Annotated in this window: 37 protein-coding genes (1 of these 37 running past the window's edge); 21 read left to right on the top strand and 16 right to left on the bottom strand. The window is 67.5% G+C overall.

Annotated elements, in window-relative coordinates:
• Positions 1-756 precede the first annotated feature (756 nt).
• Complete coding sequence (locus AC0IXR_RS09005; protein WP_471760458.1) at positions 757-3,630, bottom strand: EAL domain-containing protein; 2,874 nt, start codon at positions 3,628-3,630, stop codon at positions 757-759.
• 148 nt (positions 3,631-3,778) lie between these two features.
• Between AC0IXR_RS09005 and AC0IXR_RS09000 the strand changes: the two genes are divergently transcribed.
• A complete protein-coding gene (locus tag AC0IXR_RS09000; protein WP_056425364.1) occupies positions 3,779-4,129 on the top strand; it encodes a cupredoxin domain-containing protein in 351 nt (116 codons plus the stop codon).
• 30 nt (positions 4,130-4,159) lie between these two features.
• On the opposite strand, the gene AC0IXR_RS08995 is transcribed toward AC0IXR_RS09000, so the two are convergent.
• The gene (locus AC0IXR_RS08995) at positions 4,160-5,158 is read right to left on the bottom strand and encodes a hypothetical protein (RefSeq protein WP_471760457.1); all 999 of its coding nucleotides are present in this window, start codon (positions 5,156-5,158) and stop codon (positions 4,160-4,162) included.
• 406 nt (positions 5,159-5,564) lie between these two features.
• Here AC0IXR_RS08995 and AC0IXR_RS08990 point away from each other — a divergent pair, with 406 nt between their 5' ends.
• Positions 5,565-5,726: a hypothetical protein gene (locus AC0IXR_RS08990; RefSeq protein ID WP_200919063.1), complete on the top strand. Its 162-nt coding sequence runs from the start codon at positions 5,565-5,567 to the stop codon at positions 5,724-5,726.
• Positions 5,727-5,816: 90 nt separating this feature from the next.
• On the opposite strand, the gene AC0IXR_RS08985 is transcribed toward AC0IXR_RS08990, so the two are convergent.
• The 6 genes from AC0IXR_RS08985 to AC0IXR_RS08960 form a co-directional block, all read right to left on the bottom strand.
• Positions 5,817-6,851, bottom strand: a complete 1,035-nt coding sequence (locus tag AC0IXR_RS08985) for a cytochrome-c peroxidase (RefSeq protein WP_471760456.1) — start codon at positions 6,849-6,851, stop codon at positions 5,817-5,819.
• A 79-nt stretch (positions 6,852-6,930) separates the two neighbouring features.
• On the bottom strand, positions 6,931-8,130 hold the full coding sequence (gene nhaA, locus AC0IXR_RS08980) for a Na+/H+ antiporter NhaA (RefSeq protein WP_311273824.1): 1,200 nt from the start codon (positions 8,128-8,130) through the stop codon (positions 6,931-6,933).
• A gap of 107 nt (positions 8,131-8,237) precedes the next feature.
• Positions 8,238-10,262, bottom strand: coding sequence for a TonB-dependent receptor (locus AC0IXR_RS08975; protein WP_471760789.1), 2,025 nt, complete (start codon positions 10,260-10,262; stop codon positions 8,238-8,240).
• Positions 10,263-10,914: 652 nt separating this feature from the next.
• Positions 10,915-11,850 carry a FecR family protein gene (locus AC0IXR_RS08970; RefSeq protein WP_471760455.1) on the bottom strand — a complete coding sequence of 312 codons (936 nt, stop codon included), beginning with the start codon at positions 11,848-11,850 and terminating at the stop codon, positions 10,915-10,917.
• Between the two features lie 105 nt (positions 11,851-11,955).
• Complete coding sequence (locus AC0IXR_RS08965) at positions 11,956-12,363, bottom strand: sigma-70 family RNA polymerase sigma factor (protein WP_471760788.1); 408 nt, start codon at positions 12,361-12,363, stop codon at positions 11,956-11,958.
• 401 nt (positions 12,364-12,764) lie between these two features.
• Positions 12,765-15,443 (bottom strand): MGH1-like glycoside hydrolase domain-containing protein, encoded by a 2,679-nt coding sequence (locus AC0IXR_RS08960; RefSeq protein ID WP_471760454.1) that lies wholly within the window; start codon positions 15,441-15,443, stop codon positions 12,765-12,767.
• Between the two features lie 359 nt (positions 15,444-15,802).
• Here AC0IXR_RS08960 and AC0IXR_RS08955 point away from each other — a divergent pair, with 359 nt between their 5' ends.
• The 6 genes from AC0IXR_RS08955 to AC0IXR_RS08930 all read left to right on the top strand — a co-directional run bounded on the left by AC0IXR_RS08955 (position 15,803) and on the right by AC0IXR_RS08930 (position 24,563).
• Complete coding sequence (locus AC0IXR_RS08955) at positions 15,803-17,227, top strand: phosphatase PAP2 family protein (protein WP_471760452.1); 1,425 nt, start codon at positions 15,803-15,805, stop codon at positions 17,225-17,227.
• Between the two features lie 75 nt (positions 17,228-17,302).
• The gene (locus AC0IXR_RS08950; RefSeq protein ID WP_200919065.1) at positions 17,303-17,464 is read left to right on the top strand and encodes a hypothetical protein; all 162 of its coding nucleotides are present in this window, start codon (positions 17,303-17,305) and stop codon (positions 17,462-17,464) included.
• Between the two features lie 153 nt (positions 17,465-17,617).
• Positions 17,618-20,023 (top strand): PAS domain S-box protein, encoded by a 2,406-nt coding sequence (locus tag AC0IXR_RS08945; RefSeq protein WP_471760451.1) that lies wholly within the window; start codon positions 17,618-17,620, stop codon positions 20,021-20,023.
• A gap of 221 nt (positions 20,024-20,244) precedes the next feature.
• Positions 20,245-21,402: a Gfo/Idh/MocA family protein gene (locus tag AC0IXR_RS08940; protein WP_471760450.1), complete on the top strand. Its 1,158-nt coding sequence runs from the start codon at positions 20,245-20,247 to the stop codon at positions 21,400-21,402.
• Positions 21,403-21,450: 48 nt separating this feature from the next.
• A complete protein-coding gene (locus AC0IXR_RS08935) occupies positions 21,451-23,337 on the top strand; it encodes a glycoside hydrolase family 15 protein (RefSeq protein ID WP_471760449.1) in 1,887 nt (628 codons plus the stop codon).
• Positions 23,334-24,563, top strand: a complete 1,230-nt coding sequence (locus AC0IXR_RS08930; protein WP_471760448.1) for an MFS transporter — start codon at positions 23,334-23,336, stop codon at positions 24,561-24,563. Before AC0IXR_RS08935 ends, AC0IXR_RS08930 begins: the two co-directional genes overlap by 4 nt.
• A gap of 50 nt (positions 24,564-24,613) precedes the next feature.
• On the opposite strand, the gene AC0IXR_RS08925 is transcribed toward AC0IXR_RS08930, so the two are convergent.
• Positions 24,614-24,847 carry a hypothetical protein gene (locus AC0IXR_RS08925; RefSeq protein ID WP_207411897.1) on the bottom strand — a complete coding sequence of 78 codons (234 nt, stop codon included), beginning with the start codon at positions 24,845-24,847 and terminating at the stop codon, positions 24,614-24,616.
• Positions 24,848-25,275: 428 nt separating this feature from the next.
• Between AC0IXR_RS08925 and AC0IXR_RS08920 the strand changes: the two genes are divergently transcribed.
• From AC0IXR_RS08920 to AC0IXR_RS08905, 4 genes are all read left to right on the top strand, one after another.
• Entirely contained in the window at positions 25,276-25,563 is a 288-nt protein-coding gene (locus AC0IXR_RS08920; protein ID WP_056425399.1) for a hypothetical protein, read from the top strand.
• Between the two features lie 143 nt (positions 25,564-25,706).
• Positions 25,707-26,456: an endonuclease/exonuclease/phosphatase family protein gene (locus AC0IXR_RS08915; RefSeq protein WP_461227651.1), complete on the top strand. Its 750-nt coding sequence runs from the start codon at positions 25,707-25,709 to the stop codon at positions 26,454-26,456.
• Positions 26,457-26,724: 268 nt separating this feature from the next.
• Positions 26,725-27,702, top strand: coding sequence for a sensor histidine kinase (locus AC0IXR_RS08910; protein WP_471760447.1), 978 nt, complete (start codon positions 26,725-26,727; stop codon positions 27,700-27,702).
• 60 nt (positions 27,703-27,762) lie between these two features.
• Positions 27,763-28,398: an NAD(P)-dependent oxidoreductase gene (locus tag AC0IXR_RS08905; RefSeq protein ID WP_461227649.1), complete on the top strand. Its 636-nt coding sequence runs from the start codon at positions 27,763-27,765 to the stop codon at positions 28,396-28,398.
• A gap of 275 nt (positions 28,399-28,673) precedes the next feature.
• On the opposite strand, the gene AC0IXR_RS08900 is transcribed toward AC0IXR_RS08905, so the two are convergent.
• The 5 genes from AC0IXR_RS08900 to AC0IXR_RS08880 all read right to left on the bottom strand — a co-directional run bounded on the left by AC0IXR_RS08900 (position 28,674) and on the right by AC0IXR_RS08880 (position 34,470).
• Positions 28,674-29,909 carry an HlyD family secretion protein gene (locus AC0IXR_RS08900; protein ID WP_471760445.1) on the bottom strand — a complete coding sequence of 412 codons (1,236 nt, stop codon included), beginning with the start codon at positions 29,907-29,909 and terminating at the stop codon, positions 28,674-28,676.
• Positions 29,910-29,912: 3 nt separating this feature from the next.
• Positions 29,913-30,380: a hypothetical protein gene (locus AC0IXR_RS08895; RefSeq protein WP_471760444.1), complete on the bottom strand. Its 468-nt coding sequence runs from the start codon at positions 30,378-30,380 to the stop codon at positions 29,913-29,915.
• Between the two features lie 520 nt (positions 30,381-30,900).
• A complete protein-coding gene (locus AC0IXR_RS08890) occupies positions 30,901-32,025 on the bottom strand; it encodes a metallophosphoesterase (RefSeq protein WP_471760443.1) in 1,125 nt (374 codons plus the stop codon).
• 175 nt (positions 32,026-32,200) lie between these two features.
• Positions 32,201-33,817 (bottom strand): phospholipase D-like domain-containing protein, encoded by a 1,617-nt coding sequence (locus AC0IXR_RS08885; protein ID WP_471760442.1) that lies wholly within the window; start codon positions 33,815-33,817, stop codon positions 32,201-32,203.
• A 53-nt stretch (positions 33,818-33,870) separates the two neighbouring features.
• A complete protein-coding gene (locus tag AC0IXR_RS08880; RefSeq protein WP_082470202.1) occupies positions 33,871-34,470 on the bottom strand; it encodes a TVP38/TMEM64 family protein in 600 nt (199 codons plus the stop codon).
• Positions 34,471-34,909: 439 nt separating this feature from the next.
• Between AC0IXR_RS08880 and AC0IXR_RS08875 the strand changes: the two genes are divergently transcribed.
• From AC0IXR_RS08875 to AC0IXR_RS08840, 8 genes are all read left to right on the top strand, one after another.
• On the top strand, positions 34,910-35,158 hold the full coding sequence (locus AC0IXR_RS08875; protein ID WP_348271038.1) for a DUF2934 domain-containing protein: 249 nt from the start codon (positions 34,910-34,912) through the stop codon (positions 35,156-35,158).
• 259 nt (positions 35,159-35,417) lie between these two features.
• The gene (locus tag AC0IXR_RS08870) at positions 35,418-37,103 is read left to right on the top strand and encodes a methyl-accepting chemotaxis protein (RefSeq protein WP_471760441.1); all 1,686 of its coding nucleotides are present in this window, start codon (positions 35,418-35,420) and stop codon (positions 37,101-37,103) included.
• A 228-nt stretch (positions 37,104-37,331) separates the two neighbouring features.
• On the top strand, positions 37,332-38,582 hold the full coding sequence (locus AC0IXR_RS08865) for an urea ABC transporter substrate-binding protein (protein ID WP_471760440.1): 1,251 nt from the start codon (positions 37,332-37,334) through the stop codon (positions 38,580-38,582).
• Between the two features lie 11 nt (positions 38,583-38,593).
• Complete coding sequence (locus tag AC0IXR_RS08860; protein WP_311273805.1) at positions 38,594-39,460, top strand: ABC transporter permease subunit; 867 nt, start codon at positions 38,594-38,596, stop codon at positions 39,458-39,460.
• A complete protein-coding gene (locus AC0IXR_RS08855; protein ID WP_471760439.1) occupies positions 39,457-40,545 on the top strand; it encodes a branched-chain amino acid ABC transporter permease in 1,089 nt (362 codons plus the stop codon). Before AC0IXR_RS08860 ends, AC0IXR_RS08855 begins: the two co-directional genes overlap by 4 nt.
• On the top strand, positions 40,542-41,309 hold the full coding sequence (locus AC0IXR_RS08850; protein ID WP_471760438.1) for an ATP-binding cassette domain-containing protein: 768 nt from the start codon (positions 40,542-40,544) through the stop codon (positions 41,307-41,309). Before AC0IXR_RS08855 ends, AC0IXR_RS08850 begins: the two co-directional genes overlap by 4 nt.
• A gap of 8 nt (positions 41,310-41,317) precedes the next feature.
• The gene (locus tag AC0IXR_RS08845; RefSeq protein WP_471760437.1) at positions 41,318-42,085 is read left to right on the top strand and encodes an ABC transporter ATP-binding protein; all 768 of its coding nucleotides are present in this window, start codon (positions 41,318-41,320) and stop codon (positions 42,083-42,085) included.
• A 56-nt stretch (positions 42,086-42,141) separates the two neighbouring features.
• Positions 42,142-43,698 (top strand): amidase, encoded by a 1,557-nt coding sequence (locus tag AC0IXR_RS08840; RefSeq protein WP_471760436.1) that lies wholly within the window; start codon positions 42,142-42,144, stop codon positions 43,696-43,698.
• 199 nt (positions 43,699-43,897) lie between these two features.
• Here AC0IXR_RS08840 and AC0IXR_RS08835 read toward each other — a convergent pair whose 3' ends face one another.
• Positions 43,898-44,671 carry an MOSC domain-containing protein gene (locus AC0IXR_RS08835; protein ID WP_056453071.1) on the bottom strand — a complete coding sequence of 258 codons (774 nt, stop codon included), beginning with the start codon at positions 44,669-44,671 and terminating at the stop codon, positions 43,898-43,900.
• A gap of 176 nt (positions 44,672-44,847) precedes the next feature.
• Entirely contained in the window at positions 44,848-46,218 is a 1,371-nt protein-coding gene (locus AC0IXR_RS08830; protein WP_405030535.1) for a carbohydrate porin, read from the bottom strand.
• An 815-nt stretch (positions 46,219-47,033) separates the two neighbouring features.
• Between AC0IXR_RS08830 and AC0IXR_RS08825 the strand changes: the two genes are divergently transcribed.
• Positions 47,034-47,621, top strand: the 5' portion of a protein-coding gene (locus AC0IXR_RS08825; RefSeq protein WP_056427119.1) for a DeoR/GlpR family DNA-binding transcription regulator. It continues 165 nt past the right edge of the window; 588 of the gene's 753 nt are visible here — the first part of the coding sequence; its start codon is at positions 47,034-47,036; the stop codon falls past the right edge of the window.

Here is a 47,621-nt window from a genome sequence, read left to right as displayed (position 1 = left end):
TCCCCGCACGCGGGGAGAGGGCCGCGACGACCCCGTCGTCGGCGCGGCGAGGCGGCAGCCGAGGGTGAGGGGGCGCGGCCGAAGGAGCCATACCCGGAGAGACCCCCTCACCCTCGCCCTGACGGGCTCACGTCGCCTCCCAACAAGGGGAGGACGACGTCCTCTCCCCGCCCGGCGGGGAGAGGGGAACTGCCTTTTCCGAATAGATAAGTGTCCTCCGGCTCTCGGCCCCGAAGGCCGGCGCGCATTCCCTCTCCCCGCACGCGGGGAGAGGGCCGCGACGACCCCGTCGTCGGCGCGGCGAGGCGGCAGCCGAGGGTGAGGGGGCGCGTCCGGTGGAGCCACGTCCGGAGTCGCCCCCTCACCCTCGCCCCGACGGGCTCACGTCGCCTCCCGGCAAGGGGAGGACGACGTCCTCTCCCCGCCCACGGGGAGAGGGGAACCGCCTCTTCCAAATAGGGACGTGCCCTATGCCTGCTTGGCCCGAAGGCCGGCGCGCATTCCCTCTCCCCGCACGCGGGGAGAGGGCCGCGACGACCCTGTCGTCGGCGCGACGAGGCGGCAGCCGGGGGTGAGGGGGCGCGGCCGAAGGAGCCATACCCGGAGATACCCCCTCACCCTCGCCCTGACGGGCTCACGTCGCCTCCCGACGAGGGGAGGACGACGTCCTCTCCCCGCCCGGCGGGGAGAGGGGGACCCCGCCTCTTCCGGAGGCGAAGCGTGCCCCATGGTTGCGGGAACCGCCGACCAGCCCCTTCAGGCCACCGCGTGCTTTGTGACTCCGCGCCGTCCCGACCAGCGTTCCAGCACCTCGGGGATGCTGCCGGCACCCTCGGGGCGGCCGATATAATAGCCCTGGCCCTCGTCGCAGCCTTCCTGGCGCAGGCGCTCGAACTGGATCTCGTTCTCGATCCCCTCGCCGGTGGTGCGCATGTGCAGGCTCAATCCGAGGCCGATGACGGCCCGGACGATGAAGGCGGATTCGTCGGCCGCCGTGATGTCGCGGACGAAGGACTGGTCGATCTTGATCTTGTCGAAGGGGAAGCTGCGCAGGTAGCTGAGCGACGAGTAGCCCGTGCCGAAATCGTCCATGGCGATCCGGACGCCGAGGCGTCGCAGGGCGTGCAGGGTGGCGAGGGTGGCGGCATTGTCCTTGAGCAGGACCGATTCCGTGATCTCGAGCTCCAGCCGCGCAGCGGGGAGGCGGCTGAGGCTCAGCGCCTCCTTGACGGAATGGATGATGATGCCGTCCCGGAACTGGGCCACGGAGACGTTGACCGCGACCCGGATGCCGTCGGGCCAGCGCATGGCCTCGGTGCAGGCGGTGCGCAAGGCCCAGGCCCCGAGTTGCACGATGAGGCCGATCTCCTCGGCGACCGTGATGAAATCCCCCGGGGGAACGAGGCCCCGCTCCGCATGATGCCAGCGCATCAGCGCTTCGAACCCGCCGACGCGGCGGCCGCGAAAATCGTAGATCGGCTGGTAGAACATCTCGAACGCGCCCTGGGCCACCGCCTCGCGCAGGTCGAGTTCGAGGGCGCGGCGGGCCTGGAGCCGGATGTCCATCTCCACCTCGAAGAAGCGCCAGGTGCCGCGCCCATCGGCCTTGGCGCGGTAGAGGGCGACGTCGGCGTTCTTGAGGAGCTTGTCGCAGCTGGTGCCGTCGCCGGGCGCGAGGCAGATGCCGATGCTGACCCCGACCGCGACCTGCTGGCCGTCGAGCTCGTAGGGGTTGCTCACCACGTCCACGATCCGCCGCGCCAGGATGGTGGCTTCCTCCGGGTAGGTCACGCCCGCGAGGATGATGGCGAATTCGTCACCGCCGAGCCGGGCGACGGTATCGACCTCGCGCAGGCAGGCGCTCAACCGGTTGCCCACCGCCTTGAGGAGTTCGTCCCCGACCGGGTGCCCGAGGGTGTCGTTGACCTCCTTGAACCGGTCGAGGTCGAGGCAGAGCACGGCGAACATGCCGCCGCGCCCGAGATGGGCGAGGGCCTCCTCGATCCGCTCGCCGAACATGGCGCGGTTGGGCAGGCCGGTGAGGACGTCGTGGCGGGCCATGTAGGCGATGCGGGCATCGGCCTGGCGCCGCTCGGTCACGTCCTCGTAGGTGGAGACCATGCCGCCCCCGGCCACGGGCTTGTGCGTGACGGCGAGGACGCGTCCGTTGCCCATCTGGCGGAAGCCCGAACCGGCGGCCGAGATCTGCCGTCCCTCGATCTCGAAGACCGTGCCCTCCTCGGCCGAGGCCAGGTAGAGCGAGGCCACGTCCTCGTAGGGCGTGCCGAGCGGCAGGTCTTCCGGCGCGAGGTCGAACAGCTCGCAATAGCGCCGGTTGACGACGGTGAGGTGCCCCTCGGCGTCGAACAGGCACAGGCCCTGGGACATGTTGTCGAGGGCGGTGTCGAGGCGCAGGTTGGTCGATTGGAGATGCGCCTCCTGGACCTTCAGCAGGGTGATGTCGCTGCAGACCGCGATGAAGCCGCCGGTGCGGGTACGGCTGCGGCTGATCCGGAGCCAGCGCCCGTCAAGAAGTTGCGTCTCGCGCGGCGCCGCCCAATCGTCGTCGTCGGAGAGGAGCGTGCGGGCGAGCGCGTTGCCGTCGCGGGCGACCTCGGCGAGCGAGGTGTCCCGCGGCAGCGGCTCATGACCGAATCCGAGGAAATCCTCCGCCTGCCCGTTGATGAGCGCGATCCGCCCGGATTGATCGACCACCACGATGCCTTCGAGGGAAGTCTCGAGGGCGTCGGCGAGATGGGCCTCCGCCGAGATGCGCTGGGCGACCTCCTGCTCCATCGCCCGGCGGATGTTGTCGCGCATGACGCCCATGGAGGCGAGGAGGGCGCCGAGTTCGTCCGCGCTGCCGGACGGGATCGTCACGCTGAGGTCGCCGGCCGCGATCCGCGACGCGACCATGGACGCATCCGCCACAGGCCGCATGATGCGCCGCGCCAGCAGGAAGGCGACGAAGGCCGACATGGACAGGGCGAGCAGCGTGCCGAACAGGTTGATCTGCGTCTCGCGGGCGACGATGGCCCGGGCCTGCTGCCGGTAGATGAAACCGTCGCCGGCGGTGTGGTTGATGAAGAGGTCGAGATGCTCTTCGGCGGCGGCCGCATGCCGGTCGACGACGTCCCAATCGGCCTCCCTGGTCTCGCGGCCGGCGAGGACGGAGCGGGCGGCGTCCCAATCCTTCACCGAGCGCTCCACGGCTTGCGCCGCCTGGGTCGCGCGGCTCGACTGGGCCCGCTCGACCGCCACGGCGAGATCCTCGGCGAACACGCGGCGGAGGGTCTCGAGGCGGCCTTCGAGCTGCGTCTTCACGGCGGCATCGGCGCTCATCCGACGACGGGATTCCAGGGAGCGCATATTGGCGAAATCGGCGGCGGCGGCCCGCGCGTAATTGATCGACATGAGGGACTGGTCGAAGGTCCGGCTCACGAGTTCGTCGGCCCGGCGGATCCCCGAGGCCGCCGAGAGGCCGAGAATGCCCGTAATGGCGGTCATGATGAGAAACGCGATCAGAATTCGACCGCGGATAGTGCCGGCAAAAGAGACAGCCGTGGCGACCGGCCTCGGCCAGATCCTCTCGCCCGACTTGGCGGATTTCCCACCGTGAATAGAATTCATTAAGTGTGTCTCATCCGGCCCATCGTAAATTGTTCGCCTGCAATAGTTAAGCTGGGCTTGAAACCTTCATACAGCTTTGCCAATTAACAGCATATTTACTTGCCCCGGTGAAAATGCGAAAGGGCAAAAAATCATACCTACAGGTTGCATGAGACGCATCACTTCATTCAGCGCTGCCTTCGCCCTGGTCGCGACCGGCGTCGCCGCCTTTGCCCTCCATGCCTCGGCGGCCGGACAGGTCTACCGCATCTCGCAGAAGGGGCGGGCGTTCCAGCCGAGTGCGCTGGTCATCAAGAAAGGCGAGACCGTTCAGATCGTCAACGACGACGGCGACCTCCTGCATCACGCCTATATCGACTCCCCGACATTCCGCTACGATTCCGGCGATCAGGAGCCCGGCGGCAAGGCCGAGATCGTCTTCCCCGTGAGCGGGACCTTCGCCGTCCTGTGCGGCATCCATCCCAAGATGAAGCTGGCGGTCCGCGTCGACGGCAACTGACCGCGACGCGTCCCGGATGCCGGCCCGGGCTTACAAAGCCCCGGCCGCCGACAGCGCGGCATGGGCGCCGTAATAGAGCCCGATGAAACTGGCGAGGGCGGCCCCGTATCCGAAGGGCATCGTCGCGAGCTGGCGGACCCGCAGCGGAACCCGGGCGTCGTCGGCGGCGATGGCCACCATCGCCACGATGATCGGGGAATGGCCGATCGCGTCGACCTTGCCGAATTCGAAGATCGCCGAGACGAAGGCCGCCGCCAGCACGATCGCCGCGACGCGGCGCACCAGGGGCGTGCAGAGCAGCCCGAAGGCGAGGGCGAATTCCACCGCGCCGGCGGCCTTCATGAAGAAGGCCCCGTCGAAGCCCATGGTCAGTTCCGGGCGCTCGATGAAGAGCGGGTAAGACCATTGTGGATAGGCCCATTTCTCCACCGAGGCCCACATCAGCGTCACCGCCGCCGAGTAGCGGACGATGTCGAGGGGCCGGATCCCGAACAGCTCGCGCCGGAGCCCCGTCAGGGCGAGATAGGCGGCGACGCCGAGGAAGACGGGATAATCCGCGAGGTGGAAGACGCCGTAATTCGCCACCGCGATCCCGAACAGGGCGACGATGCCGAGCGCCGAGAGCGGCATCGTCTGCCGCCACAGGAACCCCGCCGCGATGGCGAGCTGGAACCAGGGCAGGGCGGTGCTGGTGGTGGTGAGCTCGGGCGTGAGGATGATGCCGCCGAGCGACCAGAGCGACACGAAGAAGCCACCGCAGACCGCCCGGAACATCAGTTCGGTGTTCTCCCGCGCCCAGGCCGTGACCCGGTCGAGGGACCGCATCATCGCCTCGCCGAGGATCGTCCGCTCAAGCAACGCGCCGACGAACAGGGCCAGGAGAGAGACGACGACGAGCTGCTCGAAACTATCGCACAGTACCTCGCCGAGCCCGACGGGCGCGCCAGCGACGTCGAATGCACAGAACCATTTGACATGGGCACTGGCCCCAGTGGCGCTCGTGACGAGGACCAGAAGGGCAGCAGACATTGCACTTGGGCCGGGCAACCGACAACGCGCACTCATGTGGTGAAGCCTTAGCGAAATCTGGAGCGCCGACATTCGGCGGCCTTGAAGTCGTTCTACTTAGATTTTATCGATCGTGGAAGGATTTCGTTAATGATTTTTAAGCATCGTTAACGATCTCCCAGACCGGCTACCCTACCGTGGCCCAGACGATCCGCATCCCCGAGCGGTTGTGAAGCGGGGAGGCCAGCCGTGGGCTGCGCCGGTATCGCGAACACACGTGACCAGGCACGAATCAACGGCCACGTCACCCCCGAGCAACAGCGTAGGCGCTCGTCGACATTGTCGACGGGATATTTCGGCAAAAGCTGGTCTTCATCGAGGGGCGGCGCCTAAGCCCTCTCTCCGTATCAAGCAGAAAGGCTCTCGCGTGATTACAACACTCAGCCTGTCGACCCTGATCGCAGGCGGCAGCTTCGCTTATGCTTCGACGCGCGTGGCGGCGCGGGCCGCGACCTACGAGACCTGGGGCGGATCCCTGATGATCGTAGGCTTGTCGCTCGCCGGCGTCGGGTTGACGCTGTTCCGCTAGAACCTGAGCGGAATGGGACGATAACCTGTCGGCCGAGCCCGCCGCGATTTCCGCGGCGGCCCTCGCGACTGCGAAGCTGGCGTCAAAGTCTTAGTTCGACGCGGCCTTCTGCTTGGGTTCCGTGGCGGTCAGCGTGGCCAGGAAAGCCAGGAGATCGGCCTTCTCGGATTCCGAGAGGTTGAGCGGCCGGATCTTGGGGGAACGGCTCGGGCGTTCGATGCCGCCGCGATCGTAGAGATCGATCACCTCGCGCAGGGTCGCCACCGAACCGTCATGCATGTATGGCCCGCGCTGCGCGACGTCGCGCAGGGTCGGGGTCTTGAAGGCGTATTGCAGGCCCTTCGATTTCGGGAACAGACGTCCCCGGCCGATATCGTCGTCCCGGCCGACGCCGATATCGTGGAACGATCCGTCGGTGAACGCCCAGCCGGAATGGCATTCGTGGCACCCGGCCTTGCCGTTGAACAGCGCGAAGCCGGACTTTGCGGGGGCTTCCACCGCCGAAGCATCGCCGTCGCGCCAGCGGTCGAACGGCGCGCTTCCCGACACGATGGTGCGCTGGAATGCGGCCAGCGCCCGCTCGATCCCGCCGCGCGTGACCTGACGATCCTCGAAGGTCGCGGCGAAGGCCGAGACGTAATCCGGATCGGCCCGCAGGCGGGCGATCAGCTCCTCTTCCGAGAGGTTCATCAGATTCGGGCCGGTGATCGGCGTGAAGGCGACGGATTCGAGATCCGGAAACTTGCCGTCCCAGCCGAGCGGCGCGAGCCAACCGACATTGAGCAGGGTCGGCGTGCGCAGCTTCAGTTCGATCCCGGGCTCGCCGATCGCCCGCATCCGCCCGTCGCCCCAATGGCGCGACGGCTCGTGGCAGGTGGCGCAGGAGATGGTGCGGGATTGCGAAAGGACCGGATCGAAGAACAGTGTCCGGCCGAGCTCGACCTGGGCCGGCGTATCGGGACCGCCCTCGGGCACCGGCAGTTCGGACGGGCGTGCAAAGGCGCCGCGCCACGCTGCCGCGTCGTCACTGTTGCTGTGAGTGGCGAACAGGCTCGCGCCGATCACCGCCGCCACCGAAACCGTCACGGCCACCTTGCTGAAAGCCAAGCCTGCCTTTCGAGTCATCCTGCTCTCCGACTGACCAGTCTAGGCGGTTCCGTTTAAGATTGTGTTGCCAATGCAGAATGAGACCGTGCCCGCGTCCTCACGCCGCGGCGTCGGTCCGGCGGTCGGGGGCGGGCGCGAGGAGAAGGACGACGGCTCCGGCGATCATGCACGTCACGGAGCCGAGGAGCACGCCGATCTTGGTTTCGGTCTCCAGACCGGGATTGTCTGCGAAGGCGAGGAGGCCGATGAACAGGCTCATGGTGAAGCCGACGCCGCAGAGCAGCGACAGGCCGTAGATCTGCCACCAGCCGGCATGGGCCGGGCGCTGGGCGAGGCCGAGTTTCACGGCGGCGAAGACCGCGCCGAACACGCCGATCTGCTTGCCGACGAGGAGGCCCAGGGCCACGCCGAGGGTCACCGGATCGGACAGCATCGCCGGCGACATGCCGCTGAACGAAACGCCCGCATTGGCGAAGCCGAAGACGGGAAGGACGAGATAGGCCGACCAGGGATGGATCGCATGTTCCAGCTTGTGGAGCGGCGAGGCCGGGTCATCGGGCCTGGCGGGGCTCAGGCGCAGGGGAATGGTCAGAGCGAGGAGCACGCCCGCGATGGTGGCGTGGATGCCCGATTTCAGCACGAGGAACCAGAGGACCGCGCCGAGGACGAGGTAGGGCGAGAGGCGGCTCACGCCCGCGCGGTTCAGACCGAACAGGATCGCGACGACGACGCCCGCACCGGCGAGGCTCGGGAGCGACAGGTTGGCGGTGTAGAAGGCGGCGATGATCAGCACCGCGCCGAGATCGTCGATGATGGCCAGCGCCGTGAGGAACACCTTGAGCGAGACCGGGACACGCGATCCGAGCAGGGCGAGGATTCCGAGCGCGAAGGCGATATCGGTGGCGGTGGGGATTGCCCAGCCCCGCAGGGTCTCGGGCGAGGAGCGGTTGACCAGGACGTAGATCAGCGCCGGCGCGACCATCCCGCCCAGAGCCGCGATTCCGGGCAGGACCCGGTCCGGCCAGGTGCGAAGCCGCCCGTCCAGCACCTCGCGCTTGATCTCCAGCCCGACGAGCAGGAAGAACAGGGCCATCAGGCCGTCATTGACCCAGTGCAGCACGGAGAGGCCGCCGACATAGGCGCCGAGCAGGGCGAAGTAGCTCGACGCGAGTGGGGAATTGGCGACGATCAGGGCGAGCACGGCGCTCGCCATCAGGATCAATCCGCCGCTGGCCTCGCTCCGGAGGGCGTTGCGCAGGGCGGAGAAGGGTCGGCGGGCAGGCGCGGTTTCCAGCATGGAGTACGCCTGCCAGTGGTCGAGCCCGACGGCAAGCCGTCAGAGCATCGGAACGGGCATGCGTTCCCGTCTCGATCGGCAACGCGCGCGGAACGCAAAGTCGCCGATCAGAGGTCGATCGACATCGACAGCAGGTAGGTGCGCGGCGCCCCCTGGAAGAACGTGCCGAACGACGCCACGCCGGTCCAGTAATTCGTCCCCGTCACGTTCACCACATTGGCGCGGAACGTCGTCCGGCGCCCGTCCAACAGGGTCGCGTAGCGAAGTCCGAGATCGAGACGGGCCCAATCCGGCAGGGCCTGGGCGTTCGCCGTATCGACGAATTGCCGCCCCGTGTAGATGACAGCGCCGTTCAGGGTCAGGCCTGGGACCCAGGGCAGATCCCACTCCGCTCCGAGATTGAGTTGCACATCGGGTACGCCGATCGGCCGATTGCCCACATTGGCGGCCAGCGCGGATCGCGTGCGCACGCCGTCGAGCAAGGTGAGGCCGCCGAGGACACGCAGCTCCGGTGCGATCTCGCCATAGACGTTGAACTCCAGGCCGCTCACGGTCTGTTCGCCGGTTTGGGCATAGCGGCTGTCCGGGCTCAGTTCGCCGATGGGCCGCGTGATCTGGAAGGCGCTGAAGGAGGTGCCGATCCGGCCGAAATCCACCTTCACGCCGGCCTCGACCTGTTGCGCGACGTAGGGCGCCAACACCTCCCCGAAGTTGGTCGCGGTGGCCGGAGCGATGTCGCCACGGCTCAGACCCTCGATATAGTTGCCGTAGAGGGAGATGTTCTCCCAGGGTCGTACGACGAGACCGACGAGGGGACTGGTCGCGCTCTGGTCGTAGGACGAGGCCAGGGTGCCCACGTTCGAGACGTAGTTGCGGGCCTCGATACGCTGCTGACGCACGCCCACCGTGAGGAGAACGCGCTCATCGAGAACGGACATCGTGTCCGCCACCGAAACCCCCGTCAGCGTAGTGTCGGATAGGCGCGGCCGAGACGACGAGATGACCGGAGCGATGTAGGGGGCGAGGACGGGATTGTAGATGTTCGACAGATAGCTGCCGCGCACGGCGGAAAGATCCCGTCCCGTATCCTCGGTGTAGACCGAGGTCTGTACCGCGAAGGCGTGGCGGATGAATCCGGTCTCGAACTTGGTCCGGATGCCCGCGTCATAGGTGAGCCGGTCGACGCCGAGATTGTAGTATTGCGGGGCCGTCGTGGTGTCGCCGAGGACGTTGGTGATGGTCGGTGCGGATGCGAAGTAACGCTCGACACCCGTTTGCGAACCGCCGATGTCGCCGAAGAGGGTGATCTGGTCGCTCAGGTCGTACTCCATGCGCAGCAGACCGCCGCGATCGTCCACCTTCGAGTACTCCCAGGGTTGGCTCACGTTCATACGACCGTCGGCGGCCCTCGGTACGGGCACGCCGGCCCTGAGAAGGAAAGGACGCAGAGGAGCGGTGAAGCGATCGTTCTGCGCCAGCAGGTAGAGCCACGCACGGAAGCGGTCCCCCTGGTAATCGAGGGCGAGCGACGCGACCCCCGTCGTCTCGGATTGGCGGTCGATGGGCGTGTCGCCGCCCCGCAGGCTGCCGACGAACCGCGCCCCCCATTCCCGGTTCGCACCGTAGCGCCGCGCCATGTCCAGTTGGCCGCCGCCGCGTGCGATCGAACCGTAATCGAGGGTGACACGCGTCAGATCCTCGCCCGCACGTTTGGGCACCACGTTGATGACGCCCCCGATTCCCCCGTTCGGAGCGATCCCCGAGAGTGCCGCCGAGGGACCCTTCAGGACTTCGATACGCTCGGCATAGTCGGTGAGGACACGCAGGCTCGGCGCAACGCCGTAGATCCCGTCGAAGGCGATCTCGCCGCTGGTCCCCTCGTTGATGGGAAAACCGCGGATGGAGAAAGAGTCGAAGGGCGCGCCCGTCGTCTGCGTGGCCCGGACGGAGGGATCGAGGATGAGTGCCTCGGACACGGTGCTCGCCTGCTGGTCCCGGATGAAGCGGTCCGTGTAGCTCGTGACGTTGAACGGCGTTTTCGCCGTGTCGACATTGCCGAGCAAACCGATCCGTCCCCCCCGTGCCACCTGGCCCCCGGCATAGGGGGCGGACAAGCGTGAGGCGGCCGACATCGAATCCGCGGCGCTCGCGCGCTGCGCCTCCACCGAAAGCTCATCGAGGAGGACACCTCCCGGCGGCGCCGTCGGCGCTTCGAGTTGGACGAAGCGCGGATTGACGAGCGTGATGGTCGACGTACCGGCCGAGCGATACGTCAAACCGGTGTTTTCCAGCAGCTTGGCCAAGGCCTCGAGAGGCAGGAAATCGCCGGCGGCACCCGCCGTGACGAGATTTTCGGTCAGCGACGTCTTGTAGGCCAGCTTGAGCTGCACTTGTTTGGACAGGGCCGCGAGCGCCGGCTCGAGCGGGCCGGCCTCGATGGAAACCCTGACGCGGATCGTGGTCTGTTCGGCGGAATGCTCCGCCATCCGTGTCGAGCCTGGGACGAGGTCGAACCGGGGCAGGGTTTGAAAGAGCCGGCGCGCGGTGGAGGGCTGCTGAGCCGCCGCGACCTGGTTCATCGCGATGAGCGAGACGCCGATCCACGCTCCCCGCGCGAGCCAGCGCGCCCCGACATCTCGATCCTGCATCACCATCATCGGCCCCATCCGTCCAAAACCGGGGCGGTGCGCTTCGCGCTTCTTCGTCCCTGCGGAGATAGACCGTCGACCCGCGAATCTCCTGACGTCCTCCCCGAAACTTTTTTCGCGCGTCGGACAAGGGCGGCTAACGCACCAGGATCACGAACGGCGTCAGGCGGGTGACGCGGATCCCCATCGCGGTGACCAGCACGTCGAGCGCCTCGTCGGTATCGCGTGGATCGAGCGTGCCGCTGAAGCGCCGCTCGCCGACGGAGGAATCCATCAGCAAGATCCGGCCGCGCCGATAGCGCTCGAGTTCGGCGATGACCTGCCGGAGGCTTTGGCCGGAGAACGAGAGCTTACCGTCTCGCCACGACATCGCCTCTGCGACATTTCCCTGCCGCGCGACGGGGCGGTCGCCCTCGTCCCGGAACGCGACCTCACCCGGATGGAGAAGCGTGTGACCGACAGCCGTCGAGACATCGACACGCCCCTCGGCAACGCCGACGGGATCGGCGGCTCCATCGACCCGCACGTAGAAGCGGGTTCCGACGGCGCGGGCGCTGACACCGTTCCCGCGCACGATGAAGGGACGCTGCGGATCGGGCACGACATCGAACACCGCTTCCCCCCGGAGGAGATCGACGGCGCGCTCCTCGGCCGTGAAACGCAGCGCGACCGCCGTGTCGGTGTTGAGGTCGATCCGGCTCCCGTCGACCAGGGTGCGGGTTTCGATCTCGCCCACACCCGTCCACGCATCGGCCCGCAGGCGATCGATCAGACCGAGCTGAGCCCCCGCGATTCCGGCGAGGGCGATCGCCACGACGGCGCTCAGCCCCACGGCCCGCCTGGGCTTACGCTCACGCGGATCGGGCACTTGGCCCATGGTTCGGCGCCACGTCTCCATTTCCGCATAGGCTTCGGCATGGGCCGGATCGGCCCCGCGCCAGACCTCGAAGGCCTTTCGATCGGCGCCGCTCGCATCGGCCGAGGTAAGCCGTACGACCCAGAAGGCGGCGGCCTCATAGACGGGATCGTCCTCCCCTCCGGGCGATGCATCCGGTGAGACGCCTTCGTTCATGCCGCTCTATCGATGTGCCGAGGGGGGGGATAGGCCGACCCGGTCCTTCATAGCGGACGTGCCGGATCGCAAGCTCCCGACATACGGGGTCGTAGCATCGCAACACTAGAAGAAGTCGGCGCAGCGACGGCGTGTATGAAGCAGCGCCTTCATGAGGTGCTTCTCGACCATGTTGCGGCTGATGCCGAGCCGCGCTGCGATCTCTCCGTTCGCGAGTCCATCGAAGGCACTGAGCAGAAAGACGTCCCGGCACCGTGGCGGCAGCTCGTCGATGGCGGCCGCGACCAAGCGGAGCTGCTGGCGCGCGACGACCTGCTCCTCCGTGCGGATCGTCTCGTCGACGCCGCTGGCGAGGTGGACGTCCGTCACCTGCCGGAACAGATCGGCCTCGAACCGGCGACGCTTTCCCAAGCTGTTGGCGACGTTGCGGGCCACGAAAAACAGGAAGATCGGCGGGTGCTCGATCTCGGTCCTGTTGAGCGCCTTGATGAGGCGGAGATAGGTTTCCTGCATCGCATCGGCGGCGTCGGCGGGATTGTCGAGCAGCCGAAGCAGAAAGCGTTGAAGCTTCAGGCCCTCGCTACGATGCAGCGCATCGACTGAAACCGTTGGCATGATACCAGTACCACCCACTTTGGATCATGGCAGCATCGCTTGATGACCGTGCCTCCGAGCAAAGAAGCGAGCCGCTCATTATGCAAGCCGGGTGGTACTTTGTATGTTTTCTAAATAACTCGTCTTTCGAGTGAGCAAACCTTTGTCTTTTCGGGACAAATGTTCTCCCGAACGACATTTCTAAACTACATCTCGTTTCCGGATGGGCATCAATTCGTCGTGGTGTTGCAGCGCCACAACAAGACGGATCGAGGTTCGTGGCTGCGGCATGGCCGTTCGGTTGCCCCTCGCATGGCCCGTCAGTCCGCCGCTCTCCCCTTCTCCACCTCCGTCTGGCGCGCCTTCTGGTGCAGGAGGTTGAGGATCAGCGCCGTCCAGCCGGTCTGGTGCGAGGCACCGAGGCCGCGGCCGGTATCGCCGTCGAAGAACTCGTGGAACAGCAGTGCCTCCTCGGCGCCGGGCGCGGAGGCGATCGGCGGGCGATCGCCGAAGGCCGGGCGCTTTCCGTCCTCGCCCTTGGCGAAGAGGGAGATCAGGCGGTCGGTGAGGGCGTCCGCGATGGCGTTGAGGGTGAGGAACGTGCCCGATCCCGTCGGATATTCCACCACGAAATCGTCGCCGTAATAGGAATGGAACCGTCGCAACGCCTCGACGACGAGGTAGTTGATCGGCATCCAGACCGGGCCGCGCCAGTTCGAATTGCCGCCGAACATGTTCGATGTGGAGTCGGCCGGGTCGTACCGAACCGTGAACGCGTCGCCGAACCCGTTGAGGGAATAGGGCCGCTCCAGATGCGCCTTCGACAGGGAGCGCACGCCGTGGGTCGAGAGAAACTCGGCCTCGTCGAGCATGCGCCGCAGCAGCGCCTTCATCCGGTGGCCGCGCAGGAGCGACAGCAGCTTGCGGTCGCCGACGCCGCCTTCGTCCCAGCGCGAGACGAGGCAGGCGAGGTGGGGGCGGTTCTCGAGGAGCCAGTTCAGGCGCCGGGCGAAATCCGGCAGCCGCTGCAGCACCGAGGGTTCGATCACCTCGACGGCGAAGAGCGGCACCAGCCCCACCACGGAGCGGACCCGCAACGGCAGCATCCCGCCGCCGGGAATGTCGACCTCGTCGTAGTAGAACTCGTCCTCCTCGTCCCACAGGCCGAAGCCCTCGCCGCCCATATCGGTCATCGCCTCGGCGATGAGGAGGAAATGCTCGAAGAACTTCGAGGCGGTGCTTTCGTAGACGTCGTTGTGGAGCGCGAGTTCGAGGGCGATGCGCATCATGTTGAGCGAATACATCGCCATCCAGGCGGTGCCGTCGGCTTGGTGGATGCGGCCGAAGCCGGGCGGCGGCCGCGACCGGTCGAACACCCCGACATTGTCGAGGCCGAGGAAGCCGCCCTGGAAGACGTTGCGGCCGTCGGCATCCTTGCGGTTCACCCACCAGGTGAAGTTGATCAGGAGCTTGTGGAAGACGCCTTCGAGGAAGGCGAGGTCGCCGCGCCCGCCGCGCCGGTCACGGTCGATCTCGAACACCCGGTAGGTGGCCCAGGCATGGACCGGCGGGTTGGCGTCGCCGAACTCCCATTCATAGGCCGGAAGCTGGCCATTGGGGTGCATGTACCATTCGCGGGTGAGGAGCAGGAGCTGCTTCTTGGCGAAATCCGGGTCGAGCAGCGCCAGCGGCAGGCAGTGGAAGGCGAGGTCCCAGGCCGCGAACCAGGGATATTCCCACTTGTCCGGCATCGAGAGCACGTCGGACCCGGCGAAATGACGCCAGTGGATGTTGCGCCCGCCATCGCGCTCGTGGGGAGGGGCGGGCTGGAGCGGATCGCCCTTCAGCCAGAGCCGCACATCGAAGCAATAGAACTGTTTCGACCAGATCAGCCCGGCGGCGGCCTGCCGGAAGATGGCGCGGGAATCCGCATCGGCGATGCCGTCCTGCAACGCGTCGTAGAACGCATCCGCCTCGGCGACGCGGCGCAACAGGATGGCGCCCTCGTGGTCGACCGGACGAGGCCGCGCCCCCGACGACAGCCTGAGGTTCACCCGCCGGGTTTCGCCGGGCGCGAGGCGGAAGGCGTAGTGCAGGCCGAGCTTGGTCCCCCCATCCCTCCGCACGGCGGATTCGTCGCCCCCGACGATGGCCGCGTGGAGCCCATCCTTGAACGGGCCGGCGGCATCGGGTTGCCAGCCATGCAGGCGCAGGTTGGTGTCGTTCTCGCAGAACAGCACCTCCGGCTCGCCGTCGAAGGAGAGGCGGTAGCGGCCGAGGCGCGGATGCTCGCAGGCGATGCCGCCATCGGGCTGGACTGCCATGCGCGGGCGCGATTCCGCCGGTCCCTCGCGCCACGACCAGATGTTGCGGAACCAGAGCTGGGGCACGACACGCAGGTCGGCGGCGTCCGGACCGCGGTTGGTCACGGTAATGACGGCGTGGATATCGTCGATATCTTCCTTGGCATATTCGACGGTCACGTCGAAGAACCGGTCCCCGTCGAAGATTCCGGTCGCCTCGATCTCGTATTCCGGCTGATCACGACCACGGCGCAGCCCCTCGCGGACGAGGTCCTCATACGGGAAGGCGGCCTGCGGATAACGGTAGAGGAACTTCAGGTAGGCGTGGCTCGGGGTCGCGTCGAGGTAGTGATAGACCTCCTTGACGTCCTCTCCGTGATTGCCCTCCTCGTTGGTCAGGCCGAAGAGCCGTTCCTTCAGGATGTGGTCGCGGCCGTTCCAGAGGGCGAGGGACAGGCACATCTGCGCACGCTCGTCGCAGATCCCCGCCAGCCCGTCTTCGCCCCAGCGATAGGCGCGCGAGCGTGCCTCCTCATGCGGCAGCGAGCGCCAGGCATTGCCGTCGCGGCTGTAATCCTCCCGCACCGTCCCCCATTGGCGCTCGGCGAGATACGGCCCCCACAGGGACCATGCGCGCTCGCCCCGCGCCTGCTCGGCGATGCGGCGGCGTTCGGCCCAGCCGTCGAGCTCGCTCACGCCGATTCCCCTCGTGCCGGACCGGGCCTGCGGGCCTCGCCGAACGGACACGACCGGCGCGCGACCGGCGACGGCTGGCAAGGGCGGGGGATCATGCGGCAACACATGGAAAGCGGCTTATGGGCGGTCATCGGTCCCGATGGGCTTTGGCTCAGTGGGAGCCGAGATGCACCATTAGCGCCAAGCGCGGATAAGTCTCCGAGGAACATTCCGTCAGGGGCGGTCCTCGCCCCCCCGCCGGAGAATGGGTCACGCAGGCGTCACGGAATGGTGCGCGTGGTCCGCCGCGAAAACCGGCGGCGATGGGCGGAGCACTCTGCTAGCCTGCGCCACCGCCACGACAGCCTGATTCCGGTGCCATGACCAGACCACGCACGAACACGGCCCGCACGCTCGGGCTCATCGCATGCCTCGCCCTGGCGCCCGCTCACGCGCTGGCACAATCGGCGACGAATCTCGAGGCCCTGCGCGGGCTGGCGCCGGTGAGCGCCCTGCCAGCGACGGCGGAGGGCAATGCCGCGCTGGCGGCGAACCTCACGGTCACCGGCGACATCCAGATGGGGCGGCACCCGCAGCCCCTGCTGCTGCCCTTTCCCGAGCAGCAGCGCCTCGCCCTGCGCGATTGCTTCATCACCGACGGCAACGCCGCGCAGCTCGCCGACGGCCTCGGCACCGCACTGGGAGATGCCTATCAGGCCAAGGCGCGCTACGAGGACTTCAAGACCTTCACCAGTGTTTCGGGCAGCCTCGCCCGCCTGATCGGTTACACCAACAACATCACCAAGTCGGATTCGAATGCGGGGAAGTACTTCTTCGCCAATGCGACGACGAATGGCGAGGCCCCCGTCTCCGAACCCGCCCGCGCCATCCTCACCAAGGTCGGCGGCACGACGGATGTCTTCGGCAAGGCCTATGGCCGTCCCGCCGGAACGCCGGGTGCCGACGCCTTCGGCAATTCGCGCCCGTTCCAGACCGAGCCGAGCCTTCTCGCCTATCGCGGCGAGGATTATTTCGGCGCCGCCTCCCACAGCATGGACTGGCTGCGCGGGCCGAAACAGAACCTCACGGACAGCCCGTCCTATCCGAGCGGCCACACCACCTACGGCTACACGGAATCGCTGCTCCTCGCCCTGCTGGTGCCCGAGCGCTACCAGCAGATGATCGCGCGCGGGGCCGAGTACGGCAACAACCGCATCGTGGTCGGCGCCCATTACGCCATGGACGTGCTCGGGGGCAGGGCGGTGGCGCTCCATGCCGTCGCCCATCTGCTGGCCAACGACCCCGCCTATGTGGGTCAGACCCGCGCGAACCCGGCCATCGACAACGAGATGAGCCGCGCCACCGACGGCGCGGTGACCATCACCGACTATCCCGAGGCCCTGAAGGCGGCGCGCAAGGAGCTCCAGGCCGTCCTCGGCGAAGGCTGCGGTGACACGGTGGCGGCCTGCGCCGCCGCCGACCGGAGCCGGTTCAAGGATGCCGCCGCCAACGGGGCCTTCTACGCCTCCACCCAGACCTACGGCCTGCCGGTGGTGCATCGGGACCGGTCGGGCCAGCCGGTGGATGTCGCGCGGGTCGCGCCGGAGGCCGGACACCTCCTCACGGCCGCCTTTCCGGCCGTAACCCTGGACGAGGCCAACGCCATCCTCACCGCCACCCTCGGCCCGGCCGGCGGCTTCCTCGACGACGGCTCGGTCTTCGGCCTGTATTCCCGCCTCGACCTCTATGCGGCAGGCGGCAAGGCCGCGTCCCTCGCCGCGAGCCGGCGCGCCACCGCGCCGTAGCGCCTGCGCGACGAGCGGTTCTAGACCGTCGCCATCCCGCGGGCGTTCAGGCTTTCTTAGCCATGCCACGGGAGAATGCCGCGTCGCCAACCCGTCGCGAGGACATCGTTCGTGCTCGACCTCATCCTCTACATCAGCGCCTCGGTCTGTGCCGTCGGATGCCTGGGACTCTGGGCGCTGCGCGAGCCCCCGGTCTCCTATCCGCGGGTGGAATGGGACGAGGACGCACGCGGCTGAATACCGCCGCCGTCCTAGCGCTCGCGCCAGGGGGCCGGGCGATGAGGGATGCGCGACAGTCTCCCCAACCTGAGTTAGGGAGCCGACCGCGCGTTCGCCCGTTGGGGTCCTCGAAGCCCGAGTGAATGCGGCGGCCGGATGGGAACGGGCAGTATGGAGGACGACATCGATCGGCTGCGGCGGCGCGAGGCCGAACTCGAGGCCGAGATCGCGCGGCTGAAAGCGGAGATCGCGTCCGGCATCCATTCCCCGGACAGCGGCCAGAAAACCTCGGCGGCGGGGCCGGAACTGCTGTTCACGGCGGCGGAGAAGACCCGCATGCCGCAGATCATCACCGACCCGAACCAGCCCGACAATCCCATCGTCTTCGCCAACCGCGCCTTTCAGGACCTGTGCGGCTACTCGGCTGAGGAACTCGTCGGGCACAATTGCCGGTTCCTGCAGGGGCCGGGAACCGACCCGGCCGATGTGGCGCGCCTGCGCGACGCCATCGCGGCGCGGCGCGACGTGGTGGTCGAGATCATCAACTATCACCGCGACGGAACGCCGTTCCGCAACGAGCTCTATGTCAGCCCCGTCTTCGACCGGAACGGGCGCCTGCGCTACTTCTTCGGCAGCCAGCTCGACGTCACCCGCTTTCGCACCGAGGAGGGCAAGCTCGCCGAGAGCGAGTCCCGCTACCGGACGCTGTTCGATGCCATCGATGCCGGGTTCTGCATCGTCGAGATGCGGTTCGACGCCACGGGCCGCGCCATCGATTACCGCTTCATCGAGGTCAATCCCGCCTTCGAACGGCAGGCCGGCCTCGGCGACGTCGAGGGCCGCTGGGTCAGCGACGTCATTCCCGGCATCGAACCCCGCTGGCTCGAAACCTATGGCGAGGTCGCGCTGAGCGGCAATCCCGTGCGGTTCGAGAGCGGGGCGGTGACGCTGGGCCGCTGGTTCGACGTGCACGCCCTGCGCATCGGGGAGCCGGTCCAGCGGCGCGTCGCCATCCTGTTCAACGACATCACCGACCGGCGCGAGGCCGAGACCGTGCTGAGGACGACGGCGCGCGAGCGGACCACGGAGCGCGACCTCGTCTGGCGCGCGAGCCGCGACCTCCTCGTGATCTGCGGCTTCGATGGACTCTACCGGTCGGTCAATCCGGCCTGGAGCGAGATGCTGGGCTGGCCCGCCGATTCGCTGGTCGGCGCGCGGTTCGACGCTTTCGTGCATCCCGACGACCGCAAGGCGGCCGAGCAGGCCATGGACCGGTTGCGGAGCGGCGCCATCCTCGACAACCTCGACATCCGGCAGCTGGCGGCGGATGGCAGCGAGCGTTGGGTCTCCTGGAACGCGATCCCGCAGGGTGACCATTTCTACGCCGCCGGCCGCGACGTGACCGAGCGCAAGGCCCTGGAGGAGCAGCTCCGCCAATCGCAGAAGCTCGAAGCCGTGGGCCAGCTCACCGGCGGTGTCGCCCACGACTTCAACAACCTGCTGACCGTGATCCGGTCCTCCACCGACCTCCTGCGCCGGCCCGACCTGCCGGAGGAGCGCCGGCGGCGCTATGTCGACGCCATCTCCGATACGGTGACGCGCGCGGCCAAGCTCACCGGCCAGCTCCTGGCCTTCGCCCGTCGGCAATCCCTGACGCCCGAGGTCTTCGACGTCGCCAAGGGCGTGGCCTCCGTGGCCGACATGGTCGGCACCCTCACGGGCGCGCGCATTCAGGTCGTGACCCAGATCGAGACCGGCCGGGACGACGCGGGAGAGCCGTTGGCCTGCCTCATCGACGCCGATCCGAGCCAGTTCGACACGGCGCTCGTCAACATGGTCGTCAACGCCCGTGACGCCATGGACGGCGAGGGCCGGCTGACCATCCGGGTCCGCCGCGCCACGACCATTCCGGCCGTGCGGGCGCATCCCCGCATCCGGGGCGATTTCGTCGCCGTCTCCGTCGCCGATACCGGCTCGGGCATCGCGCCCGAGATGCTGGACCGGATCTTCGAGCCGTTCTTCACCACCAAGGGCGTGGGGCAGGGCACCGGCCTCGGCCTGTCTCAGGTCTTCGGTTTCGCCAAGCAATCGGGCGGCGAGGTCGTGGTGGAAAGCCGCCTCGGCCAGGGCACGACCTTCACCCTCTATCTCCCGCGCGCGGCGGGCGAGGCCGTGGAGGCCGAGCCGGTGCGGGAGCCGCCGCCCCTGGCCGAGCGGCACGGCACCCGGGTGCTCGTGGTGGAGGACAACGCGGAGGTCGGTGCCTTCGCGACCCAGGCCCTGCAGGAACTCGGCTACGTCACACATTGGGTGACGGATGCGCAGCGGGCCCTCGACGCCCTGGCGCGCGACTCCGCCGGTTTCGAGGTGGTTTTCTCCGACGTGGTCATGCCGGGCATGAACGGCATCGATCTCGGCCACGCGATCCGCCGCAAATGGCCCGATCTGCCGATCGTGCTCACCTCGGGCTACAGCCACGTCCTCGCCGAGGAGGGCAGCCATGGGTTCGAGCTCCTGCGCAAACCCTATTCGGTGGCCGATCTGTCGCGCATCCTGCGGCTCGCCGTCTCGCGCTGAGGCCAGGGGCGGACGGGCGCGACCGGCCGACGCGGAAACATTCGCTGCAGCGCAACGTTCCTTTCTCATCACAGCCGGCGCGCGGCCGACATAGCGCTCTGCCGGGCCTTTTGCTGCCGCGTAGCCTGCCGGCTTTGCCCGACATCGCGGGCGCCTCGGCTCGGCCTGTCCTTCCACGCCGGCCAAGGCCGCACGCCACGCATAACCGCACGGACATCCGCATGAGCATCGCCTCCGCCCTCGGCCTGACATCCTCGAAAAAGGTCCGCTACGCCTTCGTCGCCCTCGGAGACATCACGCAGGAAGCCATGCTGCCCGGCGTGAAGCACACCGGCAATTCGGAGGTCGTCGCCTTCGTCACCGGCGACCCGGAGAAGGCGCGCGGCGTCGGCGCGCAATACGGCGTGACCGAATCCTATGGCTACGAGCAGTTCGACACGCTGCTGGCCTCGGGCACGATCGACGCGATCTATCTCGCCCCGCCGAACTGGCGCCACGCCGAGTTCGCGGTGCCGGCGCTGAAGGCCGGCATCCATGTCCTCGTGGAGAAGCCGCTGGAGATCTCGGCCGAGAAGTCGAAGGAGATCATCGCGGCGCAGAAGGCCTCCGGCGCCAAGCTCATGGTGGCCTACCGGCTGCATTTCGAGCCCTGCACCCTGGCGACCATCGACCTGATCCGCTCCGGCCAGCTCGGTGACCTCCTGACCTTCTCCTCGACCTTCACCCAGATGGTCTCGCCCGAGAACCACCGGGCGACGAGCGGCATCGAGGCAGGACCGATCTTCGATATGGGTCCGTATCCGATCAACGCCGCCCGCTACATCTTCGGCGACGAGCCGACGGAGGTGGTCTCGGCCGTGGGCATCCGTCACCCCGAAGCCGGCCTCGGCGATTTCGACGATACCGTCGCGGTGACGCTCCGTTTCCCGCAGAACCGCATCGCGCAGTTCGTGCTGTCCTATTACGGCAATACCCTCGACAGCTATTCGGTCGTCGGCACCAAGGGCAGCGTCGAGGTCAACCCGGCCTACATGTACGGCAAGCCCCTGGAGCACATCGTCACCATCGGCGAGGACAAGAGCCACGCCAGCTTCAAGAACACCGATCATTTCGGCGGCGAGCTGAAGTACTTTTCGGATTGCATCCTCGACGACCGCGAGCCCGAGCCCGATGGCGAGGAAGGCCTCGCCGATCTCCGCGTGATCGAAGGCATCGTCCGCGCCCTGCAGACCGGCACCTCACAGACCCTCGAACCCTTCACCCGCACCAAGCGCATCGACACGAAGGCCCAGGAACAGACGCTTTCGGCACAGAAATCGCCGGAGCTCGTCAACACGTCGAATCCCGGAAAGGGCAAGGACAAGGTTCCGCTCAACTAGCCCGGCCGTTTCCAGACCGCCCCCGTCCCTCGCTCCACAAGTCCCGTAATGAATGACCGAGCCCAGGCGGGCACCGACCTCACCGTCGATGCACGGTGCAACTCCCGCGAGGCGTCGTCCTCGCGGGACGGACCCGTTCGCATCGATCCCGAGGGCACGGAATATCCGATCCAGGATTACGCCCCGCTCGGCGATGGCCGCTCCGTCGTCCTCGTCGGCCCGGACGGCGCGGTGGCGTGGTGGTGCGTCCCCGAGATGGATTCGCCGCCCCTGTTCGACCGGCTTCTCGAGCCGGACAACGGCGGCTATTTCCAGGTTCGGCCCGATGGCCCGTTCATGATGGAGCGGCGCTACCGCACCGACAGCAACGTGCTGGAGACGGTCTTCACCACCGCGACCGGCACCGCACGCGTGACCGAATCCCTCAACAGCAGCCGTGCCGGCCGCCTGCCCTGGTGCGAACTCGCGCGCCGGCTGGAGGGCGTCTCCGGTACGGTGACGTTCCGCATCCGCGCCGTCTTCGGCACGCGCGGCGACACCCTCTCGCCCTGGCTCCAGCCGACGCCCAATGGCTGCGTCTTCCATGTCGGCCCGGTGCTCGGGGTGATCCGCTTCAGCGACAACGTCCGCGTCATCGAGGAGGAGGACCGCACCATCGCCGCCACGGTGACGGTGGAGGAGGGAGAGCGCGCGGTCGTGGCGCTTCTCGCCGGCGAGGACGAACCGCTCGGCATCCCCACCATCGCGGAGATCGACGGACGCATCGATATCAGCGACGATGCCTGGCGGCACTGGGCGGAGGGGCTGGGCTATGACGGCCCGCACCGCTCCGAAGTGCGGCGCAGCGGCCTCGCCCTGAAGCTGCTGCTCTATTCGCCGAGCGGCGCCATCGCGGCCGCCGCCACTTCTTCCCTGCCCGAACGGATCGGCGGGCCGAAGAACTACGATTACCGCTACGCCTGGATCCGCGATGCCGGCTACACCGTCAACGCCTTCCTGCGGATCGGCGCGATGCCGGAGGCGAAGGCCGCCTTCTCCTGGCTGATCGCGCGCCTGCACGAGCACGGGGCGCAGGTCTTCTACACCCTGCGCGGCGGCAAGGTGCCGGAGGAGACCTCCCTCGACCTCGCCGGCTATCGCGGCTCGCGTCCGGTCCGGGTCGGCAACGCGGCGGCGCGCCAGCACCAGCACGGGATCTACGGCGACATCTTCGAGACCGCGACCCTGTTCGTCGCCGACGGCAACATCCTCGACCAGAAGAGCGCGACGGTCCTGGCGGATCTCGCCGACGAATGCGCCGACCGCTGGCGCCAGAAGGATGCCGGGATCTGGGAATTGGAAGTCCCGCAGCATTACACGATGTCGAAGATCAGTGCCTGGCAGGCGCTCGCCCGCGCCGTCGAACTGGCGGAGGCCGGCCATATCGCGGCCACCTGCGTGCCGCGCTGGTCGCGCGAGCGTGACCGAATCCAGGCCTGGATCGAGGAGCATTGCTGGTCTGAGGCGCGCCAAGCCTATACGTTCTATCCCGGCACCGACCGACTCGACGCCTCACTAATCCTGGCGGTCCGTTTCGGGTTCGACGGGCGCGAGCGCCTGTCCTCCACCCTCGACGCGATCCGCAGGGAACTCGGGCGCGGCCCGCTTCTGTATCGTTATTCGGGAGCCGAGAGGGAGGAGGGCGCCTTCATCGCCTGCTCGTTCTGGCTGGTGGAGGCCCTGGCCGAACTCGGCCGGCAGGACGAGGCCGAGGCGATCTTCACCGGCACGCTGCGCGCCGCCGCCAGGGGCGTCGGCGTGATGAGCGAGATGGTCGATCCGGAGACCGGCGACCATCTCGGCAACACACCGCAGGGCCTGAGCCATCTCGCCCTGCTTCACGCGGCCTGCACCTTGCGCGGCGACCGCGAACGAGACCTGAAAGCGGCACGATGACCGGCACCACCCTCGACACCCGCTCCGGCGCTCTCGGCCTGCCGGATGCGGCGCCCAGCCGGCATCCCGGCCTCGTCCTCACCGCCCTGGCGATGGGCGGCTTTGCCATCGGCACCACCGAATTCGCCACGATGAGCCTGCTTCCGTCCTTCGCTCCCGATCTCGGCATCGACGCGCCGACGGCCGGCCATGTGATCAGCGCCTACGCGCTCGGCGTCGTCGTCGGCGCGCCGGTCATCGCGGTGCTCGCGGCGACGATGGCCCGCAGGACGCTCCTCGTCGGGCTGATGGTGCTGTTCGCGCTGGGCAACGTCCTGTCGGCCCTGGCCCCGAACTATCACGGGATGCTGCTGTTCCGGTTCCTGGCGGGCCTGCCGCACGGCGCCTATTTCGGCGTGGCCGCCCTCGTCGCCGCCTCCCTCGTCCCCCGGGAGCGGCGGAGCCAGGCGGTCTCGCGGGTGATCCTCGGCCTCACCATCGCGACGGTGGCGGGCGTGCCCCTGGCCAACGTCGTCGGCCAACTCGTCGGCTGGCGCTGGAGCTTCGGGCTCGTCGCCGTCCTGGCGTTGCTGACGGCGGTTTCGCTGCGGATCCTGGCGCCCCTCGGACGACCGGCTTCGGGTGCCAGCGCCCTGCGAGAGCTTGGCGCCCTGCAGAGCGGGCAGGTCTGGCTCACCCTCGCCATCGGCGCCATCGGGTTCGGCGGCCTGTTCTCGGTCTATACCTACCTCGCCTCGACCTTGATCGAGGTCACCCGCGCGGGGCCCGCGGCGATCCCGCTGGTCCTCGCCGTGTTCGGCGTCGGCCTCACAATCGGCAACCTCGTCTGCGCCTGGGCCGCCGACCGCGCCCTGATGCCGGCGGCCGGGCTGACCCTGGTCTGGACGGCCGTGGCTCTGGCCCTCTACCCGTTCTCGGTGGGCAGCGTCTGGACCCTGGCGCCGGTGGTGTTCCTCATCGGGTGCGGGGGCGGCCTCGCCACCATCCTGCAGACGCGCCTGATGGACGTGGCCGAGGATGCGCAGACCTTGGCTGCCGCGCTCAACCACTCGGCCTTCAACTTCGCCAACGCCCTGGGTCCCTGGCTCGCCGGCCTCGCCCTCACCGCCGGGTTCGGCCTGCCCTCCACCGGCTGGGTCGGCGTCGCCCTGGCTCTGGGCGGGTTGGCGCTCTGGGCCATCTCCGCGACGTCGATGCGCCGGACGGCTCGACCGCCGGCAACTTAGCCCGAGGAACGGCGACGCAGGAGGTCGAGCCGTTCACCGGGCGGGGCTGCTCAAGCGGTCAGTGGCTGGATATCGAGCTGCATGCCCCGTCCCCTGAGGACGCGGACGAGGCGGTCTTCGAGATCGTCGTCGAGCCCGTCCACCTGCATGTGGAGGTGGCTTCCCTTCGCCGTGCCCGTGACCCAGAGACGATACACCAGGCCCTCCTCGCGCAACTGCGTCAGAAGCCGCTCCGATCCGATCCGGTTGGCTTCGTCGTTCATCGCAATGAGGCTCGTGTCCATTCAGATCTCCCGTTACCGACTAGGACAACGTTTCACGGCGATGTTTCGTCCTGATGTCCGGGAGACCTTTCCCGAACGAGGATAACGATTAGGCTCGGCCAACCGCCGACACCACGCGATGAGGCCTAGCAACGGGCGGGCCGCCAGCTCGGAGCATCTGCCGCCCGTGCATCACACGTCCCGGCTGAACCGGAGCCCTGGTGAGTTCGATTCCCGACGGGAGGTTCGAGCCGTTCACATTCGGGCTTAGCAGCTTCAAGAAGTTCAGCCGGCATCCTGCCCGATGCGCCGACGACTGCCGAGGGCATCGAAGGTGGTTGAGCGGGACCGGCATTAATCGTTCTTCATCATAATCGTTGACTGTCGTTTATCGCTCTTGGTCCGATAAACTCTTCCGACGGCTCCGACGCGGCGCCTGGAGACATGAGATGAAGTTCGGATCCGTTATCCTGCTGGGCCTCTTCGCGGCGTCCCCGGCCGCCCAGGCCTGGGCGCAGAGCCCGCGCGACGTGCCGATCACCGACGATCTTCGCCGCGAGGAGCGCATCGAGCGCCGCCTCGACCGGACCATGCCGCCACCGGTGGACCCCAACGTGTCACCGGACAATCCGGACGGCGTCGTCGGCTTCGACGGTCCCCCCGGCATGTTCGAGAACGGCGTCGAGAACGGCAGCCCGATCCCCTCCGGCTCCCCGGTGGACGACGACGACGATTAGGCGCCGAACCGGCATCCCCTTCGACGGAAAGCGCTCTAGTTAGGGCCCGTGCCCGTCTCGTCCCACATGCGAAGCCGGCCCTCCCGCCCTCGGCCCGAGCTTTCCCGTTTGACGAGTGCTTCCCGTTTGACGAGCCTTCCCGTTTGATCAGCGTCCGCGCCCTGTCCTACAACATCCGTCATTGCCGCGGCATGGACGGGCGCGTGTCGCCGGACCGGGTGGCCGAGGTCATCGCCGCCAGCGGGGCCGATCTCGTCGCGCTCCAAGAGGTCGATGTCGGGCGCGCCCGGACCGGCGGCCTCGATCAGGCCGAAACCATCGCCCGGCGTCTCGGCATGGATCACCATTTCCATCCGGCCCTGCACCTGGCCGAGGAGCGCTACGGCGACGCCATCCTGACCCGCCTTCCGTCCCGGCTGGTCCGGTCGGGCATCCTGCCCGGCCTCGCGAACCGGCCCGGCCTGGAGCCGCGCGGCGCCCTGTGGGTGGAGGTGACGGCGAATGGCCGGATTCTGCAGGTCTTCAATACCCATCTGGGCCTGTCGGCGAAGGAGCGGATGGCCCAGGCGAAGGCGCTGCTCGGCCCCGACTGGACCGGATCGCCCGACTGCGTCTCCCCCTTCGTCCTGATGGGAGATTTCAACGCCATCCCGCAATCCGCCGCCTACCGGCGGCTCGGCGCGCATCTCGTCGATGCGAGGCGGATCGCCGGGCAGAAATCCGGCTCCGCGACCTTTCCGAGCCGCTGGCCGCTGCTGCGGATCGACCATGTCTTCGTCGGGCCGGAGGTGCGGGTGCGACGCATGGAAGTCGTGCGCACGCCGCTCGCCCGCCGCGCCTCGGACCACCTGCCCCTCCTGGTGGAGTTGGAGATCGGTCCGGCCGCGGACTGACCCGGAGCCTCGAATGCGGGGAGAGGGCGGGGCGGTCCGGCTTCGGTTGCTCGAAGTCTTCAAGACGATCTCGACCGCGGGAGCGACACGAACCGCCGTCGAGCGAGCGCCGCACGCCCATCTTGCCAAGCCGAGGATGGGAAACGCGACGCTATCGCCGCGGATCGGAGGATGTCGATGACGTGAGGGAGCAAACCGCTGCCAAACGGCTTGTCCCCCCGGCGATGCGACAGGCATCGACCCTGTTCGAGGTTCAATCGGGAATTGCATGGCCGAGGATGTGACGTCGTCAGGCTACGAGTGGACGCTGGCCAGCTTCACCGACACCATCCATCGTGGCGGCGTCGCCCTGTGGGCCTGGTCGCCGACGCGCAGGTTGGCCCAGCTCGACGGGCTGTGCCGCGAGTTCTGGGGGACGTCCGAATCCGTCGTCCCCATCGACGATCTCTTCGCGCGCGTGAACGCGGAGGACCGCCGCGCCATGATGCTCGACTGGACGGCGAGCGAGGCCGATTCCCATCCCTACAGTTTCGACTTTCGCATCGGTGACGGCCCTGACGCACGCTGGGTCTCCGCCCGCGGGGTGGGGGGAGAGTCCGGCAAGGTCGGCGAGTGGGTCCAGGCCATCTTTCTCGACGTGACCCGGCAGAAGCGCGCCGAAGAAGCCGAGCACCTCCTCACGGCGGAACTCGCGCACCGTGTCTCGAACATGTTCTCCGTCGCCCGGGCGCTGACCGCCATCGTCGCCCGGGGCGCCACCTCGACTCCTCACTTCGCCGAGGACCTGTCGCAACGCTTCGGCGTGCTGCACGAGGCGACGGCCCTGGCGACGCGGGCACAGGCCGGGGACCACGGCAATGTCAGGCTTCGGACGCTGGCCGAGCGGATCCTGTCCCCCTACCTCGACGGCGGCAACATCGAGATCGACGTCGAGGACGCCGCCGTGGCGCCTCCCGGCAAGGTCAACGATTACGCCATGATCCTGCACGAGCTCGCCACCAACTCGGCCAAGTATGGCGCCCTCTCGGGAGGCGGCACGCTGACAGTGACGGGTCGCGTGTCGGAGGGAACGCTCACGCTCAAGTGGGAGGAGACGTCGGCCTCCTCGGGGACGGTCACGTCCGATGGGGGCGGGTTCGGTTCCCGACTGCTGAGACAGACCATCGAGCGCAGCCTCGGCGGCCGTTTCACGCGCCGGATCGACGAGACCGGGCTCGGCTTCGAGATGAATGTCCCGGCCGCCTGAACGATCGTCCCTCCCTCTTCACACCGCTCGCCAGTCACAACACGCGTCAGGAAATCCGACATGGCCCACGTCCTCGTCATCGGCGCCAGCCAGGGCATCGGCCTGGAAACCGTGAAGGCGGCCCTGGCGGCCGGCCATCGCGTGCGCGCCTTCGCCCGATCCGCCGCGACCATGTCGCTGTCGGGCCAAGCGCTGGAACGCTTCCCCGGCGACGCCTTGAACGCCGCCGACGTCACATCCGCCCTGGAGGGCATCGACGTCGTGGTGCAGGCCCTGGGCGTGCCGGCGAAGAACCTGCTCGGGCCGGTGACCCTGTTCTCGGCCGCCACCAACGTGCTGGTGCCGGCTATGGAGAAAGCCGGCGTGCGGCGCATCCTCGCCGTGACGGGCTTCGGCACCGGCGACAGCCGTGACGCCATCGGCCTGCTGCAACGCATCCCCTTCCGCCTCGTCTTCGGGCGGGCCTATGACGACAAGGACGCCCAGGAGATGCGGATCCGCCGCTCTGGCCTGGACTGGACCTTCGTCCGGCCGGGCGTCCTGACGCCCGGCTCGGCCACGGGACGCTACAAGATCCTGACGGAGCCCGCATCCTGGCGGAACGGCCTGATTTCCCGGGCGGATGTGGCCCACTTCATCGCCGGCGAGATCGACGGGCACTCCTACGCGCGCAAGGCCGTCGTCCTCGTGGGCTAGGGCGCGCTCCGCCGAAATGGATGCCGTTTCGGCGCAAACGAGCGCGGCGCAACAAGGGTCGGGTGGTTGAAGAAATTCGACCGATCGTACCCGCCCCGAGCGTCTGAAATGGATCGGGGAGCAGCGTCTGCTTCTGGCGGGGAGTTGACAGAAGCAGACACAGCCGTCGCGCCCGCTTACGACCTGTTGCACAAGGTCGGAAAGTCTGCGGCTGGGTCGGGTGGGGACCAGACAATCGGCTCCGTGACTGACTGGGTCTTCTGCCCGTTCCCATACTAATGTCCGCTAAAAACGAGAGTTTGGATCGGCAGCATCAATGCCTGGATACGTAGGATCATGGCGTGGACGACGGCGGTGGCATCGACCGCATGGAGGACCAAGCTTCTGGTGGTGCTGAGCTTGCCCGAGTTAATCAGGTCGTGGTTGCTGGTATATGCATTGGCGATACAGCTGCTGCCCGGTTTCACGCCTTCGAGCCCACCCGCGTAGAGCGGCTCGAGAAACACCGTGATCGTTCCGGGGCGAACGACCTGCTGCGCATCGATGAGCTGCTCGCCGCCACGAAATTGTCCGGCGGCAATGAAATCCTGCACGCTCGTCACCACCATGGGGATCACGGTCCAGGGTTTGGAGACGCAGGTGATCTCGGCCAGCATCCCCACCTTCATGACCTGAGCTTCGATCTGCCCGAACCCCGCCGTAATGGCTTTCCGTCCGGCACCTTCGGGGATCAGCACGCCTGCCGGTCGCATGATCGGATTGACGATGTCGCCGACCCGCAGGGTGAACTGCTCCACTCGTCCATCAACGCCGGCCCGGATGGTGGTCTTCGCGATCTCTACAGTGGCTTGGGCAAGAGCAGCTTCTGCACTGGCTTTCTGGGCGGGGAGAAGACTGCTGACCTGCGCTTCGGCCGTCTGCTTGGCCGCCGTCGCAGCCGCGACCGCGCCGCGCCGGCCGTTCACGACATTCTGAAGCCGCTCGATCTCGCGAAACGCGACGATCCCAGCGCCCCGCCGGTTCAGCTCCTGCTTCGTCTCCAGTTCGTCGATGGCCTGCTGTAGGCCGCTCCTCGCCTCCTGAGCCTTGCCTTCGGACGCCGCAATCTCGGATCGCGCCGCCACCATCGCCGCCTCGACCTCGGCGATCTTACGCCGAGCCGCCTCGGCCGCCGCCTCCTGGGTCGCGCTGTCCAGGCGGAAGATGGGTTCGCCCTTCTTGACCTCGCCGCTGATGCTGTTGACGTAGATCTCGGCGACACGTCCGCTGGTCTCCGAGACGATGGGAACGGTCCGGTAGTACAGGGTCGCGGTCTTCGTAGATGGGTGATAATAGAAGATCACCGTGATGAGACCCACGGAAAGCATCAGGCACGAGACGATGCCCCACCTCAGCTCGAACCACACCGAGTAGAGCGTGATCTCCTTGCCGAACCGCTTGCCCTGGCCGAAGCGTCGGAAAAGATAGTCCGGCAGGATTGTCAGCACCGAGCACAGTAAGATCTCGAGCATGGATCAGGTCCTCGTCGTGCTGACCGGGACGATCCTCGGGATGGGCCGTAAGACGGGCGAGACATCTTCCCGGGGGACGCTGGCCGACCCGCTGTCCTCCGACACCTCGGCAGCTCCCGTTCCTGGAGGGAGGCCCGCGATCCGTTCGAGCGCCCCCGCCATGCGACCGAGCGTCCCTCCGAAGTTTGGGATGTCGATCAAGGCAAGCAGGAGGCCCATCACCCAAAACAGATGGATATGCGTGAAGAAGGCGAGCAGCCCCAGCACGGCGACGATCTCGAACTGCAGCTTGTGGCTCTTGTGGGCCATCCGTTCGGGCAAGGTATGCAGGCGCAGGAACAGAAGCCCCGCTGCCATCACCACGAGGACGAGGACCACGGCCATGACCGACATGAACACGTCAGTCCCGTCTGCCGCCGGCATGAATATTGGCAAATGATGCGGTGCAGCCGGGTTGATCGCGTCGGACATGTTGGCCCCCAATAGAAATGGTGACGCAATCGAATCACGGCCTCACATAGTTCAACGGCGCATCAAACGCCTGAACCGCTCTCTGGAGGGGTCAGGATACACAAACATATTACGTTTGTATCGTCTATAATTGATTTTTGCCGCTGGATACTGATGTTCTGCAGGCAGCGGATTTTCGTTCCTCAGCTGCCGATAAGCATCCACCTGCTGCGCGGCTGCACTCGAGACGCCATGCAGCCGGGACAAGGAGCGATGACCGTTCGCTCATGAGGACAGCTGAAAACCACCCTCCACGGCAAGGTTGGATCGACAGCGGAACGTCCGATTCGGGACGAAGGACCAAAGTCTGGTTGCCGCCACGAGCCGACGTTGCCGGCCGGCCAACAGATGACTGCTCGTAAGGAGTACCCATGGCGAACCAAGCGGCCGGGTTGGGTCGGAAACTCCCCCGACGGCGGGTACCGAACGTCGGATCTTCATCACCTCAGCTGAGCCGGACCCATTGTGGTCGGGCGCAGCTCTAGGATCGGGGCTTGCCCCGGAGCGTGATGCGCGTCAGCTCGGAGGAGGTCCCGAGCCTCAAGGCGAAGCCGGGCCACAGCCCCGTGCCGTTGTTGACGTAGAGCGTCATGGCGCCGACCGCGTATGCGCCGGAGACGAAGCCGGCATTGGCGCGAGCGACCAGCCGGTCGAGGCCCCAGATCATCCCGCCATGCGTGTGCCCGGAGAGTTGCAGGGCCACACCTTTCGCGGCCGACCGCGCCGCGCCCCTCGGCTGATGGTCGAGCAGAACGATGGGGGCATTGGGCGGCGCACCGGCCAAAGCGGCGTCGAGGTCGTGCACCGGTCGTCCCGAATGCGAGGCCGACAGGTCGGTCACGCCCGCGAGAACCAAGGCATCGCCACCGCGCTTCAAGACCGTGTGCCGGTTCTCGAGCACGCCCATGCCCAGTTCGGCATAGCGGCGCATCCACCCCGCATAGTCGAAGAAGTATTCATGGTTGCCGGGGATCACCCAGACCCCGTCCGGCGCATGGAGACCACGCAGCGGTTCGACGTCGGCGCGGCGCGATGCGAGGGCCCCGTCGATCAGGTCGCCGGTCACCACCACGAGATCGACGCCGAGCGCGTTGGATCGCGTCACCACTTCCCGCGCCCATGCCGCCGGGAACAGGCGGCTGAGATGCAGGTCCGTCAGCTGAAGCAGGGTGAAGCCGTCGAAGCCAGCCGGAAGGTTCTCGATCTCGACGGTGACGTCCTTGAGCGGCGGCACCCGCACCGCCTGCTGCAACGCCACCGCCGACAGGAGCATGGCCAGCGCCGCCTCGGCATAGCGCCAGCCGGCCGGGATCGCCCAGCCGGCACCGGGCACGAGCCTGGAGGCCAACGCCACGACGTCGAGCGCCAGCTGCATCGCCGCCAGGAGGAAGATCGCCCCGAAGGCCCAGTTGAACAGCAGGATCAGCACCCGCGGAAACTCGGGCGCGAAGACCGAACCGGACGAGAGGCGGCTCCACAGATGGTATTGCGACGCGACGAGCAGAAGGACGGCAATGCCGGCCTTCACGGCGAACGGCCATGGAAGCGGCCATAGGACCCTGGTGACGACGTACAGGCAGGGCAGACCGAGGATCAGGTGAAACATGCTCTCGTATCGGCGACGGTGGACGATCGGCACGGAGCCGATGCTGCGCCCGAACGGAACGAGGCCATATCACCGACCGCGCGACGAGGGACGCATCGATCCGCCTCGCAGGCACCATCAGGTGCCACCGAGCACACCGGCTGTGCGCGAAGCGTTCCGTCCGTCGGATCGCCCCCTATGACGCCTCGGCGGCCTGCGCCGCCCCGGCGCGTACCAGCTGCTGACCCGCGACCGCGTTGGCCCCCTCGCGGCGCCGGGCGAGGGCGCGGTGACGGCGCCAGGGCCGCCAGGCATCGGCGAGACCGACGGGATCTCCGAGATGGAAGGCCTCGACGAGGCGCACAATGGGCCCGCGCCGGGAGGCCACGAGCGAGCACAGTCGGCGGGCCGGGACGAGGGCGGGATCGTCGATCGCCGCGAGCAGGCCCTTCTCCCGCACCGCCTCCTCGAAAGCGTCGCGCGGGCAGCCGGCATGATGGGCGATCAGGCCGTTCCTCACCCGCGCGATGGCGATGCGCCGCACATCGCCCGCGTCGCCATCGAGCGCTTCGAGGGCGAGATCGCATTCGGTGTCGTAGCCCATGGACCGGTTGTTCAGGTTCGTCGACCCGACCCGGAGCATCCGGTCGTCGAAGATCGCGACCTTGGAATGGACGAGGATCGGACGGCCCTGAAGCGTATGCGGCGCGAGGATGCGCAGGCGGCCATACCGGTCCGCCGCGCGAAGCCGGGCGATGAGGCCGCGCCTCGCCCCGTCCATGGTGATCCGGTCGAAGCCGTTCGGGCTGCGTTCGGCGAGCACCACGACGATGTCGGGACCTTCCGGCTCGGCGAGGCGCGCGGCCAGGGCCTCGGCGATGAGCGGAGAGGTGAAATACTGGTTCTCGAGATAGATGTGACGGGACGCGCGGCGGATCGCCAGCAGATAGAGCGCCTCGTTCTCGCGGATCGCATCCCCCGATTCCCGTGCCGGTATCGTGCGGGCGAGCCCTACCGTCACGTCCTCGAAGAGCGGCGTCACCGAATCGGGCCAAGGATCGGGGAGGGAAGAATCAGGGCGGGAAGGACCGCGTGCGTCTGTGCCGACCGGTCCGGACACGGCTGAACCGCTGCGCCCGCTCGTCGCCTCCTGCCAGCGTTGACGCGCCAGATCGGACAACGCCGACGCGGCCGCACCGTCGACGAGCATCATGACGTCGTGGCGCGGCGGGTAATCCTCGCCGGTCGGCAGACGCCGGAGCGGGTCACGGTCCCGATGGGCGGGCGTGTCCCAGCGGTTCACCTCGAAATCGCTGCCGCCGCTGAAGGCGATGCGGTCGTCCACCACCAGCACCTTCTGGTGCTGGCAAGCCCCGAAGGGGAGGCGGGAATCGACGACGTACTCGATCCCCGGCCCGAGCCGGGCGCGGATGTCGTCGGGCTTGAGATCGGTGCCGGCGGAGATCGGCCACGGCATGTCCCAGATCAGGAGACGGATCTCGACCTCGGGCCGCGTCGCCTTCAGGCGCCGCAGCAGGTCGGCCATGGTCTCGCGGTCCGCCTCCCCCTGGGGCGTCAGCCGCACGCGCGGATCGAAGCTCCAGCCGATCAGCATCACGGAGGATTGGGCCTTGAGGATCGCCTCGCGCGACGCGGCGAAATAGGCGGCGCCGTCGTGCAGGATCGCCACGCGGGCCGCCCGCTCCTGGCGCCAGCAGGTCGCGCCGGGAACCAGCCAGGATGTCAGGGGGGCCGGCATGGCGGGCACGGCATGGCCGTGATCCGATGCCGCCGGCTGGGACGGGCCGCTCATATCAACTGTCTCGCTTCACTGGTTCGACGCCACTGCTCTCATGCCAGGTGTCCTCATGCCGCCGTCGCCGCCTGCCTGGCCTGCATCTTGTGCCGCACGCGGCGCCGGGTGAGGGCGACGGCGGCCACCGTGGCGGCGAAGCCGAGACCGAGAAAGAGCCAATGCTCGGTCGTATCGCTGCCGGCCGCGCGCCCGATGATTCCGAGATAAACGCAGACGACGGTGCCCGGCAGCATCCCGAGGATGGTCGAGACGAGATAGGCGCCCATGCCGACCTCGGTGAGACCGAGCGCGTAGTTCTGGGCATTGAAGGGGACGAAGGGGCTCAGCCGCATCAGGGTGAGAAGGCGCCACCCGCCATCCCCCACTGCCTCCATGGTGGCCACCATGGTCGGGCGGCGCGCTATGAGGCGGCGCAGCCGCTCGCGGAACAGGTAGCGGCTGGCGATGAAGGCGAGGACGGAGCCCGCCGTGGCCGAGACCAGGGCGATGGGCATGGCCCACCATCCGAAGGCGACAGCCCCGGCAATGGTCAACGGCGTACAGGGAATCACCAGCAGGGTCGCGAGAAAGAAGAGCCCACCGAAGGCGAGGGGGCCGAGCAGGCCGAGGCCCGCGGTCCATTCGGCGAAGCCGCGCAGCCATTCGTCCATCGGCAGCAGCAGCCAGGCGCCCGCCAGTGCGAGGATCGCGAGGACAGTCACGCTCCAATATCGGATCTCCCCGCCCGTCACGCCTTCCCCTCACTCCTTACCCTGGCCCACCTCGCCCCGGTCCATCGGTCGACCCATCCCGCATCTTGCACTGCAGCACGAAACCGTGGCCAGATGCCGGAGCGGGTTCGGCGTCATGGCCGGGGGCCTGTCCCGCCTTTTGCATGTGCGACAAAGGCATATGCGACAACGGCGCTGAAGCGCCCTGGTTCGCGGAGGATCGTTGGCATCGCACGCCGCGGCGCAGAACCGCCCGGCCCCTGCCCTGTGTGAATGTTCCCGGGCGGGGAACATGCCATGGGCTCTGCGGCATGATGCGAGACCGTCGCGACGCGAGGCCGGCGGCCGATGCCGGGACGGGGTTCGGATGGAGCGGGATTTGGACGAAGCAGAATCTGGACGAGGCGAAGTTCCCATGAAGCAGACATCGACGGAACGCAGCGCCAGCCCGACATTCGATCAGATTCGCCGGCGCGCCTACGAACTCTGGGAGCGTAATCATCAGCCGATGGGATTCGAAATCGAATTCTGGCTGATGGCCGAGAAAGAGCTGAGGGCGGAGCGGGAACGCGCGGCGAAGGCGGAAGCAACCGGGACCGACGAGACCTCCCCGCCCATGCAATCGTGACCGGGCGTCGAGTCGTCTCGCTCGTCGGCATCGTTGTTCCGCCACCTCACCGACAAACCGACCGAACAAGTGCATGCATCTTCTAGCCGACTATACGAGAAAGACCGGTTAAATTGCAGATGTAGGAATTAAAACCTTATCTATGTGGAAACAAAAGTCTCATCACGTCGGTATTTAGCTTTAGAAAATATTCAGACCTTCGGTGGATCTTGGGGGTGGACATTCTCCATACATTCCCCCTCTGTCGCGGAACGCCGTCATGCTGAGCCGTCTTTCCCTGCGCGCGCGCCTCATCGGCGCCTTCGCGGTCACGACGCTGTTTCTGCTCGGGATGGGGGCGGTCGCGCTGACGGCAACACGGACGATCAACGCACAGTTGGTGGCAGTCCAGTCGGATGCCCTGCCGAGCGTCGCCAAGGCCGGTGAGATCTCCGGCTGGGTCGCGCGCTACGCGATCAGCATCTACCGCCATCTGGCCGCGATCGACCCCGATTCGAAGAAGCGCTACGATTCCGAGATCGTCGAGCGGCAGGGCAGGGTCACGCGCGTGCTGGCCGATTACGCTCCCCTCGCGACCTCCGCGCGCGAGCGAGCGATCTACGACCGCCTCAACGCGACCTGGCTCGACTACCTCAAGGAGAACAAGCCGATCCTCGACCTCTCGCGCAGCGGGATGAACGAGGATGCGCTCGAGCGGATGCAGGGCAGATCGACCGAGCTTCAGCGCCTGAGCACCTCGCTGGCCGACCAGCTCGTGACCGTCAACAACGAGGCCGCGGAAGCATCCCGGATCGAAGGACGGGAAGCCTTCGCCCGCACAGAGACCATCGTCCTCGGCGCCGGCATCGGCGGCCTCGTGCTCTCGGCCCTGCTCGCGTTCTGGATCGTCCGCGGTGTTACCGGAGGCATCGCCTCGGTGGTCCAGCCCATGCAGGCGCTGGCCTCGGGCGACCTGTCGGTGGCGATCCCGCGCCAGGGTGAGGGGACCGAGATCGGCACGATCGCGGATGCGGTGCAGGTGTTCAAGACACGCCTCATCGAGATGAGGGCGATGGAAGAGGAGACCGTGCTGGCACGGGCGGGCGCCGAAGCCCAGCGCCACGCCGCCATGCATCAGATGGCGGGGGATTTCGAACAGGCCGTGGGCGGCATCATCGGCACCGTGGCGGCGTCGGCGAACCAGCTCCAGGGCACGGCGCAATCGATGACGACGACGGCCACGCAGACCGCCTCGCAATCCCTGGCGGTCGCGGCGGCAGCCGAGCAAGCGGCCTACAACGTCAACACGGTGGCGGCCGCGACGGAGCAGCTCGGCTCCTCGGTGCAGGAAATCGGCCGTCAGGTCGACGGATCGGCCCGGCTCGCCACCCTCGCGGTGAACGAGGCGGCCCGGACCGCCTCCCTCGTCCAGGAGCTCAGCCTGGCGGCGGGCAAGATCGGCGACGTCGTCTCGATCATCTCGGAGATCGCCGGACAGACCAACCTGCTGGCGCTGAACGCCACCATCGAGGCGGCGCGGGCCGGTGAATCGGGCCGGGGCTTCGCCGTGGTCGCCGCCGAGGTGAAGCAGCTCGCCAGCCAGACGACGCGGGCCACCCAGGAGATCGGCGACCAGATCGGCCGCATCCAGACCTCCACGGGAGAGGCGGTCGCGGCGATCGGAACCATCGCCGCGCGGATCGGCGAGATCAGTACCGTCGCCACCTCCATCGCCGCGGCCGTCGAGGAACAGGGTGCCGCGACACAGGAGATCGTCCGCAACGTCGCTCAGGCGGCCGTCGGGACGGGTGAGGTCACCACCAACATCTCCAGCGTGGCGAACGCGGCCGAGGAGACCGGCGCCGCCGCGAGCCAGGTCCTGGCCTCGGCCTCCGACCTGTCGCAGCAATCCGAGCATCTCAGTCTCGAGGTCGCCCGCTTCCTCGCCACCGTGCGAGCCGCCTGACCGACCACGCGGGACGCTCTCCGCGCCGATGCGGGACGTGCGTGATCTGTGGCTTTCATGCCTTGAGGCGAGGCGAAACGGCCCCCGGCCTGCCTATGGAGGAGGCATCCGGCGCGCTCGCCCGACCTTGCCCGTAATGTGAGATTTGTTGGCATCGATCTTGTTACGTCACTCCGGCGCGGCCGGCGGCGATCGTCCGTGCAGACGGCACGAAGCGGAGTGATGTTGATGACCAAGGGCACGATGAACCGTCGCCATGCGCTCAAGCTCGGTTTGGCGGGGGCGGGCGGCGCGGTGGCGATGCCGTTCTTTGCCCGGAACGGGTTGGCGGCGGAGCCGATCAAGCTCGGCAGCCTCCTCGACGGGACCGGGGCGCTCGGCCTCGAAGGCAAGCGGATGATCGAGACCACCGAATACACGGTGGAGCTCCTCAACAAGGCCGGCGGCCTGCTGGGCCGTCCGATCAAGCTGATCGCCTACGACACCCAGTCCAACATGCAGCTCTATACGCAATACGCCCAGACCCTCGCCCTGAAGGACAAGGTCGACGTCATCCAGGGCGGCATCACCTCGGCCTCGCGCGAGGCGATCCGGCCGATCTTCGGCCGTTCCAAGACCCTCTATTTCTACAACACCCAGTACGAGGGCGGTGTCTGCGACCGCAACGTCTTCTGCACCGGCTCGACCCCGGCCCAGACCGTCAACCACATCGTCGATTACGCCCTCAAGAACTGGGGCAAGAAGGCCTACATCATCGCCGCGGACTACAATTACGGCCACATCACCGCGAGCTGGATGACGAAGTTCATGAAGGATGGCGGCGGCTCCGTGGCCGGCACCGACTTCTTCCCCCTCGACGTCACGAACTTCTCCTCCGCCATCAGCCGCATCCAGCAGGCGCAGCCGGAGATCGTCCTCTCCGCCCTCGTCGGCGCCAACCATTCGGGCTTCTACCGGCAGTGGGACGCCGCCGGCATGAAGGGCAAGATCCCCATGGGCGCCAGCGTGTTCGGCCTCGGCGACGAGCTGACCACCATGGACACCTCCACCACCAACGGCATCCTCACCTGCTACGGCTGGTACAACGACCTCGACACGCCCGCGAGCAAGGCCTTCGTCGCCGGCATGCAGGGGAAGTTCGGCGCCGACGTCACCGATCTCAGCGAGCTCGACACCGCCACCTACGAAGGCATCATGTTCTGGGCGGAAGGGGTGAAGAAGGCCGGCTCGGTCGAGCGCGACGCCGTCGTGGCGGCGCTGGAGAGCGGCATCACCATTGACTCACCCACGGGCAAGGTGACGATGGATCCGGGCACCCACCACACCATCCGCAACACCTATCTCGCCCGGCCCAAGGACCGGAAATGGGAGCAGCTGGCGGCCTTCCCGGATTCGTTCCCGGCCGATACCGGCGGCGCCTGCGACCTCGTCAAGAATCCGCGCATGAACAAGCAGTTCACGCCCGACCTGAAGGGCTGAGGCGCCTCTTCATGGATCTCGCGGGGCTCCTGACCTTCAACGTCGCCACCGGCATCGCCACCCTGGTCCTGATCACCCTCGGTCTCGGGGTGATCTACGGCATGATGCGCATCATCAACCTCGCCCACGGCGAGTTCATGATGCTCGGCGCCTATACCGCCGTGATGGCGAACGGCGCCGGGGTGAACATCTGGATCGCCATGCTGGTCCTGCCGCCCCTGGTGGTGGGGGCGGTGGGGCTGATCCTCGAACGCACCGTCATCCGCTTCCTCTACGGACGGATGATGGACACGATGCTGGCGACCTGGGGCATCAGCCTCGGGTTGATCGGCCTGATCACCACGCTCTACGGCAACGTCGTGCGGGGCGTCTCGACCCCGGTCGGGAGTTTCGAGATCGGCCGCTACGGCGCCAGCCTCTACAGCCTCGTCATCATCGCCACGGCGCTCGCCGTACTGACGGGCATGTTCCTCCTCCTGCGCATGACGAAGTTCGGGCTGATCCTGCGCGCCACCATGCAGAACCCGCGCATGGCCGCCGCCATGGGCGTCTCGCCCGACCGCATCTACATGGCGACGTTCGGCCTCGGCGCGGCCCTCGCGGGGCTGGCCGGCGGAATCCTCGCCCCGATCTCGGGCGTCTCCCCCTCCATGGGGGCGGCCTACATTTCCCGCGCCTTCATCACGGTGCTGGGCGGCGGTCCCGCCATCGTCACGGGCACGGGTCTCGCCTCCTCGGTGTTCGGGTTCATCAACGAACTGGTCTCGTTCAGGACCACGCCCGTCATCGGCGACGTCGCCCTCCTCGTCGCCGCGATCCTGCTGATCCGCGTGCTGCCGCAGGGCATCACCGGCCGCTACCTGAGGCGCAGCCTATGAATCCCGTCGACCGTCGCTCCGCAGGGGGCTTCCTCGCGACCCTCTGCGTCATGCTCGGCCTCCTGTTCGGGGCGCCGCACATCCTCGACACGTTCGGCCTCGTCCAGGCCACGGGCTTTGCAGCACTCGCCATGTTCGCCCTGAGCCAGGGCTTCATCTGGGGCTATGGCGGGGTGATGTCGTTCGGGCAGGCCGCCTTCCTGGGGCTCGGCGGCTACGCCTACGCCGTCTCCATGATCAATATGGGCGACAGCACGCTGCCGATCCTCATCGCCATCCTGGTGCCGACCCTGTTCGCGGGTCTGCTCGGCTACTTCATGTTCTACGGCCGTATCTCGGACGCCTATATCGGCGTCATCACCCTCACCGTCTCGGTGATCCTGTTCCAGCTCGTGAACACCACCTCCGGCAGCCAGTACCGGATCGGCGAGGCGGAACTCGGCGGGTTCAACGGCATCCCGGCGATCCCCGCCCTCAACAAGCTCGGCGACGCGGGCAACCCGCTCGACAATGACGGCATCTGGTACGCCGCCATGGGCGCGCTAATTCTGGTCTACGCGCTGTTGCGCTGGGTGCTGGCCAGCCGCTTCGGCCGTGTCGTGGTGGCGATCCGCGAGAACGAGACCCGGGCGCAGCTCATCGGCTACGATCCGCGCCTGTACAAGCTCCTCGCCTTCATGATTTCGGGCGCCGTCGCCGGGCTCGCGGGCTGCCTCTACGCCAATTGGGGCGGCTTCATCAGCCCCACCGTGTTCGGCCTGTCGATGTCGGCGCAGGTCATCATCTTCGTGCTGGTGGGCGGCCTCGGCACCCTCGTCGGCCCGATGCTCGGCGCGGTGCTGATCCAGTGGCTCATCATCGAGGCCGGTTCGCAGAACGTGGTCGATTCCAATCTCGGCCTCGGCATCGTCCTCGTGGCGTTCGTCCTGCTGATCCCGCAGGGGCTCCTGCCGGTGGTGAGGAACCTGCTGATGCGCTTTCCCGAACTCGTCACCAAGGTCTTCAGGACCAAAATCGTCGAGGCGAAGGCGGGCAAACCCGCCGATCCCGCCCGCGAGGCGCTGGCAGGGGAGGTCCGGCCATGAGCATCACCACGACAGCGACGGCGCCGGCTTCCTCAATCCGCCCGCCGCTTCGCCCCCTCGTCGAGGCCAAGGGCGTCACCATGCGCTTCGGCGGCGTGACGGCGGTGGGCAATGTCGACTTCACCCTCCGCGAGGTGGAGCTGCGCTGCCTCATCGGCCCCAACGGCGCGGGCAAGAGCACCTTCTTCAAGATGCTCACCGGCCAGTTGACGCCGAGCGAGGGCAGCATCCGCTTCCGCGACACGGACATCACCGGGGCCGAGCCGCACCGCATCGCGAGGCTCGGCGTCGGCATCAAGACCCAGGTGCCCAACGTCTTCAACGGCCTGTCGGTGCGCGAGAACGTGTTCGTGGCGGCCGGGCGGCGCAAGTCGATCGCCCGGACGCGCTCCATCGTCGACGAGACGCTGACGCGGCTCCAGCTCACGGCCATCGCCGAACGCAATGTCGGCCAGCTCGCCCACGGCCAGCGCCAATGGGTCGAGATCGCCACCGTGCTGGCCCAGGAACCGGAGCTGATCCTCCTCGACGAGCCGGCCGCCGGCATGACCCATGACGAGGTCCACCGTACCGCCGAGCTCATCCGCGAGATCAACCGCACCCATGCCCTCATCGTGGTGGAGCACGACATGCCCTTCATCCGGATGATCGCCAGGACCGTCACCGTCTTCAACCAGGGCCGCATCCTGATGGAGGACAGCGTGGAACGGGTGCTCGCCGACCAGCGCGTCCGCGACGTCTATCTCGGCAAGCAGGCCGCATGAGCCGCACGATGAACGCGATCCCGCCGATCCCGCTCTCCACCGGCCCGAACGCCGTCCCGGCGGTGAAGCCGGCGCTCCTGTCCGCCGAGGGCTTGCATTCCGGCTATGGCCGCATCCCGATCCTCGGCGGCGTCTCGCTCACCGTGGGGGAGGGCGAGTTCGTCGGCATCCTCGGCCATAACGGCATGGGCAAGACGACCCTGCTGCGCACCCTGATGGGCTACCTGACCGTCACCGCCGGCCGCATCCGCCTCGGGGGCGAGGACATCGCCCGGCGCTCGCCCACGGCGCGGGCGCGGCTCGGCATGGGGTTCGTGCCTCAGGGCCGGGAAATCTTCGCGACCTTGAGCGTGCGCGAGAACCTGCGCATGGGCTGCCTCCTCTCCGACAGGGACGAGGACGAGACCATCGCGGACATCCTCACCGTCTTCCCCCGGCTGAAGGCCTATCTCGACCGGCCGGGCGGGGCGCTGTCGGGGGGCGAGCAGCAATTGCTGGCGCTGGCCCGCTGTCTCTGCGGCAATCCCCGCATCCTTCTCCTCGACGAACCGACGGAGGGGATCCAGCCCTCGATCATCGAGGAGATCATCGAGACGCTGCAGGCGATCGGCCGGGCGCGCGGCCTGACGATCCTCCTCGTCGAGCAGAACCTCACCTTCATCGCCGGCCTCTCGGAGCGGGTGCTGATCCTGCAGAAGGGCGTCGTCACCCGTGAGATCCCGCCCGAGATCGCCCGTGACCGGGCGATGATCGAGGAATTCGTCGGCATGGAATGAGGCCGCCGGCCTCATCCCGTACAGCCTTTCCCTTCCAACCAAGGAGACATCCAGCGATGGCTGCCGAACCGACGCTAAGCCCCGACCTCGACATCGTCGAGATGACCCTGGCCGACGTGGCCGACGCTTTCGCCAGCGGCGTCACCTCGGAGGCGCTGACGCTGGCCTTCCTCGACCGGATCGCCGCCTACAACCCGCATTACAACGCCATCATCGTCATGAACCCGCAGGCGCTGGACGACGCCCGCGCCATCGACGCGCGCCGCGCCGCGGGCGAGGCGCTGGGACCGCTGGCGGGCGTGCCGGTGGTGATCAAGGACCCGATGGACATGGCCGGGCTGCCGACCACGGCGGGCTGGCGCTTCCTCAGCGCGCAAGCCGGCGGCGTCGACCTGATCCCCGAGACCGACTCGCCCGTCGTGGCGCGGATGCGGGCGGCCGGCTGCGTCATGCTCGGCAAGACCAACGTCCCCGTTCTCAGCGCCACCGGCAGCCACGCCAACGACAGCTGGGCCGGACCGACCCTGAATTCGGCGGCGCCCGATTGCCTGCCGGGCGGCAGCAGCGCCGGCACGGCCACGGCGGTGGGCGCCAGCCTCGCGGTGCTCGGCCTCGCCGAGGAGACCGGTGGCTCGATCCAGAACCCGGCCTCGGCGCAGGGGCTGGTCGGTATCAAGCCGACCTTCGCCCTCGTCCCCAATGCCGGCGTGGTGCCGCTGGCCGGCAGCACCCGCGATGTGGTCGGCCCCATCGCCCGCTGCGTGCGCGATGCCGCCCTGACCCTCGACGTGCTGGCCGGCTACACCGCCGCCGACCCCAAGACAGTAGCGGGCATCGGAAAGCGGCCCAAGGGCGGCTACACCTCGAAGCTCGACGGGAACGGGCTGCAGGGCAAGCGCCTCGGCCTGTTCGGTCCCGGCTGGCGCGACCTGCCGCTCTCGTCCGAGGCGACGGACCTCTACGCGCGGGCGCAAAGCGAGATCACCGCCTGCGGCGCGACCCTGGTCGCCGATCCGTTCGCCGGCACGGGCTTCGCCGCCCTCGCCGAGCCCACCGAGGGCCTGAACTATTTCGATGCCCGCGGCATGGAATCCGTGCCCTACGACCTGCATCTCTACCTGGAGCGCCTCGGGTCGAGCGCGGCGCTGCCGAGTGTCGCGGCCTTCGCCGAGGCGACGGCGGACGAGGATGCGTTCGGCCCCAAGGGCGTGCTGCGCTACCTGCACCAATATCCGGTCTTCGAGGCGATCCTGGCCGACCCGACGCGGCCGCCCGACCTGTCGGACTTCCTCGCCCTCAGAGAGGCTTATCTCGACATCTTCAACCGGGTCATGGACGAGAATGGGCTCGACGGGCTCGCCTTCCCGCAGATGCGCGATGAACTGCCGCCCCTGCATGGCGGTCTTGCCATCAACGAGACCACGGTCTGCGAGATCAACATCGCCGGCCTGCCCGGGGTGACGCTGCCGGCCGGGGCCTATGCCAGCGGCTCGCCGTTCAACCTGATCTTCGTGGGCCGGATGTGGAGCGAGGCCGACCTCCTCGGCTTCGCCTATGCCTACGAGGCGGCCACCGGCTACCGCAAGGCGCCGAGCCTGGTGAGGCCAAGCTGAGGACGGAGCGCGCGATCGAGCCCTCCTCCCCCTTGTGGGGAGGAGTTGGAGGTGGGGGTGGTCGAGCGACCCTCAGCTTACGGAGGCTGGCGGAGCCACCCCCATTCCTAACCTCTCCCCACAAGGGGGAGAGGGACGCGCTCTGCCTGCAGACGTGGATGAGCGGATCCAGAAGCCCACAAGAGAGATTGGACCTCCCTCAGCCGAGGGTGACACCATCCGCCGTGGCGATCGTCCCGCCCTCGACGACCTCGAGATAGATCCCGAGGTCCACATGCCCGAAATGCTTCATGATGGCTTTCGGCAGGTTCGCGTCGCGCTCGGCGGTCTTCGGGTTGACGTTGACGGCGCCGCACCGCGGCGTGCGGGCGAGGCCGCGCAGGCGCACCGGGCCGATGCTCAGTTCGCGCCCCACCCAATCGAGCTCCTGCCACGGCTCCAGCCCGTCGAGATGGATGTTGGCGCGGAAGCGCAGGGGATCGAGCTCCTGCCCCGTCGCCTCGGACAGCGCCCGCACCGAGGCGAGGTTCACCACCGAGATCGCCCGCATCATCACCGGTGAGAGCACGCTGGCATCGGTGAACTTGTGGTTCTCACTCCGCACGAGGCGGGGTCGCCCGCGCGTCTCCTCGCCGAGGTAATCGGCGAAGAAATCCTCCGTCCCGACGCGTCCGGTCTCGGTGGAGAGGTCGGCGGCGAACACCTCCTCCCCGCCGCGCCGGATCGTCAGGCGATGGCTTTCGGGGTCGAGCCGCGTCGCGAGGGAAGCCAGCGCCGTGTTGTTGCGCAGCATCAGGAAGAAGCCCTTGTCCAGGGGCTCCGGCCTCGCAGGGTCGAACCGGGTGGTCCCCAGCGCCAGGGCGTATTCCCGGTCATGGGCGAGCCCGTCCTGCGGGGTGACGCTCAGGCGTGTCAGGGCCTCGGCCGACAGACCCTTGATCGGATAGCGGTAGAGGGCGTCGACGGCGGGCATGGCGGGTTCCTCGAAGATGTGCACCCTCGATGCCGGGGGCGGGGGCAATGCGCCATACGCTGTTTTGCGCAGGGGATTCGGGTCCGGCATCGACGATGCGCCGGAAACGAAAAAGCCGGCTCCGCGCGAACGGAGCCGGCTCTCTGACGATGGCGAAGCCGCAGGCCCCCGAGAGCCTAGCCCGGCGCGAGGCCGAGCAGGGTGCCGAGGGGAACGACGAGGGTGAAGCCGCCGTAGAAGCCGTCCTTGGCGCGGCGGGCGGTGTAGGGGTTCCAGTACGAGTTCGGATTGACGACGTACTGCACCACCGGCTCGAGGATGACGCCCTTACCCAGGTCGAAATGGGCGTTGACCTCGAACACGAACTTGTCGCGCGAATAGGGTTCGCCGGTGCCGCCGGAGATGAAGTTCGCATCCGACAGGAAGGCGGCGTAGTTTTCGTTCAGCCGCTGCCAATTGGCCTTGATGCCGTAGGTGTCGTTGGGCCGGCTCTGGTCGGGGGCCTGCAGGAGTAGGCCGGCGAAGGAGTTGAAGCGGATCGGGATCGTCGGGTCGAAGGCGTAGCCGGTGCCGGTATAGGCCGAGATCGCGGTGGGATGCGGGTTGCTCGCATCGCTTCCGCCATCGGCCCGCCACAGGGTCTGCGTGCCCGTGAGGACGACGCCCGACGTGCCGGATTTCTGCAGCGACGGCGTGCCGGGGTTGAGGCCCTTCGAGGTGCCGGCGATGGTCTTGAAGTTATCGTCGTGGTCAGCTGTGTTGTAGAAGCCGGTGAGCGAGACGCGGCCGGGATAGGCCTCCATCGTATAGTCGGTCTTGCGGCCGATCTCGGTCATCACGACGGCGCCGGCCAGGCGCTCGTAGCCGAAATCGTAGCCCGACAGGACATTGGTGCCGGGATTCACGCTGAAGGCGCCGGCCTGGATGTAGGTGGTCGGCGAGATCTTGTAGGCGATGTTGGCGCCCCAGACGGCGAAGAGCGGCGAGGTGAAGCCGGCATTGAAGTAGAACATGTCCTGAAAACAGGAATTGATCGAGTTGCACGGCGGCAGGCCGTAATAACGGTCCGGATGCGTGCGGCCGACCTCGACCACGAGGCGGTCGTCGAGGAGCTTCTGCTGGTAGGTCAGCAGCGAGAGGCGGGTGCTGTTGGGCGTGTAGGGCGGCTGGTAGCCCACCGTGGTGTCGCCGATGTCACCGGCCATGTTGAGGTTGCGCACGAGGCCGAAGAACGTCTGGGTGAAGTTGATCGAGCCTCCGGCGATGCCGGCGAGCTTCTGCATGTCGGCCGTCATGCTGAGCACGAAATAGGCCGAGTTCGATTGCTCGCCGGTCCGCAGGCCGGCGCTCGGATTGGCCTGATAGAAGTCGTAGATATTGACGTCGAAGGTGAGCCCGCGCGCTGCCATATCGGTGGCCCAGGGCGCGAGCGGCCCGACGCGCACCGGATCGGCGGGTTTCTCCGCCACTTCGCGGGTGGTGCGCGGCTGCGTCTGGACGTTGAACTCGCCCACCGGAGACGCCGTCTGCGCCTCGGCGGAAAGCATGCCCGCCGCGAGGAACGCGCCGCCGAGGAGCACCGGAAGCCCGGGTCGGCGAGCCGGAGGCGCGAAGGGCGCGCGTCCGAGTGTCTCTGTCGCGTCTGTCGGCATCGTCGAGCGTCCCCATTCTGCTGTTCCCCGCACCGCTCGATCACGTGCTCGTCGAAGGAGCCCAAGAGCGGGGAATTGTGAGATTGGGAGAGTTCAGCAAGGCCAATGCCACAGCGGAGAGCGAAACCGATAAAAGTTCCACTCCCCGTCCAAATTCTTCGAAATACACGGTGGGATTGAACCACAGCAGTCGAAAGACTGATATTCAACCAGCAGAGGCCGTCCTGACAGGCCCTTTAGCGTAAACTCCCAGCATCTCGATGGACGAGGAGGGCACGGAAACGGGCAGTCGTGATCCTGTAGACGGCAAAAGGCAGAAAATTCAGGCAATCCCCCATAAATCCCACAAATCGGTCAGTTTCAGATTGACAGAATCACCATGCCGGGGACTTTTTCGCCAACCTCGTTCCAGCGCCCGTTTCGCTGAAAGCGACAGCGTCATCCCTCGTCATCCCGGTTCAGGCAGCGTGATCCAGGCGTCATGATCAATCGGACAGGACATGCCGGCATGTGGGATCTGCCCGACCCTGCCTCTCCACGGCTCGCCATTCGAGGCGGTTGTCCAGAGCCGGCATCGATGGCGGCCCTGGCCGGCACGGCCGGTGCGTCTGCAATCTCTGTGGGAAATACCGTGCGGGACACGCGTTTTCCTGCGGCCTCGCCCCATCAAAATCGCTACGCTTCAGCGAAATGGGGAGACGCCGAGGCCGATGCTGACCGACCACCGCTATCAGGAGATCCTGTCCCGTCTGAACGGAACGGGTCGGGTGGGCGTCTCCGACGTCGCCGCCTATCTCAGGGTTTCCGAGGAGACCATCCGGCGCGACCTGAAGGTCCTGGAGGAGCGCGGCGTCCTGCGCCGGATCCATGGCGGCGCGGTGCCGCCGCGCCTGGACCAGGACCGGCCTCTGCACGAGCGGGGCAAGACCAACCCGCGCGAGAAGGCGAAGGTGGCGGCCAATGCCGAGGGGCTGATCCGCGACGGGATGTCGGTCTTCATCGACACGGGCACCACGACGCTCGCTTTCGCCCGCCGCCTCAGCGGCCGCAACCTCACGGTGACGACGAATTCCATCGACGTTGCGCTCCATCTCGGCAACGGCCCCGCCCGGGTGAACCTGACGCCGGGAATGCTGCGGGCGCGGGACAACGCCCTCGTGGGCTACGAGACGGTGGCCTACGCGCAGCGGTTCTATTTCGACATCGCCTTCATGGGCATCGCGGCCTGCGACCTCACCCATGGCTGGATGGATTACGAGGAGCACGAATCCGCCCTGCGGAAGGTGCTTCGCGGCCAG

It is taken from the genome of Methylobacterium sp. AC832 (assembly GCF_979256025.1).
This window is presented reverse-complemented; position numbering and strand designations above follow the sequence as displayed.

Bases quoted from the DNA above. Each gene is read 5' to 3' on its own strand.
- AC0IXR_RS09005 (WP_471760458.1), bottom strand. From the start codon at position 3,630: ATGAATTCTATTCACGGTGGGAAATCCGCCAAGTCGGGCGAGAGGATC.
- AC0IXR_RS09000 (WP_056425364.1), top strand. From the start codon at position 3,779: ATGAGACGCATCACTTCATTCAGCGCTGCCTTCGCCCTGGTCGCGACC.
- AC0IXR_RS08995 (WP_471760457.1), bottom strand. From the start codon at position 5,158: ATGTCTGCTGCCCTTCTGGTCCTCGTCACGAGCGCCACTGGGGCCAGT.
- AC0IXR_RS08985 (WP_471760456.1), bottom strand. From the start codon at position 6,851: ATGACTCGAAAGGCAGGCTTGGCTTTCAGCAAGGTGGCCGTGACGGTT.
- nhaA (WP_311273824.1), bottom strand. From the start codon at position 8,130: ATGCTGGAAACCGCGCCTGCCCGCCGACCCTTCTCCGCCCTGCGCAAC.
- AC0IXR_RS08975 (WP_471760789.1), bottom strand. From the start codon at position 10,262: ATGTCGGCCGCCTCACGCTTGTCCGCCCCCTATGCCGGGGGCCAGGTG.
- AC0IXR_RS08970 (WP_471760455.1), bottom strand. From the start codon at position 11,850: ATGAACGAAGGCGTCTCACCGGATGCATCGCCCGGAGGGGAGGACGAT.
- AC0IXR_RS08965 (WP_471760788.1), bottom strand. From the start codon at position 12,363: ATGCAGGAAACCTATCTCCGCCTCATCAAGGCGCTCAACAGGACCGAG.
- AC0IXR_RS08955 (WP_471760452.1), top strand. From the start codon at position 15,803: ATGACCAGACCACGCACGAACACGGCCCGCACGCTCGGGCTCATCGCA.
- AC0IXR_RS08950 (WP_200919065.1), top strand. From the start codon at position 17,303: ATGCCGCGTCGCCAACCCGTCGCGAGGACATCGTTCGTGCTCGACCTC.
- AC0IXR_RS08945 (WP_471760451.1), top strand. From the start codon at position 17,618: ATGGAGGACGACATCGATCGGCTGCGGCGGCGCGAGGCCGAACTCGAG.
- AC0IXR_RS08940 (WP_471760450.1), top strand. From the start codon at position 20,245: ATGAGCATCGCCTCCGCCCTCGGCCTGACATCCTCGAAAAAGGTCCGC.
- AC0IXR_RS08935 (WP_471760449.1), top strand. From the start codon at position 21,451: ATGAATGACCGAGCCCAGGCGGGCACCGACCTCACCGTCGATGCACGG.
- AC0IXR_RS08930 (WP_471760448.1), top strand. From the start codon at position 23,334: ATGACCGGCACCACCCTCGACACCCGCTCCGGCGCTCTCGGCCTGCCG.
- AC0IXR_RS08925 (WP_207411897.1), bottom strand. From the start codon at position 24,847: ATGGACACGAGCCTCATTGCGATGAACGACGAAGCCAACCGGATCGGA.
- AC0IXR_RS08920 (WP_056425399.1), top strand. From the start codon at position 25,276: ATGAAGTTCGGATCCGTTATCCTGCTGGGCCTCTTCGCGGCGTCCCCG.
- AC0IXR_RS08910 (WP_471760447.1), top strand. From the start codon at position 26,725: ATGGCCGAGGATGTGACGTCGTCAGGCTACGAGTGGACGCTGGCCAGC.
- AC0IXR_RS08905 (WP_461227649.1), top strand. From the start codon at position 27,763: ATGGCCCACGTCCTCGTCATCGGCGCCAGCCAGGGCATCGGCCTGGAA.
- AC0IXR_RS08900 (WP_471760445.1), bottom strand. From the start codon at position 29,909: ATGCTCGAGATCTTACTGTGCTCGGTGCTGACAATCCTGCCGGACTAT.
- AC0IXR_RS08895 (WP_471760444.1), bottom strand. From the start codon at position 30,380: ATGTCCGACGCGATCAACCCGGCTGCACCGCATCATTTGCCAATATTC.
- AC0IXR_RS08890 (WP_471760443.1), bottom strand. From the start codon at position 32,025: ATGTTTCACCTGATCCTCGGTCTGCCCTGCCTGTACGTCGTCACCAGG.
- AC0IXR_RS08885 (WP_471760442.1), bottom strand. From the start codon at position 33,817: ATGAGCGGCCCGTCCCAGCCGGCGGCATCGGATCACGGCCATGCCGTG.
- AC0IXR_RS08880 (WP_082470202.1), bottom strand. From the start codon at position 34,470: ATGGACGAATGGCTGCGCGGCTTCGCCGAATGGACCGCGGGCCTCGGC.
- AC0IXR_RS08870 (WP_471760441.1), top strand. From the start codon at position 35,418: ATGCTGAGCCGTCTTTCCCTGCGCGCGCGCCTCATCGGCGCCTTCGCG.
- AC0IXR_RS08865 (WP_471760440.1), top strand. From the start codon at position 37,332: ATGACCAAGGGCACGATGAACCGTCGCCATGCGCTCAAGCTCGGTTTG.
- AC0IXR_RS08860 (WP_311273805.1), top strand. From the start codon at position 38,594: ATGGATCTCGCGGGGCTCCTGACCTTCAACGTCGCCACCGGCATCGCC.
- AC0IXR_RS08855 (WP_471760439.1), top strand. From the start codon at position 39,457: ATGAATCCCGTCGACCGTCGCTCCGCAGGGGGCTTCCTCGCGACCCTC.
- AC0IXR_RS08850 (WP_471760438.1), top strand. From the start codon at position 40,542: ATGAGCATCACCACGACAGCGACGGCGCCGGCTTCCTCAATCCGCCCG.
- AC0IXR_RS08845 (WP_471760437.1), top strand. From the start codon at position 41,318: ATGAACGCGATCCCGCCGATCCCGCTCTCCACCGGCCCGAACGCCGTC.
- AC0IXR_RS08840 (WP_471760436.1), top strand. From the start codon at position 42,142: ATGGCTGCCGAACCGACGCTAAGCCCCGACCTCGACATCGTCGAGATG.
- AC0IXR_RS08835 (WP_056453071.1), bottom strand. From the start codon at position 44,671: ATGCCCGCCGTCGACGCCCTCTACCGCTATCCGATCAAGGGTCTGTCG.
- AC0IXR_RS08830 (WP_405030535.1), bottom strand. From the start codon at position 46,218: ATGCTTTCCGCCGAGGCGCAGACGGCGTCTCCGGTGGGCGAGTTCAAC.